This window comes from Acinetobacter sp. MYb191 (assembly GCF_037572605.1).
Lineage (GTDB): Bacteria > Pseudomonadota > Gammaproteobacteria > Pseudomonadales > Moraxellaceae > Acinetobacter > Acinetobacter johnsonii.
The window spans coordinates 403,701-461,371 of record NZ_JBBGZP010000013.1 but is presented as its reverse complement, the minus strand read 5'-3'; the positions used below and the strand labels follow the sequence as shown (position 1 = coordinate 461,371).

Sequence of the window (57,671 nt, the reverse complement as noted above, 5' to 3'; positions counted from 1 at the left end):
CTTTTTTGAGCGTTTACGCGCACAACGCCCAAATCCCAAAACTGAATTGAATTATTCGAGTCCTTTTGAGCTGTTGGTGGCTGTGACCTTGTCTGCTCAGGCGACGGATGTGAGTGTCAACAAAGCTACAGATAAACTCTTTCCAATCGCCAATACACCTGAAACTATTTATGCCTTAGGAGTCGATGGTTTAAAAACCTATATTAAAACCATAGGCTTATATAATGCGAAGGCTGAAAATGTCATTAAAGCCTGTAAAATACTGATTGAAAAACATAACAGCATCGTGCCAAACAACCGCGCTGATTTAGAAGCTTTGCCCGGCGTAGGACGAAAAACAGCCAATGTGGTATTAAATACTGCTTTTGGACAACCGACGATGGCGGTCGATACGCATATTTTTCGTTTAGGCAATCGTACGGGATTAGCTGTCGGCAAAAATGTGCTTGAAGTCGAACACCGTTTAGTGAAAGTCATTCCGAAAGAATTTATTGTCGACTCGCATCATTGGCTGATTTTACATGGTCGATACTGCTGTATCGCACGCAAACCGAAATGCCATGAGTGTATCGTTTCAGATGTGTGTAACTGGCCAGATCGTTTTGAATTTGGTGCAGCACGTATTGCCACAACGACGATAGAAGCTGAACATTAAAGTTCAGTTTTTTATTGTTGATTTGATTTATCTTTTAAGTCTTGCTGCAACTTCGGATGCAACTGACGTTCTGGCTGCTTCTTCGACATTTTTTCTTGTTTACTGACATCGCGTAGCATTTTTACGCTGATATAAAACAAACCCACCAAGACCGCCGCAGCAACAATAATTAAAACAATGATTCCAACTTGTGCCACACGCGACTCCATTTTAACAGGATCAAGGAAAAGAGCCCTAATATGACTTAGAGCTCTTTCAATGTCAAAACATTGCCATGTTTAAAACATGCAATTATTTGTCTTGATCAAGAATCGCAAACAAATCTGCTTGTACTTCGTCAATTGGACGTAAGCCATTCAGCTTGTCATAGGTTGGTGCATTTTCACCAGACGCTGCGCGACCTTGGTAGAAACCAACCAACTGTTCAGTTTCAGTGTGGTATGAACCTAAACGTTTACGAATCGTTGCTTCTTGGTCATCTGGACGTTGTACCAGCTCTTCACCAGTTTCGTCGTCCTTACCTTCCACTTTAGGTGGGTTGTAAACGATGTGATAAACACGGCCCGATGCAGGGTGCTGACGGCGACCAGAAAGACGTTGTACGATTTCTTCGTCAGGTACATCAATTTCAATCACGTGATCAATGTTGATACCTTCATTTTCAAGCGCTTCGGCTTGAGGAATGGTACGTGGGAAACCATCAAAGATACAGCCATTTACACAGTCAGGTTGCGCAATACGTTCTTTCACTAAACCAATGATCAGTTCATCAGATACAAGACCACCATTGTCCATCACGCTTTTAGCTTGTAGACCGAGTTCAGTTCCTTCACGAATTGCAGCACGGAGCATATCACCGGTTGAAATTTGTGGGACATTGTAGCGCTTACAGATCAACTGAGCTTGTGTACCTTTACCTGCTCCAGGTGGTCCGAGTAAGATAATGCGCATAAAAAAACATCCTCATTTAAACAATGTATTTGACACTTTGTACATGTCGAAAAATTCGACATATTTTTAGCATCTAATTATAAGAAAGCTACAAACAAATGTATTGTACCCGCAATGAAGCCCGTTACCCCACCCAATAAAATCAAAATCCATTCGTCTTCCTGAAATGCAGGACGTAATAAGTTTTGAAATTCTTTCGGTGTTAGCTCTCGAATACGGTCTCTAAACATTTGATAGATTTTCTGTGCACGGCTCGCATTGAACGCTGGGTCGCATACAGGCACCATCGTAATTTCAATTGAACGATCAATCAAGTCCGTCTTCAGTTTTGCGTATTCACGTGGCCCCAAAGACAGCTGCAAAGATGTTCTCACCAATGGTGTTTCCATGATTTCATTAATATGACGCTTGACAATACGACGGGTCTTGTCTTTTTTATTGCCATACATCATTTCAGTCATGATAGATTTTAACGTAATCAGGTCTTCTGTGACTACACTCGCAAACACATCAGACACTTCTTCTTGGCGCTTCATGAAAGCGCCTTGTACATTATAAGTCCCAATGTGCGGAATCACAGGCTTAATCCATGGAAACTTACGATCTTTTGTTAATTCAGTCAGTTGCAAGTATCGAACATAGTGTGGCTCAATTGGATTAAACACCATCCAAATCGCAATCCAGTTGGTTAAGAAGCCCCATACCGCAGCCCAAAATGGAACCGTCCAATGCCATGGCACCACAAACCAAACAATCATTTGGAAGATACCAAAGAACATCCCAATGAGGGCACTAATATGCCAAATAAAGTTGATTTCTTTCTGACCCACTTTCAAGAACATACGCACCATTAGTCTGCGGTCACCTTCCATTTGGCTGACCACCATATCGCGCATATCCACAAGTGACTCGACGTTCATGGTCAGTTCGGTCACTAATTCTCTGAGCACAGCCGGAAGCTGTTTGTGTGCCTGCGCATAAATTCGACGCTTAATCGAATAAGGTAAGTTTTCCCAAAGTACAGCATTACGGTCAATCATGACTTCATCAATCAGGTGCTCAAGTTCAAAACCAACTTGCTCACCAATGATTCGGGCCATATCCTCAGGATCCATTGCATCTAAAAACTCACGCAAAGAACCAAGTTTAGATAAGGTGTTATCCGTAATGATGCCTGAAATACGCCCAGCTTTTCTGGGCACAATGCCCTGCCAACCCACAGGCAAAGGCCCAATATGAAAACCCCAAAATGTAATCGGGTAAAAGACCATTTTCAGGGCCATCCAAACGTGCGCCCAAGTCACAAAAGCAGTCACAGGAATAATGCTGAGTACAGCCCAAAAATCGGGTCGATTCAAAAAGGTTTGCCACAACTGATTGACGTACTCAAGCATGTATAACTTCCATATTTAATTTTATTAACTGAATTATATAGCGTTTTAAAAAAGATATTGTGTCTATAAACCGAAACTTAGAGTATAGGAAAATTGTAGTCTCGGTTCAGTTTCTGCAACCACATAGCCCGATTTGGCTTCGAGTTTTTCCCCTGCACCAATCCCTACACTGAAAGTGCTGATTCGTTCAGGACTAAGTAACACATAAGCAAGATCTACACCACCACCAAGGCGAGATTCGTACTCGCCATCTACTTTCTTGCTGTCAATATGCCCTGCGTAAACACCGAGATAATAGCCATTTTTATCTTTACCAGTAAAATGAACTGGAAATCTAAAACCCAACTGACCACCTACAGGGTAATCATCATTGATAAATACCCCAGCTTTTGCATATGCAATGCCATAAGGATTCACCCACTCCAGATTGGTGTGCAGTAATTTCTGCGTTACACCAGCCCCTACATTCCACGTTTGAGCACTGCCAGCAGGAATTTTCGCATCTGGCAAAAAGGAATTATCTTGAGCGTAGGCTACGTTTGCACAGGCAACAAGTGCCAACACTGGATAAATTCTTGTCATTATTGTCACCATTATCCGTAATGTTATTTTAGTAATTGGTCCCTTTTTACAGGATTTTGACTGTAGCAGAATTTATAAAACACTTATATACAGCAATTTATATTTTTGATGTCTATAAAGTCAAAATTTAGGCAAAAATGAAAAGCAGAAGCCGCGATTACAAATATCAAAACAGTGTGACATGCGTTAGAATAGCGCGCAGGTATTTTCCTCTTTATCCATGTGTTTAAGTCGATTTGGTATGAAACAGCACTTTCCTTTAAAAAATGTACAACAAGAAAAGCGCATTTTTCGAAATCGTACCTTTATCTCCATGGGTATTGTGGTCTTCTTCTTGCTGATTTTAGTCACTCGCTATGCCTATTTGCAGCTGGTGCAATTTGATGAGTTTTCAACGGCATCCGATCAAAACCGTATCCGCCTACAACCTTTAGCCCCTGCGCGTGGTTATATTTATGACCGCAATGGTGTGCTGTTGGCGGACAACTATCCTGTCTTTACCGCGACGATGAGTCGAGCGGATGTGACGGATATTAATGCCACGATTGAACGTTTAACGCCAATCTTAGAACTCACCCCTGATGATATTGAGCGCTTTAACAGTCGTATTAAAGCCTCACGTAAAACTGAACGCGTTTCCATTAAACTTAATCTCAATGAAAATGATATCGCTCGCTTTAGCGAAGTTAAGTATCAATTCCCTGGGGTGAATATTGAAACCCAGATGACGCGCTACTATCCACATGGTGAACTGTTTGCCCATGTGATTGGTTATGTGGGTCGAATTAACGATAAAGAATTAAAAAGCATCAATAAAGATTTGTATGCGGGCACTAACCTGATTGGTAAAATTGGGGTAGAAAACTCCTATGAAGATTTGCTGCATGGTGTACCAGGAAATGAGTCGGTCGAAGCCGATGCGCACGGTAATGTGCTACGTCATTTAGGTCGTAAAGAGCCCGTTCGTGGTAATGACTTATATCTTTCACTCGATTATGGTTTGCAGACGGTTGCCTCAGAGCAGCTTGCAGGTCGTCGTGGTGCCATCGTGGCGATGGATCCACGTACAGGTGAAATCCTTGCCTTGGTCTCAAGTCCAAGTTTTAACCCTAACCTGTTTGTCACGGGGATTAGCCATACCGACTATAGCGGTTTACGCGATAACCTCGATCAACCGCTATATAACCGTGCTGTACAAGGCGCTTACCCACCCGGCTCAACCATTAAACCGATGTTTGGTTTAGGTGGTATTCATTATGGCTTAATTGATTGGGGCACGGCCATTTCCGATCATGGCTATTTCACACTTCCGGGCGATTCGAATAAATTCCGCGACTGGAAAAAGTCAGGACACGGCGTAGTCAATTTGCATAAATCGCAAGTGGTCTCTTGTGATACCTTCTTCTACATTCTGTCGTTCCGTATGGGCATTGAAAAAATGAACACATGGATGCGTCAGTTTGGCTTTGGTGAAAAAACTGGCGTGGATTTACCAAGTGAAAGTACAGGTCTTTACCCCAACCCTGAATGGAAAATGCGTACCCGAGATGCCAAATGGCTCAAAGGTGAAACCATTTCAGTGAGTATTGGACAAGGTGCTTTTACAGCAACACCGCTGCAATTGGCCATGGCAACAGCCATTACCGCCAACCATGGTTCACATGTGATTCCGCATGTTTTACAAACCAGTAAAGGTGCAAAACCACATAAAGACTTAAATGCGCCTGATGGCAGAATCCAGTTCAATGGCACGGACCAAGATTGGATACAAATGCGTGATGCCATGGTCGATGTCATTGAAACAGGGACTGGACGTGGCATTCGCACGCCAATGTATAAAATTGCAGGTAAAACTGGTACTGCCCAGGTCAAAAGTATTGCTCAAGGTAAACGCTACAATGAAGCCCTATTGACTGAACGGCAGTTAGACCACGGTTTATTCGTGGGCTTTGCACCTGCGGAAAACCCTGAAATTGCGATTGCAGTAGTTTGGGAAAATGGTCGTCATGGTGGTTCTGCCGCACAGCTGGCTCGTCCGATCCTAGACTACTGGCTGCTCACACGTCATAAAAATCCAATTCGTCCACAAAACCATCAAATTAGTGGTGGTTTGATGACGGCAGGGATTAAACCGGGTGAATTACCAAGTGGTAGCACTCCACCAACGACCACAACAGGGACAAGTACAGCTACACCACCCAGTACTTCCAATACAGCACCCGCTTCAACAACGGCAAATACAAACCGTTCAGCTACACCACCTTCTGCACCTGTGGAGTCAGACTAATTATGAAAAACCAACTCCGCATCATTGGAGGGGACTGGAAACGTCGTCAACTGCCTTTTGCCAGTATTGAAGGTTTACGCCCTACGCCTGATCGCGTACGTGAGACTTTGTTTAATTGGCTCATGTGGGATGTACAAAATACCAATGTTTTGGATATTTGTGCAGGTTCAGGTGCATTGGCATTTGAAGCCTTATCACGTGGTGCATCAAAAGTAGTGATGATTGAACCTGACCGCAGTCAAGCACAGTTTTTAACGGAAAACTTGGAACTCCTTAAAGTACCTAAGTCCCGTGCCCAGTTAAAAGTAGCGACTGCACAGCAAACATTACCCACCTTAAAAGAACAGTTTGATTTGGTCTTTTTAGACCCGCCGTATAGCCTAGAGCTATGGGAAGAATTGGCCCTCTTGGCTGATCCTCTGATTCAAAATAATGGCTATATTTATGTAGAAGCCGATCGGGATTTGAATCAGTTAAAACTTCCAGCATCGTGGATTCAAATGAAGAACACCAAAGCTGGGTCTGTACGTGCAGGTTTATATCAAAAGAAAATAGTGGTTTCCCCATAATCTAGACACTTTTATGTCCTTTTGATTTACGCCATCACGAAAGAAAGTGGTCTTAGCGCATATTAGTATGGTTCTGAGCTACGCTATGTATGAAGATCAATATACATATTCAAAATCAAGCTAAGGTTTCAGTCATTTTTCATGTCTAAAACTATGTAGACCGATCAAAAAACCGTACACTCGCTAAAATTTTAAATATATCGCATATGACTTGGTTGATCTTTATCTTAGGTGCAATGGTGGCGGGTTTTGTACAGGGGCTCACGGGCTTTGCATTTGCCTTAATCGCCATGTCATTTTGGGTCTGGATCTTGGCACCTCAGCTCGCAGCGCCCTTGGTGGTGTTCGCCTCAATCTGGAGTCACCTGATTTCCTTAAAGTCAGAATCAGCCTTTCAACTTGATAAAAATCTCGTTGCACCTTATATCTTTGCAGGTCTGATTGGCGTTCCATTGGGAACCTATCTGCTAGACATCATTCAAGCACATACCTTTAAACTGGTTCTAGGAATTTTTTTGATTTTTTGGTGTCCATTGATGCTACTTAATCCCCAAATTCGCTTCATTCAAAACTCTGGAAAATACGCCGATAGCAGTATTGGTTTTCTTGGGGGTGTATTGGGTGGGTTAGGAGGCTTTTGTGGCTCATTGCCTTCGGCTTGGGTCATGTTAAAAAACCTTCCTAAAGAGCAACAGCGCTCAATTTTAAGGCATTTCAATTTCGCCATTCAGTTGTTTACCCTACTCACCTATCTGCTCCGCGGAAATTTAAACTTGCAACATTTACCCTATATGGGCATCTTACTTTTGAGTGTGAGTCTACCAGCCATGCTCGGCGCGCAATTGTTTTATAAGATTTCTGAGCGGCAGTTCAAACATACGGTACTGGGTTTATTGTTTAGTTCAGGCTGTTTTCTATGTATCAGCTATCGCTTTCTGTAGTGCTATAAAAACCTGACTCTGCACTTTGGCATTGGCTTGGGTCAGCAATTGTGTGTTTTGTGTCAAAATAGGCTCATCTTTAAACAACTTAGCTCTACTGGGCTTTCTCCAACTTCACAAATCTTTATACAATTGGCACACCTTCAAACCCACCGCTCACCATATATGAAACTGCCTCTTGCACTACTGAGTATTTGCTTTATCAGTGCTTGCTCCATAAGCTCATCCAAAGAAATAAAACAAGCCGAAAAACTTCTCCAATCTTTTGACTGTCAAAATATAGAGCGCGATCAGGCCGACCACAGCAGCATGACCAGTTATCATGAACAAGTGCTTGCCAGCAGTAAACAAAAAGCTCAATCCTATGTAGAAAGCTATCAACATGGCGATCAAATTTTTGACCTGCCGCTACCTGAAGTGATTGAAACACAGCTACAAAGTTATACGGCCGCATGCCAGTCGCTAGGTGGGGTTTTACCCAATCCTCAGCAGAGCCCTTAAAATACGGTTAAAAATAAAAAAAGACAGCTCGAAAGCTGTCTTTTTTTATTTCATATGATTCAAATTTAAGACGCAGTTGAGTCGTTGTGATAGCGAGTATCGACACTGAAATCTTGAGGAAATTTAGCCGAAATTTGCGCATAAAATGCCATAATTTCAGCCATATCTTTTTCATAATCACCCGTAGGATAAATAATTTTACCCACCCCAGTTTTTTTCTTCGCATAATCCATATAGGCCAGCGCAATCGGAACACCTGCACTGACTGCAACATGGTAAAAACCAGTTTTCCACTGTTCCTGCTTGGCACGTGTCCCTTCAGGGGTGACCAACATGACCAACTTAGGGTGTTGTTTAAAAAGATCACTCATGAGTTGTACCATACTTGGACGTGGTTCACCTTCATGCTTCGGACGACGGTCAATACCTATCCCGCCCATTGCACGAACAAATGGCCCAAATGGCAGTTTCATATAGCTGTCTTTAATAGTAATACGGACATGCACACCTAAGGCTTTTAATGCCAAACGAGCGTACAGCGCATCCCAGTTGCTGGTATGTGGTGCTGCAATCATCACACATTGATCGATATCCAAATCCCAATGGTTATCAATCTGCCACCCCATTAAGGCTAAACTTTGTTCTGCAAGCTTTTCGAACACAAAAAAAACCACATTACTGAAAATCCGCGCCGATTCTAGCAATGCTGCTGATCAAATACACGGCGAGACGGTCAATAAAACAACAATTAATCTATAAACGTATATTTTATTTAATTCCAAATATTTCAGGAAAAAACAGGGTCTTCGAAATTAAAGGTGAAAATACGTGAATAGTATTCTTTATTGAAGATACAGAAGCACTCACAGATCTTCACAGATTCATTTCCAGCACTCCTGTAAGGTAAAACTAAACACTGAATAATATCGGGTGCTGTATATGCAAAAGACTTTTTTAGCACTATGCCTATCTTTCACCATGTTAACGGCATGCTCAAAACCGAATGAAAACAATCCTCCACCAGATCACAATGTCACGGCATCTATGGACGACAGTGCCAGCGCAACCGTGTTAGATACACCAGACACAGCAAATTCCTTAGATTGGGTAGGCACATACCAAGGGGTTCTACCCTGTCACGATTGTTCTGGGATCGACACAGAACTTGAACTGACCTTAGATCATCATTTTGTGCTAAAACAAAAATTTTTAGGCAAATCGAATAATAATTATGTCAATGAGGTGAAAGGCTCATTTCAATTTTTGAATGGCTCTGATCAACTGATACAGCTCGACTCATCAGGTGATAGCCGTATTTATTATATTGGTGCGCAATTTATTGAAATGCGTGGCGATAAAGGTCAAGTGCTGGATCAACCTAAGTTCAACTTTAAACTCACCAAATCCTTAGAATAAGATACTCTCAACATCATGCATGATTTAAATTGCTTATTTGTATGCCCCAGCATGAACTCCCCAAGCATCAAAAAAGGGAGCCAAATTACTTCGGCTCCCTTTTTTTCATAATTTACGGCTTTTGGTTCTGTAAATTCTTAATTAACTCACTAAAATCAAGTGTTGCAGCCTTTTGTACAGGTGGATAGTCCATCAACGATTTGATATGTGAACCCAGTAATGCCTGTAAGGGTTCAGAAATCCATTGCTTGGTTTGAATAATGTCTGAACGATCTCTGATACTATCAAAAGTCTCAAATGGGTCTTGGCGAAGGTTGTACATCACTGGAAATTTTTGCTTTTGATACTGGTCGTAATAATTTTCACTGGTTTCAAAGTGAACTTTCCATTGGTTAATACGAACTGCACGTACGGTTGACTCATGATAGTACAAGAAATTATTACGCTTACTTTCTGTAGTCTTACCCGTCCAATAATCAAGATTATTCACACCATCAATAATTTGCTTACGATTGGTTTTCATCTCCTCTACAACATTTTTATTCCCTGCGACATTCGCCAAAGTTGTAAACAGATCCATATGCGACTGAATGCCGTGTTTCACTTGTCCTGCAGGAATATGTCCCGGCCATCGCACCATCATTGGAACACGAACTCCCCCTTCATAGGTCGTCATTTTTTCACCACGGAACGGTGTGGTGCCACCATGATTTTTTGCACTGTGCTCAGGGCCATTATCGGTGGTATAAACAATGATGGTATTATCCAACACCCCCATCTTCTTCATATCATCCAACAATGCACCGACTTGCATATCGTGTTCAATCATACCACTGCCATATAAATCATCTTCTGAGGTGGCTTTGGCAGCCAAGTAACGATGCTCAGGACGTAAATGGGTAAACATGTGCATACGACTTGGATTCAGCCACACAAAAAATGGCTTATCCGCTTTCTTGCTGCGCTTCATGAAGTCTACACTGGCAGCAATTAACTCATCATCCACCGTTTCCATACGCTTACGGGTTAAAGGGCCTGAATCTTTACACTTTTGTTTACCCATCACACCAAAGCGAGGATCGATAGTTTCATCGGTATCATTAGACGAATAGCAGTGCAATACACCACGCGTTCCATACTGATTCACAAATTCAGGATCTTTTGGATAATCATACTGTTCAGGAAATTCTTCCGTATTTAAATGATATAAATTACCAAAGAATTCATCAAAACCATGTACCGTTGGTAAGCTATCGTTGCGATCACCCAAATGGTTTTTACCAAACTGACCACTCATATAACCCAGCGGTTTCAATACTTCTGCCAAAGTCGGTGTTGCAGCTTTAATCCCTAAAGGAGAACCTGGACGACCGACTGTTGTCATACCTGAACGAATTGGATACTGTCCCGTAATAAATGCTGCACGTCCAGCGGTCGAGCTTGGCTGCGCATAGTGATCGGTAAACATCACGCCTTCTTTGGCAATACGATCAATATTCGGCGTGTCATAGCCCATCACACCCTGACCATAAGCACTGACGTTCTGCCAACCCACATCATCAGACATAATCACCAAAATATTGGGTGGTTTCGCCATCAGAGCAGAAGACAGCAATGCTCCACTTATCAGTGCTAAAGAGCGAGAAATTAAGTTTTTTTGCATGGTATTTTCCTTAAACACATTCGTATGAAACGAATTTTCATCCTTGTTTCAAACCCAATTGACACTAAACGCAGAACGATATCAGTGCCTTACAAATTTAATTTTTAGAAAAATGCTTTTCTAAAAACTAGTGACAATAGTTCCCTAATGCAGTCGTATCCGTTTAGCAATTTCATTTTTAGATAAAAGTGCCGTATGAAAAAAACGTTTTAAACCTGAGCACAGATAATGTAGACCCGCCTCTCCATCCGGGGCCTTGAGGAAACGGTCTTTTGGACAATCTCCCCAGCAATATTGAAGATATGGACATTTTTGGCAGTATTCTGGCAGTGACTTGGATTTGGCATATGCAAATTTCTTTTGTTGCTCAGAAAAAACCAAATCACCTTGGTGAATTTCGTGAATATTGCCCAATTTGTATTCGGGATAAACAAAGTGGTCACAAGAAAATAAGTCGCCATTGTGTTCAACCGCCAAGGATTTGCCACAAATTTGACCCGACACACATTTCTGCGCCCCATAGCCAAACATCATGGAAACCATGTTTTCAAACTGATCAACAAAGACCTGCCCAAAGTCTTTCTGTAACCATTCTTTCCACACAATTGAAAGGAATATGCCCCAATCATCGGCAGCAATTGACCAGTCTGTCACCACAGAATCTGAACTTCCCGGTTGTGCTGCTGAACTGCCCAATTTAGGCAAATCTTGAAGATTCCAATGACCTGGTGCAGTTTGTTGGAACTGGGCGCTTTCCATTCCCGGAATCAGTTGAATCATGCGCGGTTGAACTTGGTCTCGGATAAAACGATAAACCTCTAACGGTCGTTTCGCATTATCACGGTTCACCACACATAAGGCATTAAAGGGGATTTGATACTGGCGCAATAACGCAGCAGCCTGCATGACTTTGGCATGCGTCGGTTTTCCACCTTTGTTATAGCGATGGATATCATGCAACTCGGCAGGCCCATCTACAGATAAACCCACCAAAAAATCATGCTGTTTTAAAAATGCGCACCAATCCTCATCCAGTAACGTGCCATTGGTTTGTAAATCATTTTCAATACGCTGATGAGGTTTCGCATATTTTTTTTGCAGCTCAACCACCCGCTGAAAAAACTCCAACCCCATAAGCGTCGGCTCACCACCCTGCCAACTGAAAACCACTTCATTGCCCGTTTGCGCTTCGATATATTGCTTAATATGTAACTCAAGCATCGACTCAGACATACGCGGAACTTTGGGTTGCTGTAACATGTCTTGTTTATGCAAATAGAAGCAATAACTACAATCTAAGTTGCACTGTGCCCCAGTGGGTTTGATCATCACGTGATAGCGATAGGTTTGTCCCTGCACTTGCAGGCTTCTTAAAGGCGGATATTCAGCTTGTAAAGGTATCATTCGCATTTTTAAAGTCCTCATTTTTTTCAGCGTTCGGGCACAAATTCACAACTGTACAAAACTATGTACACAAGTTATTTTGCGAAAAGAGATCTGGTGATTTCATTCCATTCACTGCATGAAGTCGGTTAAAGACCCAAGCCATTTTTTGTTTTGAATGGATTAACCAGAGTGACTATTGCCGCTAAACATGCAACATGAAAGCTGCCATAAGATGACCTTGCGGATATTTTGATAATTTCAATGATTTATAATTCATTCTCTTCTTGTCCCTAAGCTTAATTTTCATCAGCAAAGCCACTGTGTAAGAGTAAAAATCAACAGCCAATTCCAATTTAGGCATGCTGAAAAATACTGACCCATCTCACACAGTCGCATCGCTTGGTAGAGCACGTTATCAAACTTTGAAAATAGAAAAACCACTCAAAAGAATGGTAATTGCATTTTTTATGGTCGTTATATACTTGAACTACGTCATCCTTCAAACCTAAACATCATTCTGTTGAACCCAAACTAGACATATTTTATAAAATGTGAAGCTTCGCTTTTAGAACTTCGACATAGACTATTTTAAGAATTGAGAAGCTGGATAATGAATTTTTAAATGATCCATTTATACCTAATGCGCTGACTCATCTCCGTCTTATCTTTTGTTTTTATTCACACAGTCAGAAACATCAAAAAGTTCAATAAAAAAGGCCGCTCATGGAGCGACCTTTTTCTTTTCAAATATATGTGAGTAACTATGAATAAATTACAAACACTTATTTAATTAGGGTTGGAATTACATCATTCCGCCCATACCACCCATGCCGCCCATATCAGGCATTGCAGGCTTGTCTTCTGGAACGTCAGTAATCATACATTCAGTTGTCAACATTAAACCTGCTACAGATGCAGCATGCTCAAGTGCAGAACGCGTTACTTTCGCTGGGTCAAGAATACCCATTTCCAGCATGTCGCCATACTCAGAAGTTGCAGCATTATAACCGAAGTTACCTTCGCCATTTTTCACAGCGTTGATCACAACTGAAGGTTCATCACCCGCATTCGCAACGATTTGACGAAGTGGCGCTTCAATCGCACGACGTAAAATGTTGATACCAACATTTTGATCATCATTCGCACCGTTTACGCCATCAAGCGCAGCTGCAGCGCGTACCAGTGCAACACCACCACCAGCAACCACACCTTCTTCAACCGCAGCACGTGTTGCATGAAGCGCATCGTCCACGCGGTCTTTCTTCTCTTTCATTTCAACTTCAGTCGCTGCACCAATTTTAATTACAGCTACACCGCCTGCCAATTTAGCAACACGTTCTTGAAGTTTTTCTTTATCGTATTCAGAAGACGATTCTTCAATTTGCGCACGAATTTGAGTGACACGTTCAGCAATTTGAGCTGCGTCACCAGCACCGTCAACAATCACAGTATTTTCTTTAGATACAGTGATTTTGTGCGCAGTACCTAAGTCCTGAAGAGAAGCTTGTTCTAAAGTCATGCCGACTTCTTCAGAAATCACAGTCGCGCCCGTCAAGATTGCGATATCTTGAAGCATTGCTTTACGACGGTCACCAAAACCAGGGGCTTTAACCGCACATACTTTGATAATTCCGCGCATGTTGTTAACAACAAGTGTAGCTAAAGCCTCACCCTCAACATCTTCAGCGATAATTAAAAGTGGTTTACCTGTTTTAGCAACAGCTTCAAGTACAGTAATTAATTCACGGATGTTGCTGATTTTTTTGTCAACAAGCAAGATGAACGGATTTTCAAGTTCAGCCGTTAATGTATCTTGTTTGTTTGCAAAGTATGGGCTGATATAACCACGGTCAAACTGCATACCTTCAACAACGTCCAAAGCATCTTCAAAGCCTGAACCTTCTTCAACGGTAATCACGCCTTCTTTACCTACGCGTTCCATTGCTTGTGCAATGAGTTTACCTACAGTTTCGTCAGAGTTTGCAGAGATTGAACCCACTTGTTCAATCGCCTTAGTATCAGAAGCAGGTTTTGCTGTTGCTTTAATTTCAGCAACCAATGCTTTAACAGCAAGGTCAATACCGCGTTTCAAGTCCATTGGGTTCATGCCCGCAGTTACAGACTTGATGCCTTCATTTAAAATTGCTTGAGCTAGTACAGTTGCGGTTGTTGTACCGTCACCCGCGATGTCATTGGTTTTAGAAGATACTTCACGAACCAATTGAGCGCCCATGTTCTCAAATTTGTCTTTTAGAGAAATTTCTTTCGCAACCGTTACGCCATCTTTAGTGATGTGCGGAGCGCCGAAAGAACGGTCGATCACAACGTTACGGCCTTTAGGACCTAAAGTTACTTTTACAGCATCTGCAAGCACGTTTACGCCTGCAATCATTTTAGAACGAGCTGAATCACCAAATTTTACGTCTTTAGCTGACATACTAAACTCCAAATATTCTTAAATTTTAATCAATTGTATTGCTTAAACAGCAAATGAACGTTCTGAATTAACCTTCAAGAACCGCTAAAATATCAGACTCTTTCATCACAAGAAGTTCTTCGCCTTCAACTTTAACTTTAGTGCCTGCATATGCACCAAACAGTACATTGTCGCCCACTTTTACGTCTAAAGCACGAACGCCATTGTCTGTAATTTTGCCATTGCCTACTGCAATAATTTCACCTTGAGCTGGCTGTTCAGCAGCAGAAGTACTCAAAATTAAACCACCTGCAGTTTTAGTTTCCTTTTCTACGCGGCGAATCACAACGTTGTCATGTAAAGGACGAATTTTGCTCATTTCTTGCTCCATAGACATTTTCAAAATGCCATTGTTTACGATGTGAAGATGACTTCTTATTCCTAGGTCATCAACAAAATTTTGATATGACACTTTTGTGGGGATGGAATAAAACGCTTCAAGGGCAAACACAAAATATTTTTATATTTTTGCGCTCTTTTTAAGCAAACCTCATCAAAGCTTAGACACTCAATTCAATCTGACGTATTTTGCTGCATCAACTCGAAGTGATTTGTTTCAGCGTTAAAGCTCAAATGCTGTACATCAGCATTCGGCAAAATAATATTCAGGCTATTGGGCAAACCCGCATGTAAACGATAAGACGTTGCCGTTCCAGCATGAATATCCAACACTGGATGCGATACCCCAAGTTGATAAATCAGATTTAAATCATAAACGGCAGCGTGGTGTAAATGCCCATGTAACAGTCCATTTAAACCATGTTGGCTCCATTGTTCCAACGCAATACGACCAAGCATTGGACAGTCTTTCACACCATGACTATGGTCTGGCGGAGTATAAAAAGGCTGATGCGCGGCGATCAGTTTAATTTTGTGCGCTGGTGCTTGCTGCAGCTTCAGGTCAATCTCTTGAATTTGGCTCAGTGAAATATGCCCTCGCGTATGGTAACGCCGACGAATACTATTCACTCCAATGACATAAAAATGTTCAGTTTCTAAGGTGTTTTCCATCCCCCCAAAAAACAGTTGATAACGTGCAAAAGGGCTAAAAAAACGATTCCATACATGGTACAGCGGAATATCATGATTCCCCGGCACCACCAAATACGGCAGCTTCAAACTGTCTAAAAACTGCCGACAAGCATAAAACTGAATAAACCGTGCGCGCTGGGTCAAGTCCCCACTGACCACTACAGCTTCAAAAGGATGTTCCTCACATAACTGACGAATGGCCTGCAAACAGGCTTCGCGTTCAGTCCCAAAATGTAAATCTGACAAATGTAAAATCATGCGGGAACCATAATATTTAATGCATGCTTACGTACTGTAATTTTCAGCGGTGGTGTCATCGTGACGATTTCCCCATCTACCGCAACCGTGAGCTTGTTATGCTTTGAATGAACAATCACTTCATCTGCTGCAAAGCTATAGACATCGGAAGCCTGATCCAAATTGCCTTTAATCAGCTGCCATAAGGTCTTAAACAAAGTTCGCTTATCGCTTTTTGCTACTACCACGCCCGCCACTTTGCCTGCTTCCGCCGCCTCGGCAATACGTAGTTTCATTTCAGCCAGTTGAAGTTGATTATTGCCAAAGAAAATCAATGGCGTTTTCACTGGATAGCGCTGTCCATCGACTTCCACTTCAAGTTTTAACTCTTTACGGTCGCGGATGAGAACATCCAATGCCGAGGTATACGCATGCAATGGAAAACGTCCAAAATGCTTATTAAACTGTTCTCTTTTTTGAATAAATAAAGGATAAAGCCCTAAACTGGCATTGTTCAGGTAGATATGTTGATTGAGCTGTGCCACATGTACAGAACGTGGCTGCCCTTCACTAATGGCTTTGGCTGCATCTAATAGGTCCAACGGAATATTCAGCACTCGCGCAACATAGTTAAAGGTACCTAGAGGCAAGATCCCCATGGGAATATCCGTTCCCATCAATTTAGACGCAACTGCATTTAAAGTACCATCCCCACCTGCAGCAACCACGACCCCTACATTTTCCGCTTGACGATGGCGTAGTAAAATCTCTTGCATCATCTGATCAAAGTTCATGCACTCACTTAACTCAAATGACTGTATTTCAAAACCCGCGGTACTCAGATCTGCTACCAACTGTTCATACACTTCATCTTTATTTGCGGCATGAAAACCTGATTTTTTATTATAAATAAGTGATAAAGGTTTGAGTTGCTCTGACATTTTGCACCTAAACTTGAAGTAATTGCTCTATTTTTGTCCAAATATTCAACACTTAACAGTTTTGTTATGTAAAATTCAAATGACTACCATTTATTTAATCAATAATAAATCTCAATCACAAAATAAACACAAATATATGATTTTAATACTAATATCTTAAATGAATAATCCTCATAAATATAATAAATACACAAAATAAAAGCCAAAAATCAAACCAAACCATTGTTTTTTAATAGTTAAAATGAAGCACCCCCATCGAACTGTTCATAATTTAGATACGCCTTTGGTCTTATTTTTTTTATCAAATTATGCTTTAATACAGCCACTTTTTTTTCATCTTTTCATCTCTGCAGTAAATTTTATTGCTGAGATTGTACTTTGTACAAACGTGTACATATTTGAGATAGGCCTCACCATGACCCAAGTGAACGCACCAGAATTCGTTCGTCACCCTAAGCTTATTGCGTGGGTGGAAGAAATTGCAAAATTAACAAAACCAGCGAAAATTGAATGGTGTGACGGCAGCGAAGAAGAATATCAACGTTATATCAACTTGATGATCGCTAACGGCACAATGCAAGCGCTTAACCAAGAAACGCATCCTGGTTCTTATCTTGCTAATTCTGATCCTTCTGACGTTGCTCGTGTTGAAGGTCGTACTTACATCTGCTCTGAAAAACAAGAAGATGCTGGCGCAACAAACAATTGGGAAGAGCCTGCTGAAATGCGTGCGCGCCTAAATGGTTTGTTTGACGGTTCAATGGCAGGTCGTACTTTATATGTAGTCCCGTTCTCTATGGGCCCATTAGGTTCTCATATTGCGCATATTGGTATCGAATTAACTGACTCTCCTTATGTTGCAGTTAGCATGTCTAAAATGGCTCGCATGGGTAAAGCTGTTTATGACGTTCTTGGTATAGACGGTGAATTTATTCCTTGCGTACATACTGTTGGTGCGCCGCTTGCTGATGGCGAAAAAGATGTTGCATGGCCTTGCAACCCTGAAAAATACATCGTGCACTACCCAGAAACACGTGAAATCTGGTCTTACGGTTCTGGTTACGGCGGTAATGCATTGTTAGGTAAAAAATGCTTAGCTTTACGTATTGCATCGTCTATGGGTCGTCAACAAGGTTGGTTAGCAGAACATATGCTGATCCTTGGTGTGACTAATCCTCAAGGTGAAAAACACTACATCGCAGCAGCATTCCCTTCTGCTTGTGGTAAAACAAACTTCGCAATGTTGATTCCACCAGCAGGCTACGAAGGTTGGAAAATTGAAACTGTAGGTGACGATATTGCTTGGATCAAACCAGGTGAAGACGGTCGCTTATACGCAATCAACCCAGAAGCAGGCTTCTTCGGTGTAGCGCCTGGTACAAATACCAAGACCAACCCGAACTGTATGGCTACACTTCACAAAGACGTGATTTATACTAACGTTGCGGTAACTGACAATGGTGAAGTATGGTGGGAAGGTCTTTCTAAAGAAGCACCTGCTAACTTGACTAACTGGAAAGGTCAGCCTCACACTGGCGCAGAAAAAGCGGCTCATCCAAATGCGCGCTTCACTGTTTCAGCAGGTCAATGTCCTTCTATTGATGCTGACTGGGAAAATCCAGCGGGTGTTCCAATCTCAGCGTTTATCTTTGGTGGTCGCCGTGCGGACACAGTGCCTCTAATTTCAGAAGCATTTGACTGGGTAGATGGTGTTTACAAAGCTGCAACTATGGGCTCTGAAACAACTGCTGCTGCTGTTGGTCAACAAGGTATTGTTCGTCGTGACCCATTCGCAATGCTTCCATTTGCGGGTTACAACATGGCGGATTACTTCTCTCACTGGTTAGAGCTTGGTGAAGAAGTTGCAGCGAAAGCCAAAGCTGCGGGCAACAAACTTCCGGGCATCTACAACGTGAACTGGTTCCGTCGTGATGCTGAAGGCAACTTCGTATGGCCTGGTTTCGGTCAAAACATGCGTGTTCTTGAGTGGATCATTGACCGTTGTGAAGGTCGTGCTGATGCAGTTGAAACACCAATTGGTTTAGTTCCAACTTATGAACAGTTGAACTGGACAGGTTCTGACTTCACTAAAGCCCAGTTTGACCTTGTGACTTCTCAAGACAAAGATCAATGGATCAAAGAGCTTGAAAGCCACACTGAACTATTCGACAAACTTGGTGACCGCCTACCAGCTGCACTTAAAGCTCGCCAAAACGAACTTTTAGATGCTGTTAAGCAATCTGCTTAATCTTTAAATTAAGCCAAAAAAAGACCGCGCAAGCGGTCTTTTTTTTAATCTCTTTATAATTTTAAAACTTTATAACTCAACAAAAATTTATCACGCTAGACATGGTTTACACAGAAGTAACCACAACTTCATATTTGCGTAATCAAAGGCACACCGGATTGAACTCAATTTTGAAATCAAAAGCGCAGCAAAGTCGCTAAGGGCACTTATGGCAGTGTGGTTGAACTCTATCCGCATTTTGCTGAACGTGCACATCAAGTCGGTGGCAACGTCGTCATTAACTATAATGCCAGCCAATGATTTGGCTTTTGGCCTTGGCGTATTGTCCGCCCAGTCGTTTGGGGAACGGCTGTAAAATGAAAGAAACCTGTAGACTGTAAATAGCTCGGCGGTATCGAAATTTAAATCTAAAAAAGCCGCGATAGCGGCTTTTTTAATAGAACAAAATCAACTGTAGCCATTACACATACTTAACACTATGCAGCATCCCCCTGCATACGACGCAGGTGTAAATCCTGCAAGTAGAGGTCTAAAGCTTGAGTTTCTAGTGCATCAAATTTTAAATACAGTTTAGTCCGTCGTTTTAAAATATCTTCACTGCTGATGGCCCACTCACGTTTCACCACATAATCCACTTCTTGCTGATACAAACCATGGCCAAAAGACTGCCCTAAAGTTTGCACATCTTTGTTCTCACCGAGCATATGCCACACTCGACTACCATAACTGTTTGCCCAACGATGCGCTGTTTGAGACTCTAGCCCTTTGATTTCATGCATCAACTCTGCACATAAAACCTCGACTGAACTAAAACCTTCCGCACCTGGGAGTTTTGCCTCAGCCGTCCATTCCGCTTTCATGTGTGGAAAATAACGTTTCAGCTGTAGCAAAGCCGCTTCCGCCAACTTGCGATAAGTCGTTAGCTTTCCACCATAAACAGATAACAATGGCGCTTCATCCGCAACAGGCTTAGACATCGCCAGTACATAATCACGTGTCACTTTAGAGGCTTGGGTACTTGCATCATCATACAGCGCCCTTACGCCTGCAAAGCTTGAAATTACATCTTCTAGCTGTAATTGAAGCTTGAAATGGTCATTAATCACATCAATCAAATAAGCCGTTTCCTGCTCGGTAATATGGACATGATTTGCATCACCCTCAAACTCTACGTCCGTGGTACCAATCAGGCTGTATTCATCTAAATAAGGAATTACAAACACAATACGTTGATCGTCATTTTGTAAAATAAATGCATGCTGTTCAGGGTATAAACGCTTCACAATGATATGACTACCCTGAACCAATCGAATGCCTGCCTTCGGCGTTTGGGACAGTTGCTGTTGAATAAAATCTGTGACCCATGCACCCGTTGCATTAACTAAAGTTCGAGCTTTAATTTGGTAGTGTTGTTTTTGATGCTCTAACGTTAGGCACCACACACCCTCTTGCTGAACCGCAGAAACACATCGCGTCTGGGTTCGAATTTGAGCCCCTAGCTCATGTGCTTGAATTGCATTGACTACCACCAAACGCGAATCATCCACAGTACAGTCCGAATATTCGAAACCACGTTTAATGGTGTCTTTTAAGGGACTGTCGACATTAAAATGAACAAGCTCCGAGCCCTCTAATGTTTCTCGTTTTGCCAAATAGTCATAAATAAACAAACCTGAACGAATCAACCATGCAGGGCGCAAATAAGGCAAATGCGGCATAATAAAACGCATAGGATGGATCAAGTGTGGGGCTTTTTTTAACAAGACTTCACGCTCTAATAGCGCTTCACGTACTAAACGAAATTCTTTTTGTTCGAGATAACGCAATCCACCATGAATGAGCTTACTACTGGCTGAAGACGTATGACTGGCTAAGTCATCTTTTTCACAGACGAAAACACTTAAACCACGCCCTACAGCATCATTTGCAATGCCCACCCCATTGATGCCCGCGCCCACAACGGCAATATCATAAATGGCATCTGTGTCTTGCATATTCACCTCTCTCATTGAGTTATTGTGTTATTTTTGTTCTTCAAGCTAAACTTAACACCAAAATCCAACCTTGTCATATTCCAAAGCCGGTCAAATCAGAGAAAATTCGTTACTCTAAATAAATTAATAACCTCATCTATTTTTACAATTTAATTTTAATTTTTACTATTCAGTGAAAAGTCGACTAATTTTCAAGCTAAAAAACACTTTCCTTTCTAAAAAACAACATTCACCATAAAATAAAAAAACACCATAACCCCTTGTATTTTAATTGACTATTCACACTTTAAAAAATCACAAGAGTTTGTTTTAAATAAGTAAAATTATAATTTCCCATTAAAATAAAGATATTCATTAGAAAAACTTAACAGCATATAAATCATACCAACATTTAGACTAAAGTCGAATGAAGTCCAAGGATAAGGGGAGTATAACGAAACAGAATTTTTTGTTTAATCTTAAAATATATTGTTTTAACTTTTTCTACTTAAAAAGTTAAAAGATGTATTTTCCGAACTTCTCTTTGGGAAATTTTTGTGACTGATCTATCTCCCCAAACTGCTCCAGTAAACATCGATAAAAAGACCCGTTTAAAATCGATTCTCGGTGGTTCAGCTGGCAACTTAGTTGAATGGTATGACTGGTATGTCTATGCCGCATTTACCTTATATTTCGCGCCACAGTTTTTCCCTGAAGGGGATGACACGGTAAAACTCTTACAAGCTGCAGCCGTCTTTGCACTGGGCTTCCTGATGCGTCCTATTGGCGCGTGGATCATGGGTATTTATGCAGACCGTAAAGGACGTAAATCAGGTCTTACCCTGTCTGTATCTTTAATGTGTGTAGGATCTTTGATTATTGCCTGTGCACCTACCTATGCCAGTGTGGGTATGCTCGCACCTGCCTTATTACTCTTTGCTCGTTTATTGCAAGGTTTAAGTGTTGGTGGAGAGTACGGTTCAAGCGCAACCTATTTAACGGAAATGGCTGGAAAAAACCATCGTGGTTTCTTCTCTAGTTTTCAGTATGTGACTCTCATTTCAGGTCAGCTCTTGGCGCTGTGTGTGTTGATCATTTTACAACGCACCATGAGCGAAGCACAGTTATCTGAATGGGGCTGGCGTATTCCCTTCTTCATTGGTGCTGTACTTGCCATTGTGGTGTTCTGGATTCGTCGTGGTTTAGTTGAAACCCAATCTTCAAAAGATGCACAAGAACAGGCTAAAAATGGTGGCCCAAAATCTAGCGCACTTGCTTTATTTACCAAATATCCAAAGCAAGCATTCACTGTGATTATGCTGACTGCGGGTGGAACGCTGGCATTCAATACCTTTACCACGTATTTACAAAAATACTTAGTCAACACCTCAGGTTTTGAGAAAACCACAGCAACAGAGATCACCACAGCAGCAATCTTTGTCTTCATGCTATTACAACCTGTGGTGGGCGCACTGTCTGATAAAATTGGTCGTAAACCAATTATGATCACTTTTGGTGTATTGGGCGTGCTGTTCACAATTCCAATTTTCAACGGTTTAGGTTCAACCAGCAGTCCAACAACTGCATTTATGCTATGTATGAGCGGTATGGTGATTGTAACGGGTTATACTGCAATTAATGCCGTAGTCAAAGCAGAGCTCTTCCCAGCGCATATTCGTGCACTAGGGGTTGCCCTACCTTATGCGATTGCCAATACCATCTTTGGTGGCACAGCAGAACTTGTGGCATTGAGCTTTAAAAACGCAGGACATGAAAACTACTTCTTTTACTACATCACTTTCATGATTGGTTTATCTCTACTGACTTACATCTTTATGAAAGACACCAAAAAGCACAGCATGATTACCGATCATTGATGCTTAAAGTAAGCATGTAAGTTAATAAGCTAAACATAAATAATGCCTTCTCGAATGAAGGCATTTTTTATGTTTGATCAATTTTTTGCCGAAACTTGATCGATTGAAATATCGTGAATTACACCCGCGTATGGCATACTAAGAACAAGAATAATGTTAGGAACTTTTTATATGAAAAATACGTATAAACTTTTAGGCTTAAGCTGTATCGTTTTAGCAGTATCTGCATGTCAAAGCATGCCTCGCCAATACAATGGCAATGTTGGCTATCAAATTGAACATCAATCAGCGTCGAGCGCTACCCTTGCTTATACGCTTGCTGCTCGTAAGAACCAGCAACTCGATGAAAACAAATTACAACGTGCTTGCCAAAAGGTTTTAGGCTCACAAAAGAATTATAAATTGGCGATTTTAAGTATTAATGAAATTCCTAACACTGCAGCAGATGTTCCCGAATATGGCCGCCAAATTGGTCAAAGCCGTGCCACTTTTGGATTAAGCAATACACCCGACTTACACCAAGGTGAAAACTTTGCAACACGCGAGTCACTTGAAGCACGACCAAGCACACTACATGTTGTGCGCTATACCTGCTCTTAAGACCTTCTGATATATAAAAAAGGGCTTAGTGCCCTTTTTGAACATTCAACGTTCGATAAAAACTTACATTGCGAAACTCTGGTGACTCATCTAGATCTGGCCAAGTTGTGGCACTACGCTCATCAAGCTTTATGTATTGCGGATGGCTAAAATTTTTAACACGACTATCTGCCACCCAAACCTCAGGTGCAAACTTTAAAAACTCATCTAAAAAGAAACGATTACATTGGTCATATAAAACATCGGCAGCCAATAGAACATCGACCTGTTCAGATTGATATAAATCATCCAAATACTCTAGCTCTACGCTATTGAGTTCCGCATTGGCACGGCAAGCATCTAAACTAACTGCATCAATATCACAACAAATCACACGTTTTGCACCTGCTATTTTAGCAGCAATCGCCACCACACCTGAACCTGCGCCAAAATCCAACACTACCTTATCTTTGACGTGATGAGGCTCTGCCAGTAACCACTGCGCCATGGCTAGGCCTGAAGCCCAACAAAAGATCCAATATGGCGTTTCATTCCAAATACGGCGAATGATTTCATCATCCAGTTTATCGGTTGGAAATACGGGAGGAATGAGCCACAAAGAAATGGATGTTTCAGGAAGCTGTTGCGCAAGCAATTCACAGTTTGGAATCACTTCATGCAAGGCTTGAAGTAAATGATCTGGGGCTTTAGGGAATTGGAAAGTACAGCTCATAAGTTATTGAGTATTTTTATGCTTTTACTGCGGGTTCTTGCAGCTAAGATTTAGATTGAGGAATTAGCCTTCGGCTAGACCTACTTTTGTTTTGGCAAAAGTAGGCAAAACCATGGTCATTTGCTGAACTCGACTGAAATCATCATTTATTTACTGCTTCACAGAAAGATTTTTATCGAATTTAGTCCGGCCTCGAACAGCAGCAAATAACGATGTCACGACTCCAAAACCAACATAAAACTGATTTTAGAGTCTTATAAAAATTAACCTAAAGCTTTCTCAGCCGCTTCAACCGTTTGACGAATTAGTGTCGTAATCGTCATTGGGCCAACACCACCTGGAACAGGTGTGTACGCAGAAGCCACTTCTTCAATACCGACCAATTGAATGTCGCCTACACCACCACCATCACGTGGATGGAAACCAGCATCAACAACCACTGCACCTTGTTTGATCCAATCTTTTTGAATCAATTCTGCCTTACCAACCGCACCCACGATAATATCGGCTTGCTTCACAAAGTCAGCTAAGTTTTGAGTACGTGAGTGACAGATCGTTACGGTTGCATTGGCTTGAAGTAACATCGCAGCCATTGGCTTACCTAAAATTGCAGAACGACCTACAACAACGGCATGCTTTCCAGCAATTTCAATATTGTTTTCTTGCAAAATAGTCATAATGCCGGCAGGCGTCGCAGAACCATATGCTGCTTCACCCATGGCCATACGACCAAAACCAAGACAAGTTACGCCATCCACATCTTTTGCAAGAGAGATTGCATCAAAACATGCACGCTCATCAATTTGTTCAGGCACTGGATGTTGAAGCAAAATACCGTGAACATCCGGATTTGCATTCAGTTTTTCAATTTCTGCCAACAATTGTTCAGTGGTGGTCTCTTTTGGAAGTTCAACTTTAAGTGAGTCCATACCAACACGACGACAGGCATTTCCTTTCATACGCACATAAGTTGCAGATGCACCATCGTCACCCACCAAAATTGTCGCAAGAATTGGGGTACGACCTGATTTTGCTTTGAGCGCTTCAACGCGAGTTAACAAGTCAGCTTCAATTTGTTTTGCCAATGCACGACCATCTAAAACTAATGCCACGGCACATCTCCAAGTGTTGATATGAATCAATTTTGCACATAATACATGATAATTTTAAATATTTTTCGCTATATGCTGTTTTTATGCGCATACGAATGAAAGCACTATTGTTTTTTTTTCAGAGCTTGCTAATATACGCATCAACAAGACGCGGCGGGGTGGCAGAGTGGTCATGCAGCGGACTGCAACTCCGTGGACGCCGGTTCGATTCCGACCTCCGCCTCCATCTTGTTAAAGCCCGAGTGGTGAAATCGGTAGACACAGGGGATTTAAAATCCCCCGCCCACAAAGCGTGCCAGTTCGAGTCTGGCCTCGGGCACCATTCTTATACTTCTAAGCATGGTGCATATAAAGAACCCAGCATTAAGCTGGTTTTTTTATGCCTATAGAAAAATCACAATACAATGCAAAAAAAAAGAGAGCATATTGACTCTCTTAAAAATAATATCTCATTCGTGTATCACGATAAGGGTGGTAATAAATAATGTTGCAGATCTTGTTCTAATTTTTCTTGAAAATGAGCTGGCTCAATAATTTTAATGTATGGAATCCAATAACGCACCAAAGGTAAAAGTTGCATTTCATGGCAAATTTGACAATCAATTAACAACCCCCCCGATGCATCTTCTAGTACGATTTGTTGCTCGGGCAATAACAGACGTTGCTTAAAATATAAGGCAACTTCAGGTCGCACCGATATTTTCACCGTTTGCTTATACTTTGCAAACCAAATCCCTTCACTGAGTTCTAATTGGGTCAAAACTTCTAAATGATGCTCGAAAAGCTCCGACTCATGTACAACCACTTGATCTATTTTACTTAAACGATAAGCACGTAATTCATCAGCTACAGCTGCAGCCAAATACCAACTTCCCTGATGATGAATTAAACGATACGGGTCAACATGGCGTAAACGATCATTATAAATAAAACTGATTTTTTGACGCTTATGAATCGCGCCCGCAAAAACCTGAAAATGTTCAGCAAATTGCTGTGCATTTTCATAATAATAACCTTTGGCAGAGAACACTTGATTCGCTCGCTCATCAAGCAGGCCACGTAGAAAAGACATATCTAGAGATGGATAGAGCTCACTGATCCCAGAAAGCTGCGCAAAGTTCTGAATGTCTTGTAGCTTAAAGCGCCCAAGATAAACAGGATCTAAAAAGTACTTCTTGGTATATTCATCTTGAAGTAAAGGCAAATACGTATTGAGACGATCAAAATCTCGCTCTATTGTCCGAGTACTCACCTGAAATTCATGTGCTAGTTCTGCAACCCCCAATTGATACCCAGTATTTAATTTAGTCAAAATATTTGCTAAACGCTCCGCAAGGCGTTCATGTGTTGAAGCTTTACGCTTCATATTGCCCTCGCTGCACAATCAATGTTGTGTCTTTATTTATAGTTAAATGCCTAAGCATTATATTCAATATAAATCACTGAATAATATTAAGTAAAAGACAAACGGTCAGCTTTCAAGCTATGTCATTTTTTATCAAAAAAAAGCGTTCAATGTTTGTTAGATTTCTTCTTTACAGCGGTTTGCTGATGCGCTAATCGCTCTATATAGCGCTCAAAATGAATTAAGGCTTTATACAACTTGTGTAACTCATCAGGTAAAACACTATTATAGATAACCGCCTTATGCAAGCGCTTGAGCGCACGGAAACCATGCGCATGTGTATATGATGTCGATAAAATTTTCATGACAACCCTCTTTTCTGTTTTATTTTTCATTTAAAACCACGTAAATTTGTCAGGTTTAAATTTAGTTGCAAATTTACACCACGGTTTTGACAGGTTGTGTCGAACAGTTATCCTTTTTTAATCTTTGTGAAATTAATTTCTGTTTTCAGTACATTATTTTTATTTTTTGGAAAATTTTAGACAAAAGAAAAGCTGACACTAGGTCAGCTCTACTTTTTATACTGTAGAAATATTACAGAATTTTTACCACAACTTTACCCACATGCTCACCCGTGTCCATGCACGCATGCGCTGCTTGAATCTGATCGAACTCAAAAGTTTGATAAATCATTGGCAAGCACTGGCCTTTGGCCCATAGTGGTGCTACATGATCTTGTAAACCTTGTGCAATCTCAGCCTTCTCAGCCGTATTTCGTGCACGCATGGTCGAACCCGTGATGGTTAAGCGCTTCATCATAATTTGCCCCAACTTAACATCTTTGGCTTTTGCCCCTCCTAAAAAGGCAATATAAACCAAACGTCCATCGCGGCGGAGCAAGTTCAAATTCTTTTCTAAATACGGTGCACCCACCATATCTAAAATCACATCAACACCAGCATTATCCGTTTTCTCATTGATCACGTGTTCAAAGTCTTGGGTTTTATAATTGATGGCATCTGTCAAATTCGCAATGGCTTGTACTTTTTCATCGCTGCCGACGGTTGCAAAGGTTTTAATATCCAATGCTTTACATAGCATGAGTGCCGTGGTCCCAATACCACTGGTTCCACCATGTACCAACACCACTTCCCCTGCTTTAGCTTTACCCATTTGGAACACATTGGCCCAGACCGTGAAAAAAGTTTCAGGAATAGCCGCCGCTTCCACAAAGCTTACATTTTCTGGAATATGTAAAGTTTGGCTTTGTGGAACCACGCAATACTCGGCATAACCACCACCATTGGTCAAACCACAAACTTTATCGCCTAATTTAAACTGGGTAACTTCAGCTCCAACTGCAACGACCTCACCTGCAACCTCAAGCCCCGGCACTTGCGTTACCCCAGGCGGCATTGGATATAAACCCTGACGCTGTAATATATCTGGACGGTTAATACCAAACGCATGGACTTTAACCAAAACCTCGTCTGCTTTTGCTTCAGGGATCGTCACTGTTTCATATGCCAGCTTATCCACACCCCCTGGCTCTGTAATAATGACCTGTTGCATCGTTGTTTGTGACATGATTTATTCCTAACTCTTGCAATATTTTTCAAGTTTCATAGACCTATTTGATCATAGAAATAAATTGAAATGAATAACACCGTACTTATGTATAGTCTGAAGACTATTTTGCTGCGTGATAGCACTGATCATTGATAAAAAAGCAAGCTGCGACCGCTCTCGACATCCCTCTCAAACATTACTTAGAACGATTAGGGCCAGATGAAAAGCACAGCTATTCAGTTATGTGGCTGATCAGGCAAAGACACAAACTGCATTAGAAATTTACGGACCAGAGGCAAAAACACCATAATCAGAGGAAATGCAATCAACCAAGATAAGCTCCAGCTTTTGAGCCAAAAATGGAAGAAATTATGCACTAAGCCTTTATTTAGCAGTAAGTTAAAACCAGAAATAGAACCACTCATCAGGCCTGAAAGCAATAAAGGCATTAACCAATTTAAATGTTTGATATGAATTTTGGGGAGCGTGTTGAACATAATCGACCTGAGTAAATAAAAATTAGCTTTGGCTTTGCGTTTTAACGGTTTGTTTTAAAGCTTTCATAAACTGCCCAAAATGTGGCATAAAATCTTTAAAGAGTGGAAGGTTTTTATGCTCTAGCATCACCTCACTAAAGAGCTTTAAACCAACAGTAAATGATTTCGCTGCTTCATCATCCAGCATTTGACTGTTTTGAATCACATGTAACACTTTAAAAATATCGTCGTGGTTATAAGTGTTAAAACTCAAAATATCGGTATAGGTCGATGGGTTGCCTTGGGCATCGGTAATGTGTTTAAGTGTGACTTCATAAGTATGTTGTTTCATTCTGTTTTCCTAGAGACGTGCAATATTCACCGCTGCTTGATCGATTTTTTCTGCAATAACACGAATTTGTTCAGCGCTCAGCTCACTGTGTTGTATCTTGAGCTTTAAGGAAGCTTTGAGGTTTTCCATCGCACGTTTAATGTCAAGATATTGTTCATTATTTTGAATTTTTTTACGCGTATCGAAACGAGATAAAATCTTTTCCACATTTGCTTGCTCAACCTCAAGATGCTTCAAACCCAAGGCCGTTATACGGTATTGCTTACGTTCAGCATCATCTAACGCGACCTGAACAAACTGCTGCTCTTCCAAATAATTCAAGGTTGGATAGATCGTTCCTGCACTTGGGCAATAGCCCCCTCCCACAATTTCACTCATTTCTTTAATAAGGTCATAGCCATATTTAGGTGCGAATGAAATGAGATGTAAGGCTAAAAGTTTCATCTGACCCGCTTCAAATAGGCGCTGTTTACGTAACACTGGTGCTGTCTCTAAATCAGCAAAGGGTTTAACTTTTTGTGCTTTAGACATAAACAAGATACATCTTTAAATTATTAAGATATATCTTAGTTAATTTTTTAAGGATTGCAACCTCAAATCCTGAAATAGAACATCAAAATTTAAGATCAAATGGGTAAACGTGAAGGATTACTTGATATTTTTAGATAAGATTGCTGAACAGTTGCAATACCGCTAAAATTTAACCTCTGTTTTCACGTTCCCCCCCTCAAGTGAACTCTGACAAAACTCCTAAAATTCAGAATTAAATTAAAATGACAGATCAACTTAGAAAAAAATTTGAAAACCTACAACTCAATGCTGGGCAAGGCAAGATCAGTGCATTTCTTTCTGTTTCCTTAGGCTTTTTGGGTATTTTTGCTGCTTTATGTTTTTTATTTCCCACTGTGCTCACCACACCAGAGCTACGCCCGCTATATAGCAAACACTATGATGTTTTCTACTATACCTTACTGTTTGGCATTGTAATCAGTGCTGGCTTTGGTACCTATAGTGCGATCATTAAACAGAATAAATATGGTTTTTATGGTTTGTGTATCACCATTTTAGCGGCTATTTTAGGCTGTGGACTGATCAAAGCACCGACATTGCCTGCTCTACCCTTTTATGCAGGTTTTGATTATTTCGTTATTACCTTAATCATCCTTGCTTTGGTTTTCATACCACTTGAAGGATTCTTTGCAAAGAACACTGAACAGAAAATTCTGCGCGTTGGCTGGGTCACAGACATGAAATATTTCATGTTTAGCCATATTGGCATTCAGCTTTTTTCGTTTTTAACGGTCATGCCTATTCAGTATTGGATCACGCACATTCCCAATAACCCGATTGTGCCTTATGTGCAGGCGCAGCCAATTTGGTTGCAGTTTATTGAGTTATTGATTGTGGTGGACTTCACCACCTATTGGTTACACCGTGCGATGCATGAAGTGAACTTTTTATGGCGCTTTCATGCCATTCACCATTCAACGGAACAAATGGACTGGCTAGCCTCTTCACGCTTACACATCGTTGAAGTGTTAATGACCCGTTTTATCGCAACTTTACCAATTTTCTTGTTAGGTTTTCATACCTCTGCGGTCTTTGCATATTTGGTCTTTATTTCTTTCCATGCCATTTTTATTCACTCCAACGTGCGTTTCCGCTTTCCCTATCTGCGCTGGCTGATCGCAACACCTGAATTTCATCACTGGCATCATTCTTCCGAAAAGCCTGCGATTGATAAAAATTATGCAGCCTTTATTCCACTTTATGATGTGATTTTTAAATCGATTTATATGCCTAATCATTTGGCCAGTGTATATGGCACAGTCGGCTATAAAATTCCAAACAGTTTTGTGAAGCAGTTTACTTGGCCATTTAAACGTTATGTGAATAAACTGAAAAAGCGCTTAAACAAAGATAATGAGACTTCCTAACAAAACCAATCGATTAACAATCTCAATAATTGAAGCTTGTCTAATCCCTCACCAAAATAGAAAACCTGTATCTCCGCAGGTTTTCTTTCATTTTCCAAGCCTTGTAAATCGAACTTAAATTACGCTCGCCCTTTAAATTCTTTGACCATACGATCACTCACGTCTTCTGGATAACACAGTGGCGCAGCACCACCGACTCGATTGTAAGCACTACGTTTACCACACCGACTTCCATTTCTTGCAGTATTGTAAGGACAAGGACAATTTCCCGAATACGCTTGTATCGATTGTTGAATAATTTCCTTCTTAATCGCTTCATCACTTTGCGTAGCCTGTTTAGCATCAGCAGCAAAAGTTAAAGTTAAACCAATAAATAATAATATTTTTTTCATAATACCCCTCTACAAAAGAGGCATTCTATAGCACTGAATTTTTATTGAAATATCACATTATTTATTTGAATAATATTTATCCATCTAAAATAGAAATAAAAAACCCACCTTATGGTGGGTTCCTTCAAATCAGCCCAATCTCTTATAGACGAACCAATTCAACAATTTTATCAGCTAGCTCTTCAACCGCATCTTGAGTGAATGCGACATCTGTACCGTCGACAAGGTCAGTCACCACAACCACACCTGTTTCACGTACTAGTGCAACCTGATCAGCAGTTAGACCCGCTTTCGCAATCGCAACCACACCTTGTTGAATCAACAAGTTTTCAAGTGCTTGTGCATTTTCTAGGGCTTTCGCAGAGACAGTTACCGCAGCAGGTTTTTGACCTAAACGTGCAGCACGGTCTTCCGCTGTGACAGGGTTGCTATGCGCAGACCATTCCACAGACTCTTCCACCATACCCGCACCAATCGTCACGTTGTTTAAACGGTCAATGAAGATAAACGAACCTGTATAACGGCTGTCTTGGTAGCGATCAAATACCACAGGCGCATCAAACTCAACCGTGACATTAGCAATCGCGTTCAGCTCAAGACTATCGACTTGTACTTTTTCCAATGTGTTGACATTGGTACGGTAGTTAATTGCAGTCACTTTTGCAGGAACAGTTTGCGTGCCCACTTTTAAGTTATACAACTTACCAATCACCAGCGGTTGATCTGCCATCCAAACCACCGTGGCATTGACCGAACGTGAAATTTCTGGCGCAGCTTGATCTGCACGTACAAGTACGTTACCACGCGAAATATCAATTTCGTCATTCAGCGTCAACGTTACGGCTTGACCTGCAACAGCACGCTCTAAGTTCCCATCATAAGTAACGATTTCTTTAACCGTCGACGACTTACCTGATGGTAAAGCCACGATTTTGTCACCTACTGATACATCACCCAGCGCAACCGTACCGCAGAAACCACGGAAGTCGAGGTTTGGACGGTTCACATATTGCACAGGGAAACGGAAATCGTTGGTCACTGAACTGCGGTTAATTTCCACAGACTCAAGCGTACCCATCAACGTTTCGCCTGTATACCATGGCGTATTTGGTGATTTATTGACAACGTTATCACCATTCAATGCTGAAATAGGTGTAAAGATAATGTTGTTTGGCTTACGGTCACCCAATTGCGCCACAAAACCTGCATACTCCGCCTGAATTTCATTGAAGCGCGCTTCAGAAAATTCAACCAAGTCCATTTTGTTAATCGCAACAATAATGTTCTTAATGCCAAGTAAGCTTGCAATATAAGTATGACGACGCGTCTGAGTTTGCACACCATAACGCGCATCAATCAAGATAATCGCAAGGTCACAAGTCGACGCACCCGTTGCCATGTTACGCGTGTATTGCTCATGTCCTGGCGTGTCGGCAATGATGAACTTACGTTTTTCAGTTGAGAAATAACGATAAGCCACATCAATGGTAATACCCTGCTCACGTTCAGCTTGTAGACCATCTACAAGGAGTGCTAAGTCAGGTGCATCGCCTGTCGTACCAACTTTTTTAGAGTCACGAGTCACCGCTTGCAATTGATCTTCATAAATCAATTTTGAATCGTAAAGCAAACGACCAATTAAAGTTGACTTACCATCATCGACGTTCCCGCAAGTCAGAAAACGCAATAAGTCTTTATTTTCATGTTGTTTGAGATAGCCCAAGATATCTTGGCTAATCAGTTCTGATTGATGAGACATTGCTCAAAACTCCACATATTCTTTAGAAATCAGTTGCTAATCTTTAAATCCACCTAAATCCTCCTTTGATAAAGGAGGACTTTCCTCCATTTGTTTCGGGAGTTCCCCCCTCATTGTTAAAGAGGGGGTAGGGGGGAGATTTTAGAAATAACCTTCTTGCTTTTTCTTTTCCATCGAGCCCGCCTCATCATGGTCAATCATACGACCTTGACGTTCAGAGCTAGTTGCAAGCAACATTTCTTGGATAATTTCAGGTAAGGTATTTGCCGTTGACTCCACGGCACCCGTAAGTGGGTAACAACCAAGAGTACGGAAACGTACCGATTTCATTTGTGGAACTTCGCCTTCTTTTAAAGGCATACGTTCATCATCAACCATAATCAGAGTACCACTACGCTCAACCACAGGACGTTCTGCAGCTAAATAAAGTGGAACCAATGGAATGCTTTCCAAGTAGATGTATTGCCAAATATCAAGCTCAGTCCAGTTTGATAGTGGGAATACACGAATACTTTCACCTTTGTTCACTTTACCGTTGTAAAGATTCCAAAGTTCAGGACGTTGGTTTTTTGGGTCCCAACGGTGTTTCGAGTCACGGAATGAATAGACACGTTCTTTCGCACGTGATTTTTCTTCATCACGACGTGCACCACCAAATGCCGCATCAAAACCATATTTATCAAGTGCTTGTTTTAAGCCTTGAGTTTTCATAATGTCGGTATATTTTGAGCTACCATGATCAAATGGGTTTATGCCCGCATCTTTCCCTTCTTTGTTTTGATGTACGATCAAATCAAAGCCATGGGTTTTTGCCATGTTGTCGCGGAAAGCAATCATGTCTTTAAATTTCCAGCCCGTATCTACATGCAGAAGCGGAAATGGAAGCTTGGCAGGATAGAACGCTTTGAGCGCCAGATGCAGCATCACTGCTGAATCCTTACCAATAGAATAAAGCATTACTGGGTTTTCAAACTCAGCAGCTACTTCGCGGATAATATGAATACTCTCAGCTTCAAGCTGTTTAAGATGAGTAAGTCTTTCCTCATTTAATGACATTGACAGCACCAACTCACAAAAATCGTGTACTTATTACACTTTTAAAAATATATATTCATTATAAAGATTTAGTTATACACACTATTGCTTGTTTTATTATATTTATATGCAAAAACCTCATATAAAACAAAATTGATAAGCTCTATAAGTTTTATTCAACAATCATATATCCCTAAATAAACTCAAATATTACATCAACTTCATTCCAAGTATTCAGCCTATTTACCAATTCATCCTTCGATTTGCCTCTAATTTTCTGCTAGGTAATACATCTACAAATACCTAAAGTCGGTTTCATTTAGGTTCTATGTATATGACTTACCAAACTCGCAACCTACAAGACTAAAAATAACAGCCAATACAGAACAGCTTGTTGATTGTATATATCAACATGATAGCAAAGAAAGTTAAGCTAATTGCACGAGCCATAAAAAACCCGCAATCAATGCGGGTTCTATCACTCTCAAATATTAATAATGAAAAACGCGTTTATCCAAAGGTATTTCTATACCAATCGATGCACCAGCATCATTACCATGTAAATCAGAATCACTGAACCAACCATTAATTTTGATTGGTACAAATGGTCTTAAGTAATGTGACCAAGTTAAATCGATAGCTTTAATATCATCTGTTTCAGGAAAGGCTGCATTGGTAATACGGCCAGATTGATTAACCTTTGCAAATAATAATCGACCATTTAAACGATTCATTGGATCGAATCGAATATCTCCACCTACAGAAATCATCTCACCATCACCACCCATAGCATGCCCCAATGGGAAACCATGTTGGTAATAACCATCGGTATAAGTTGAATGATTATATGAAACCCCTAACGCGTCACGGTTGGTACGAGTATCAGCCCATTCTGTATAAAGTTGATATGGCATGTTTTTAAAAGATGACGAATAATCTACGCCAGCAAGATACATTTTTTTAGAAGGTAAGCCACCAGCTTCATCTTCACCTACATATTGCCCATACAGACTCATAGGTACATTCAACAACTGCTGAAAATTCAATCTAGCATCAAAACCAGCAACTTGATTAGATGGATCTGGTTCTCCAGTCCCACCATTGTCTTTATTTCCGACAAAAGCATCCCATAATGAACTTAAACTTTCAGGACGACCTTCTCCGCCCCATTGAAAAGCACGGGAAGCTCCTAATTCTAAATAAGGTAAAGGTTGTGCTGTAAGACGTAAACCCACTAATTTAGCATCTGGTACAGCAGAATAATCATCTAATTGACCAGCAAATGCTTGATACTGCCAAGGGCCAATCCATGACAACCATTTTGTTTCAAAAGCTGATTGATCTGCACGTTGAGCCGTAAACCCATAGACTGGACGGCTTGCATCGCCACGAATTAAGCTACCATCATGTCCTGGGCCCCAATATGTTGGTATCTGGCCAGCAATTAACCATTGATTCCACAATTTTCCAGCTATGTACGATCCTTCAACATTAACGTCTTGATCGTTGTCAATTTGTGGGTCTTTTTCTCCATTCACTCTAAGGCGAACATCCCAATTTTCACCACCGGCATTAAATTCCAAACCTGCTTGGTACTGTGCCTTTTCTTGATCACCAAAAGCTTGCGGAATTTGTTTTTGATCACTCTCAGCAAATAAACGTGCTTTAAACATCGTGTTCTCACGATCGAGATGAACTCGCACTGACTCAATAACTTTTTGCTGAGCAGGAGTCGCAACTTTAGCCTGAGACAATACTCTTTGAATTTCATCACCGCTCATTGGCCATGTAGATGTGCTAATTTGAATCACACCCTGCTGATTTAACCAGTTTAGATCTGTTCTTAAATTTTGATCATTTAAAACGAGACCTTGAGCAAAGATACTCGTTGTTGCACCCATTAGCACAGCGATTGCAAGTGTTTTTTTTAGAAACATTCCGTTTTATTCTCAGGACTTAAAGCTAAGTGTTACCTTATTTTTTTTATCTCTTTTTTTCAAGCTTTTCTATTTAGTAATGTTGTAAAGATCAATAAAAAAACCCGCAATGAATGCGGGCTTTTTATGTTCAGATCAAACTTAGTTTTTATGACGCATGTGTGGGAACAGAATCACATCACGAATACTTGCTGCATTAGCGAATAACATAACTAAACGATCAATACCGATACCCTCACCCGCTGTCGGCGGTAAACCATACTCAAGTGCTTCAACAAAGTCTGCATCGTAGTGCATTGCTTCATCATCACCTGCGTCCTTTTCTGAAACCTGAGCTTGGAAACGTTCGGCTTGGTCAATCGGGTCATTCAACTCTGAGAAACCATTCGCAAGTTCACGGCCACCAATAAAGAACTCAAAACGGTCCGTAATGTGTGGGTTATGATCATTACGACGTGCCAATGGCGATGTTTCAGCTGGATATTCTGTAATGAAAGTCGGCTGACGTAGCTGAGTTTCAACAGTTTCTTCAAATACGATGGTTTGAAGTTTGCCCAGACCAAAACCTGGTTTTACCTGTTCTTTCAGCTCTTCTTGCACAAATTTTGCCAAGAATTCACGATCATTGACATTTTCAGACGTGAACTGTGGGTTGTGTGCAAGAATGGCATCAAACATTGAAATTTTCTTGAATGGGCCTTTGAAGCTATACACTTCTTCACCATAAGGCACATCAGTTGAACCCAAAATGTCCAGCGCTAAACGCTCAAGCATATTTTCTGTAAGCTCCATCAAGTCTTTATAGTCAGCATAAGCTTGATAGAATTCAATCATAGTGAATTCTGGGTTATGACGCGTCGAAACACCTTCGTTACGGAAGTTACGGTTAATTTCAAACACACGCTCAAAACCACCAACCACCAAACGCTTTAAGTAAAGCTCAGGCGCAATACGTAAGAAAAGTGGCATATCCAAAGCATTATGATGCGTTTCAAATGGACGCGCTGACGCCCCACCCGGAATCACATGCATCATCGGTGTTTCTACTTCCATGAAGCGCTGTTCAGTTAAGAACGCACGAATGCCTGAAACCACTTTGGCACGAATTTCAAAAGTCTTACGAGTTTCTTCGTTCACAATCAGGTCAAGATAACGCTTACGATATTTAACTTCAGTATCGTTTAGACCATGGAATTTATCTGGAAGTGGACGAAGCGACTTGGTTAAAAGCTCAAAATGTTCGATATGGACATAAAGGTCACCCTTACCTGAACGACCAATATAACCTTTCACCGCGATAATATCGCCAAGATCTAAGCTCTTAATGGTTTCTAAGGTTTCTGGTGCTAATTCTTTACGCGCAACATATAACTGGATACGACCCGTCATATCTTGGATCACGATGAATCAACCGCGGTTCAACATCACACGACCCGCTACAGACACATAAACATGCTCTGCTGCTTCAATTTCTTCTTTGCTTTTGTCTGCAAATTGATCTTGTAAGTCTTGCGCATAATGTTCACGTTTAAAGGTGTTTGGCCATGGGCTAGTGCCCGTTTGTTTGGCTTGATCTTCAATCTGCTTTAACTTGGCATGACGCTGTGCAATTAAATCGTTTTCGGAAATGGCTTGTTCAGAAGTCGATTGAGCGTTTTGTTGCGTCATCTCTGCCTCGTATATGTATTAAAAAACGGAAGTTGCATAGCATAGCAGAATTCCAGACGAATGAGCATCATCAAAAACCACGCGGTATATAAAAAAGCATACATCCTGTTTATTTCTGAGCTTAGACGCCCACCGTATAAAAGGTCTGTCTATTTCTTAGACCAAAAGCTAACTTCATTTCACGGTTAATCCCTCTACAATGGATATTATAAATCGTGGAAAAGTAAACTTTTCTCCACTCATAAAATAATTTATTTTTTTTATTGAATGATAAATCATGAGCAGATGCGAATCTAAAATTTTGTTTTTGCATGGATTAGACTCCTCACGTGAGTCCACTAAGTTCCATGCCATTGATGCAAAGCAGAAATTTTGTATCGATATCGATTATCGCTATCTCAATTTTTCTACCGTAGCCAGTTTCTACGACGATATTATTGAAAAAATAAAACCTGAAATTATTGTTGGGCATTGTATTGGTGCGTATTGGGCATTGAAAATGTCACTGCTACATCAAATTCCATGTGTTATTGCCAACCCACGCTTAGCCCCTGACTTTCGCGATGATTACCCAAGCATTAATGATACTGACTTAGACCACAATGTACCGCAAGTGGCCTATTTAGAGCTGGGAGATGAATTAATTGATATGTATGCAGCACAGGAAGTTTTAGAAAACTATATGTTGATTCAAGCAGTTGAAGGTGGACATCACCGACTACTTAAACCTGAAAATATTAATCAACTGATTGAACATCTAGAACAACAATATTTATATAAATAAAAAAAGCCTTGGATGTCCCAAGGCTTTTTAATGTGCTTATGCAGCAACAGATTCTGGTTTCGATTTGTCATCTAACACTGACCAAATCTTTAAACCTAAGTCAGCATGCAAATCAGGCAAATCAAGAAAAATACTAGCACCGAGCACTTCATGATTACATTTTGCCACCAACTGTTTAACGGCTTTTAATGTCCCACCTGTCGCTAAAACATCATACACAATAATCACTTTTTGCGACGGGGTATTGGCTGCCATTTCTAAGCGGTCTAAACCATATTCCAAACTATAACCCACACCCACCACCGGTGGTGGCAGCTTGCCTGCTTTACGTACCAACAATAAACCTTTACCTAAACGTTGTGCCAATAAGCTCGCAAGCACAAAACCACGCGCTTCTACAGCAACAAAACTGTCTACTTCCGCCAACTGCTCAGCAGGAATACTTGCAATTAACGCGTCGGTTAAAGGCTCAATATTGCTCATAAACAATGGTGTTAAATCGAAGAAGCAAATCCCTGGTTTTGGAAAATCTTGGACCGTACGAATGTGCGACCACAACGTTGTAGACAAGTTGTTCATAGGAGATCAATAAAATTTGAAAAAGAATAGATGAATTTTACAGCTTTATCTGTTAAAAAAACAGACAAGCTCTGGGCATGCAGCCAACTGAACAACCAAAATATTTATGTAAGTTATTGTTTTTAATTAAATCATTTATTTAATAAATATTAGGTATAGATGTACTCAATATTAAAATAGCAATTTAACTCTGCATTTACATCACGACCTTAGTCTATATTTTAATGATTTTAAAAGACTAGCCGATTGAAAAAACACATCTTTTTGACATGCAATCATCTATATCTTTCACAATTTTGAAAAATACGATCTGGTTTTAAATGATACGTTTTGTCCTGACCATCGCTTTTAGCAGATAGATTCAATCATTAAACTCCGATATTTACTTTACATTCGTATTAGAACTGCGTAAAAATTTAGATTAGCGAAGTATGCTAACCACTCAGATGAATAGCAGCTTGCGTAATGGATTATTTTGCTGAACCCTTTCTTGTTCAGCGTTTTGGAGAGTCAAATGAAGAAGTATCAATGCATCGTTTGTGGATGGATTTATGACGAAGCAGAAGGTTGGCCACAAGATGGCATCGTAGCGGGAACAAAATGGGACGATATCCCTGACGATTGGACTTGCCCAGATTGTGGCGTGTCAAAAATCGATTTTGAAATGGTTGAAATCTAATTCATAGTGTTAAAGACCATGCAGCATGGTCTTTTTTTACGTCTTTAAAATAATCTCTGGAGAACCTTATGCATCCCATCGTCATCATTGGCTCAGGTATGGCAGGCTATGCTGTAGCACGTGAATTTCGCAAGCTGAACCCTGAACAAGAGCTGCTTATGCTATGTGCAGATGATGCGACTAATTATGCCAAACCAACGTTGTCCAATGCCTTTGTTGCCAACAAAGCGCCTGAACAAATTGCTTTGGGTGATGCAGAGAAAATGGCAACACAACTGAAAATGCAGATTGCCACGCATACTTGGGTAAAAGAAATTCATGCTGAACAACAGCAGTTAACCCTTGTTAAAGATGGCACTGAATCTACACAGCCCTACTCTCAATTGGTTTTAGCAGTAGGTGCAAACCCAATTCGCTTAGCCATTGCAGGTGATGGAAGCAATGACATTCAAGTTGTAAACAATCTAGACGACTATAAAACCTTCCGCGCAGAACTTGAAAAGCGGGCAGACAAACGTGTAGTCATTTTAGGTGCAGGTCTTATCGGTTGCGAATTTGCCAATGATTTACAACATACAGGCCATCAAGCTACCGTCATCGACTTGGCAAACCAGCCTTTGGGTCGTTTATTGCCAGCGCATGTTTCAAGTGCCTTTAAAGAAAACCTTGAAGCAACGGGTATTCATTTTGTCCTTGGCACCACAGTTGAAAAAGTTTCTAAAATTGAAAATGGTGACTATGTTGTGACCTTGGCCAATGGTCAGTCTTTGGTCGCAGATGTAGTGTTATCTGCGATTGGCTTACAACCAAGCATTTCCCTTGCAAAAGAAGCAGATATTCAAACTAGTCGTGGGATTTTGACCAACGTACAACTTGAGACCAATCAACCACACATCTACGCCGTAGGAGATTGTGCTGAGGTAAATGGACTCTTGCTGCCTTATGTCATGCCAATCATGCAACAAGCACGCGCTTTAGCCAAAACCTTAAATGGTGACACCACTGCGGTGCATTACCCTGCTATGCCTGTAGCAGTTAAAACACCCGCTGCGCCGCTCACTGTTTTGCCTGCGCCAATCGATGCAGAGGTGAACTGGGAAACTGAGGAATTAGACGATGGCATGATTGCCAAAGCCCTAGACAGTCAAGGTACACTTCGCGGCTTCGTACTGCTCGGTGCAACCGCAGCGAAACAACGTTTAGCATTAACAAAACTGGTTCCAGACTTGATTCCAGCACAGGTTTAGAGTTTAAATAAAAGGACATTTATAACAATAGATGTCCTTTATGTGAGGATTACAATAATGAATAGCGCACTCCAATATAATCTTTCACCCTATACCTCTTTTATGCGCGAAACCAAAGTCGACTTAGGCAATGGTATTGAACTCCATGTCGAAATCGGTGGCGAAGACCATCATCCGACCATTGTTTTGATCATGGGCTTAGGAGCACAGCTCTTATTTTGGCCTGATTTCTTCTGTAAATCTCTGATTGATCAAGGTTTTCGTATCATTCGCTTTGATAACCGCGATATTGGTTTATCTTCAAAAATTAAACATCAAGGTCCACGCTTAAACACCCTCAAACTGATGGGGCGTTTTGCTTTAGGTTTAGATAACCGTGGTGCACCTTATGACTTATACGACATGGCTGACGATGTGGCACTGCTTTTAGACCGTTTAGGTTTAGATGAAAGTTATGTGATTGGTGCATCCATGGGTGGTATGATTGGGCAAATCCTAGCAGCGCGTCATCCACAGAAGGTCAAAAAGCTCGGCCTAATGTTCACCAGTAACAACCAACCTTTACTGCCGCCGCCTTTTCCAAAGCAACTCTTTAGTCTAATTGGTCGACCTGAAACGACCGATGAAGAAGGAATTGTGAGCCACTCTTTGAAAGTGTTTAAGATCATTGGCTCGCCTGATTATCACAATCCAATCGAGTCAATTCAGACTTCTCGCAAATTATATCGCCGAAGTTATTACCCTGCGGGTGTACTTCAACAGTTTTTAGCAATATTATGTACAGGTTCTTTATTGCAACTGGACAAACAGATTCAACAACCGACCCTTGTGGTACACGGTTCGCGAGACCGTTTACTCCCGCCTAGTCACGGAAAGGCCGTTGCAAAGGCAATTATGGGCGCTAAATTTGAATTAATTGATGGAATGGGGCATGATATCCCACCGCACTTCATTCCAAATCTTAGCGAATTATTTGCACAACACTTTAAATCATAATCATTAGGACACTATGGCTGCATTACCATCCTTAAGACAGCTGTCATATCTCGTTACACTGTCAGAAACGCTGCATTTTACTGAAGCTGCACGCCGTTCATTTGTAACCCAATCGACTTTGTCGGGCGGGATTATGGAGCTTGAACGCCTACTCGGTGGCGTACTTGTAGAGCGTGATCGCCAAAATGTGCGCTTAACTCCTCTAGGCGAGCAAGTCGTTGCTCGTGCTCGTGTTCTACTGGCAGATGCTCAAGACCTGATGCGTTTAAGCCGAGAAATGAGCGAGCCTTTAACTGGTGATTTACATCTAGGTGTTATTCCAACCATTGCGCCATTTATTCTGGCGCAATTGTTAGATGAAGTGCATAAGCAACTCCCTAAAATTCAACTACATTTACACGAAGCGCAAAGTGAGAAAATTGTAGAAAAACTCGAACATGGCAATTTAGACATGGTCGTTTTGGCTCTACCTTTTGATACACGTGGCTTAAAAGTTGCTGAAGTCGCAAAAGAAAGTTTGTTTTTGGTCTGCAATAAATCAGATATCGCAAGCCAAGCCAAATCGCTGGATGACTTAGACCTTTCGCGTTTAATGTTGCTTGAAGAAGGCCACTGCTTACGTGACCACACTTTAAGTGCCTGCCCTATTGGTGAGCGTAAAAACGATCATCGTTTAAAAGCGAGTTCTTTACCGACCCTTGTGGAAATGGTATCGGCTGATCTTGGTTTTACCTTATTACCTGAAATCGCAATTCATACCAATATGATTAAAGCGAATCCAGATTTGATGGTCAAACAAATTGAAGCTGCTCCAAGCCGTATCTTGGCTTTGGTGACACGTAAAAGCACCCCGCTACAAAGCGAATTTGATGTGCTATTACAAATCCTGCAAAAAATTACTCAAAATCTGCACTAAGCTTATTTTTGTGCATAAAAAAGGAGTCAAACATGACTCCTTTTTTTGTGCCTAAATCTTTAGTAGACTCAAGCACAACCCCTAAAGTTATTTAATCACATCTAGCAAATAACGCTGTGCATTATGCTCGGATTCGCCTTCAGCAGGTGTCGCACGAAGCCATGTTCCATCGCCCTGTAGTAACCAAGCTTGTTGATTATCCTGCAAATAGGTCAACAAACCTTGTTGATAAATACGTTTTTTCAAAGCAGGATCTTCAATTGGGAAACAGGCCTCAACACGATTAAATAGATTTCGATCCATCCAATCAGCACTCGAACCATAAATACGCGCATCGCCATTATTACTAAAATAGAAAACACGCGTATGTTCTAAGAAACGCCCCACGATCGAACGTACACGAATGTTTTCCGAAAGCCCTGGCAAGCCTGGGCGTAGACAACAAATTGAACGAATAATGAGATCAATTTGTACACCCGCCTGCGATGCCTCATATAGCTTGTTGATCAGTTGCACTTCAGTTAGTGCATTTACTTTCACAATAATCTGCGCTTTCTTGCCCGCTTTCGCATTGGCAATTTCATCATCAATAAAATTGATCAGTTGTGCATGGAGCGTAAACGGCGCATGAAGTAGCTTTTTCAGCTTCGCCATTTTCCCCATACCCGTCAGTTCTTGGAAAATACGATGTACATCTTCACACAACTCTTTATCGGTTGTAAGCAAGCCATAATCGGTATAAATTCGTGCATTACCCGCATGGTAGTTACCTGTTCCCAAGTGCACATAACGAACAAGTTTATTATTTTCGCGGCGTACCACAAGAATCATTTTGGCATGAGTTTTATAGCCCACAATGCCGTAAACAACTACTGCGCCCGCTTCTTGTAGCACATTTGCCACTTCGATATTTGACTCTTCATCAAAACGCGCACGCAGCTCAATCACCGCGGTAACTTCTTTCCCATTACGCGCCGCTTCTGCTAAGACTTGTACAATTTCAGAGTCTGCACCACTGCGGTAGAGGGTTTGTTTAATCGCCAACACCTGTGGGTCACGTGCCGCTTCACGCAACAAGTTAATCACAGGTGCGAAAGACTCAAACGGATGATGTAGTAAAATATCCTGTTTCTGCATTGCAGAGAACATGCTTTCCGACTTTTTCAACACTTTAGGAATAACAGGAATATGTGCGTCATACCGTAGATGTGGGCGTTTAAAATTGGACAATAAACGCGCCAAGTTCACAGGTCCTTCGACTTTATACAACTGCTCTTGATGCAGATCAAATTCATCTAGCAAGTAGTTATAAATATGTTCTGGACAGTTTTGTGTAACTTCCAAACGTACTGCTCGTCCAAAACGACGTGAACTTAACTCACCTTTCAGTGCTTTGGCTAAATCTTCAACATCTTCATTGAGCGCCAAATCAGCATTCCGTGTGACACGGAACTGATAACAACCAGTCGCAGTCATCCCTGGGAATAAGTCAGAAACATGCTCATGGATAATGGCTGAAAGCATCACATGATGCTCTTTTCCACCTGTGAGTTCATCTGGTAGACGAACCACACGTGGCAATGAACGTGGTGCAGGAACAACGGCCAAATCAATCTGACGACCAAATGCATCTTTCCCTTCCAAAGTCACAATAAAGTTGAGACTTTTATTCACTAAACGCGGAAATGGGTGCGCAGGGTCAAGGCTAATCGGTGTTAAGACAGGTGCAACCTGTTCTTGGAAATATTTCTTCACCCATGAAGACTGTGCAGGCGTCAGTTCCCCACGGCGTAAGAAGCAAATGTCTTCCTCACGTAGTTTCGGCAGAATTTCATCATTGAGAATACGATACTGACGTTCAATTGCAGCATGTGCAGTTTGCGAAATTTGGTCGAGTACTTGGCGTGGGGTTAAGCCATCGGGGCTACGACTTTCATTGCCCAGATCCAACTGTTCCATGACGCCTGCAACACGAATTTCAAAGAACTCATCTAAGTTACGTGAAAAAATCAGTAAGAAATTCATCCGTTCTAACAGCGGATGTAAAGGATCTACGGCTTGTTCCAATACACGTAAATGGAAATCTAATATCGATAACTCACGGTTAATATAGCGATCGTTATACGCGTATTCAGGTTGTAGTATCGGAGATGTGCTTGCTGCCGTATTCATAGCTAACCTTTGATTATTTGAATGCGTTTTATCATGATAAGTATGCTTCAATTTTGTGACAATTTCATAAAAAAAAGCCCATAAATTTGGGCTTTTTCAGATCAATCAAATTAAGGGATATCGCTATAGCGCATATACTTTCGAATCATGCGCTCGCGGTTTTGCAACTTACGGTCATTTTGATGGTCTTGGTAGTATTTCGGATTGGGTAAAATGGCCGCTAAAAAGACCGCCTGCTCTCGGCTTAAGCTACGTGAACTTTTACCAAAGTAGTGTTGGGTTGCAGCTTCCACGCCATAGATATTATCGCCAAACTCCACCGAGTTCAGATATACCTCTAAGATGCGTTCTTTGCTCCACATCCGTTCCATCATCCAAGTTGCAACAGCTTCCTGACCTTTACGAATGAATGAACGCTTGTTATATAAAAATAAGTTTTTGGCCAATTGCTGAGAAATTGTTGAACCGCCGGCAACCACTTTGCCCGTGTCATTATTACGTTCAAGCGCCGCTTGAATGCCATCCCAGTCAAAACCATGATGTTGCATAAATTTGCCATCTTCAGCCGCAACAATGGCTTTTTTCATGTACTCACTGATCTCATCATAATCACGCCATTCGTGTTGAATGGGTTTAGATGGCTCAGACCAATAATCAATCCGCATAAACATGGTGGTTTCCACTGGCTTGTAACGCCACCACGCTAGGCTTGCAAAAATCCACAACTGTACCAAAAGCACGAAGCTGACAACGACTAACAAACTACGAACAATAAAAGCTTTCATGCCAGTGGCTTACTCCAAAAATCATTTTTATTCATGCTAAGCTTGGGCAAATATAGCAAAATTTTAGCAAGAATAGCATGACCGAGCTTACACCTCCGCAAATCAAAACAAAATTTGACGTACATTTATGGTGGATTACCGCCGTCATTATTGCCGTGAATGTTGGGTTGTTTTTTTGGCAAATCCTGCATGGCATGGATGTCAGCAATCCAAGTACAGCTGATGCCATACGCTGGGGAGCAGACTATGCACCACTTACCTTCTTGGCTGAGCCGATGCGTTTATTGAGCAGTATGTTCTTTCATTTTGGCTTGGTTCACCTGATGTTGAACATGTGGGCGCTGTATATTTTTGGCAGTGTGCTGGAGCAAATGTTTGGACGTGTCTATTTTGTTGCGCTATATGTTCTTGCTGGTCTCATGGGTAGCTTGCTCAGTGGTTATATTGCCATTCAAGACAGTTATGAACTGATTCGTGTGGGTTTAGCAAACCCTGAACTCTTGCCGCGTGTCGGTGCAGGGGCTTCAGGTGCCGTCATGGGACTGGGGGCAGCACTGACGGTTCTATCGCTACTGCCGATGCTCCCACAGCAACGTTTTATTTTAGATAAAAAGACTTTGCTCATCGTGATGGGAATCAACTTAGCCATGGGCTTTATGATTTCAGGTATTAATAATGCCGCACATATTGGCGGCATGTTGATGGGTGCTGTTTTGGCGGCACTTTGGTATCTCTCCCAAAAGACGCAGCAGCGTTGGATTATGCCGCTGAGCCTTGTTTTGGCAGCCTGCGGTGCGTATTGGTTTTACTTACACTGCCAAAACCTTGTGGTCTATATTCAACCCTTATGGTCAGAAGTGTTAATGATGATGCGTCAACAGCTCAATTTCTAAGATTAAACACTTAACGTATTAAGAGATCAATCACGAGTGATTGATCTCTCTCAAACTTTGTAAAGGCGGAATATCACTGAGATAACTTAAGCGATAACGCCCAATCAGCGCGCAGAGTAAGGTCATGAACAATGGTAAAATGAGCCAGATTTCCCAGTGTGGTTGAATGGCTAAGCCCATGCGATAACATGCTACCGCACTTATTGCTTCAGCAAATAAACAAGAAACCACACCTGCCATAAAACCAATAAAGCCAATTTCTAGACTGAGCATGCTTCTGAGTTTTTGCTTGGAACCACCAAATGAACGTAATAGCGCCACTTCTCGTTTACGCTCATCCATAAGTAAGTTCAGGCACGCAATTAAAACCAGAATACCTGAAATACTCACTAAAACTGCAAGGATCGTGACAATCTGCACCAACACCGTAACAATGCGCTTAATTTCGTCTAAAATTAAACTGACATCAATAAAGACGGTGTTGGAAAATTGCTGAATAATGCTGACCAATTTCGCTTTGTCAGACTCTGGTACATAAAAACTGCCCAAATAACTGCCCGCATTTTCATCCATGGTCTGTGGCGCAAAAATAAAGAAGAAATTTGGGCTAAAACTTTCCCACTCTACGGTTCGTAAGTTTGCCACTTTGGCGTGAATGACACCCTCTGGTAAGCTAAAGGTCAGTTGATCCCCCACTTTTATCCCAAGCTCTGTTGCGGTATTGGCTTCTACCGAAACTTGTCCTTTTGCTGTGAGTTTTGATGCTCCAGAGACAATTACATTATCTTTAGGATAATTGTCAGCTTGAGTCAAATTTAATTCGCGGCGTAAGGAATTATTTTGCTTGACCAAATCCGCAGCAAAAGGCTGTCCATTTTTGGCAATCAGCCTGCCCCGAATATTGGGATAGAGCGGCGTACTGTTCCATTGGTTCTGCTCAATTTGTGCTTTTAACTTAGGCATGTCAAAAGGCGGTAAACCATATACAAACTGATTCGGGGTTCCCGCAGGAATTTGCTGCTGCCAACGCTCTAACAAATCGGTTCGTAATACGGCTAAGACCGTAATTAAACTAAGTCCCAAAGCCAAAGCGGTAATCTGAAATGCAGTCTGGTAAGGCGTACGGACATAAGCAGAAATCGCATTTTTTAAGCCACGGATAAACTTCAAACTCAGCCAGACTACAGCGTATAACACTGCACATAGAAGGATAATTGCACCAATCACCATGGCTGTCAGTACCATGTTTTCAGTCAAAACAATACTAAACAGCACCAGACTAGCTGTTCCTGCGAACAACATCCAAAACATAGACGAAACCGATTTTTCTTGACTGCGAATGACACGGATCGGTGGAGTATTTAACAGCTCCCAAAAACTCGGTAAGACAAAACCCAGAAGCACTACGGCACTGGTCAACATGGCAATCGGAATCGGTCCGAGCAGCATATCCCAAGCTGAAAACGCAATACTTAAGTGTGGCATCAGTTGTAACATCAACTGTAACAGGCCATAACCCAGCCCTACCCCCACGACACTCCCGACCAGCATGGCAAGCAAGAACACCACACCCAACAAGCTGAGATAAGCCCAGAGAATTTGTGACTTCACCGCCCCCATACAACGCAATAGCGCAATGTGATCTTGGTTTTGTTGTACAAAGCGCTGACTGGTCAAAGCAATCGCAATTCCACACAGCAAAATCGTTAAAATATTCGCCAACTGCAAAAAAGTGTCCAAATTTGCAATTGGTTTCATTAAACGGGTATTGCCCTCACTGGCATTGCGTAGGCGTAAGCTGTTTTGTGGTTCTTCCGCATTAGGACTTTGAGCTGTCGCACTGGCATCTTCAGACAATACATTCTGCTTCTTAAAATTTACTTCAAACTGCTGAGTATTTTGTGCCGTACCTGCCATCAGTAGGCGATAGTCAATACGACTACCAACTTGTATGGCATTGGTTTTGGTAATATCCTCTTCAGAAATAATCACCGTCGGCGAGAACCCCGAAAAGCCTAACTCTTGATTGGAATCATGCTCAATCAAGCCTGTGATCTTAAACACACCATCTGCAATATTGAGTTGATCGCCCAGTTTAACCCGTAGCAAATCCATAGCACGCTGACTCAACCAAGCTTCACCTGAAGCAATATGCTTAGCAGCAGGCTGAATGTGTAAATCTCCACGCAGAGGGAAGGCTTGATCGATGGCTTTGACATTGACCATAACAAACTGATCATCGGTATATGCCATTGAACTAAAGACAGTGACTTCGGATTGTTTTAAATCGAGAGCTGTCGCTTGCTCTTTCCATTTCGGGTCGATTTTTTTGGTGTCCGTTAAAACCAAGTCCCCTGCTAGCATCTCAGCGGCTTGCAGAGCTACAGCATTTTGAATTTGCTCATTACTAAACTTCAGCGCGGTTGTTGCACTGATCGCTAGAATCAACGCAATAATCAATAAATACACACCGCTACTTTTAAAGCTTTGCTTCAGTAAGGGCTGAAATAGAGAATTCATTTTATCCTCCCGTTCGAGGATGTTCGATCAACTGTCCATCGAGTAATTCAAAATGGCGCTGGCACTGTTCTGCAAGCGTATGGTCATGCGTCACTAAAATGAGGGTCGTATCCAACTCACGGTTCAATTGAAACAATAATTGCTCAATTTCTCGCGCAGTTTGACTGTCTAAGTTTCCTGTTGGTTCATCGGCAAAGATAATTTTTGGCTCAGCAATCAGCGCACGGGCAATTGCGACGCGCTGCTGCTCCCCACCCGAAAGTACCTTCGGTGTTTGGGTGGCCTGTCGCTCCAATCCAACTTTTTGCAACAAACTCAAAGCGCGTTGCTCCGATTCAGCGAAGTTAAATGACGCATGAAGCCGTAACGGCAGCATCACATTTTCAACAGCAGTCAGGTGTGGCAGCAGTTGAAAGGACTGAAACACAAAGCCAATATGCTTCAAACGCACATTCGCACGCTGTTCTTCGTTGAGCTTGGAAATACTTTCACCACAAACGATTAGCTCACCACCGCTAGCCTGATCTAAGGTTGCCAAAATACCCAGTAATGTAGACTTTCCTGAACCTGAACGTCCTGTAATTGCGACTTGTTCACCTGCTAATATGCTGAGACTCAAATCTGAGAAAATGGTCAGTTCTTTTTGCGGAAGTTTAATCTTTTGTGTCAGTTGCTGGGCAGAAATAATCACTTGTGGCATGATGCTTACATCACTATGAACTTGGGTCATAACATCCCTATATGCAAATATTCGTGCAAAATCGCAAATTTAAAAAACGTATCAGTTCATACTTGGTTTTGCTTGCACTATGCATAAGCCCCACTTGGGTTTTTGCAAAAACCGTGATGGTTTTAGGAGATAGCATTAGTGCAGGTTATGGCATAGAACCACAGCAAGCATGGGTAAATTTACTGCAAAAACGGTTAGACCAACAGTATCCGAAACAGCATAAAGTGGTCAATGCCAGTGTGAGTGGTGAAACCACCAGTGGCGCTTTGGCTCGTTTACCCAAACTGTTGAAAACGCATAAGCCAAATGTTGTGGTGATTGAGCTTGGCGGGAATGATGGGCTACGGGGTCAGCCCCCTCAGATGATTCAAAAAAATTTAGCGCAACTGATTCAGCAGAGTCAAAAAGCCAATGCCACCGTGGTTGTCTTGGGAATGAAAATCCCACCAAACTATGGCACAGCCTATAGCAAGGCATTTGAAAATAATTACAAAGTGGTCAGTCAACAGTTCAAAGTGAAATTGCTGCCCTTTTTCTTAGAAAGTGTAGCGGGAAATAAAAGCCTGATGCAAAAAGATTTGGTCCATCCAAATGGCAAAGCACAGCCTATTTTATTAAATTTAGCTTATCCCTATATAAAAGGCGCTTTATAAAGCGCCTTTTATTCTGATCATATCCGCTGATCAGAAGTCAAAAAAAACCACTTCACCACTTTCAAGTGAGTACTCAGCGCCAACCACTTGTAACTTGCCTTTGGCAATCAAACTCTCAAGCACAGCTGAGCCATGACGTAACTGATTTACAGAGGCAAATACATTTGAACGTACCGCATGTTTAGACAGTTTGCATAAGTCATGTTTCAGTTCAGTTTGCATCAGAGTTTCAACCGAAGGACGGACACGGTTTACAATCGACATCAAGTTTGCAGACGGTGGGCTATCTGGGTTCATCAGGGTGTCAATGGTGGCTTGAATCGCACCACAGTGGCTATGACCAAGAACCACAACGACCGCGCAGTCATAACGCTCAGCCGCAAACTCAACACTGCCAACTTGCGAAGGTGCAACCACATTTCCAGCAACACGAATGACAAACAGATCACCCAAGCCTTGGTCAAATACCATTTCTGCAGGCACACGAGAATCTGAACATCCGAGTACAATCGCAAATGGGTTTTGGTCTTCCGCCATCTCTGCTCGTTCTTGGTGAGACAATTGCTTATGGTGGGTTGTCTCACCCGCTACAAAACGTTGGTTACCTTGTTTTAGACGGCTTAAAGCTTCTTGAGCTGTTAGCATTCCCTTTCCCACCCGATTGTTATTAAGTTGGACTAGTTTAATCCCAGCGAAATTGATTGTCACTTGCAAAAAACATAGCGGCTTCTTTTTTTGCTTAATTTTAAATTTGCATTTTATCTCAAACAAATCGTTACGCAGTTCACACTTTATCCAAATGCAGTATATCCTTTCAAATAAATAATTAATGACATTTGCATGAAAGCTATTAGAATCAAATAGACCTGTAAATAAACATAAAAACTATTCAAAATCAGAGCATTTTTATCTTATTCGGTCAGTTTTTTCATTCATCTCCGTTTAAGGATGAACCATGATGATGCGCTCAAAATCCGTCTTGAAACAAAGTCTAAAGGCCGGTCTATTCGCCTTAGCTTTGTCATTTTCTTTCGCCAGCCATGCGGTCGAAAATACCATCATCAAAGACAAACTCAGTTTACAAAGCTACCTTCTACAAGAACGCGTCACCGCCGGCTTAAAAACCAAAACGCTTAAAGTGGATGACATCGTTTGGAGCTATAACGAAGGCGGTGCAGTTGATAAGCCAACGATTTTGCTGATTCATGGTTTTGCTGGAAATCGAGACAATTGGAACCGTGTAGCACAATTTCTAACACCGTATTACCACGTGGTTATCCCTGACCTTCCGACTAATGGCGACACCAAAGTCCCTGATGATTTTGATCTCTCTATGCCAAATGTCACAGAGCGACTCCGTCGTTTTGTTGAAGCCATTCATATACAAGATAAGCTGAATGTTGCAGGACATTCTATCGGTGGTTCTATTGCAACCCTATATGCCGCGCAATACCCTTTTGACACGCAAAGTTTGTTTTTATTAAACAGTGCTGGGATTTATAAGAACGCCAACACCAACTATGCCAAAGACCCGCAATATTTAAAGCACTTGATCGTGAGCAAGCCAGGCGATTTAGATGATGTGATGCAACGTGTCATGCAAACCCCAATCAAAATGCCCTATTATTTAAAACGCGCCCAAGAAAAACAGTTAATTACTCAGGCTGAAAAAAACAGTAAAGTGATTGATCAATTGGTGACCTTGAACCGAATTTATACCACTGACTCCTTTGCTCGAGTGACCCGAAATATTGAAGCACCCACCCTCATTTTGTGGGGTAAGCAGGACAAAATTATTAATGTCGAAGTGGCGAATGAGCTCAAATCTTTATTGAAACGTGCTGAAGCTCCTGTCATCCTTAACAATGTTGGTCATATGCCACTTTTGGAGGCAGAACAAGCAGTTGCACAGCACTACCTGCCTTTTCTTGCAAAAACACAAAAGTTAAAAAATCCATTGGCTGATAAACTAATTCCACTAAATTAATTTTGTTGAGTACGTATGCAGAAACACCCGATGATTGAGCAGCTCATTGAAGCTCATCTTAGTTTTTTAGATCATGAGTTTTCGCAAGCAAGTACAGTACAAAATGAATTCACCCTATTTTATCACTGGTTTAGAAAACAAACTTTGCAGCAACTGTGGAGCTTTGAAGACATCAATGCACTGTTGCAAAAACAAATCCTAGCCACACCTGCGACCGAGCATCTAATTTCACAAATTGCTGAGCACATCAAGTTTGCTTTAATTCATCCCATCAATGAATCAACCAAAATTGCCGATGTGATTCCTGTACTCACCATCGATAAAATTGCGCAATATGTCGCGAGTAAAAGTGGGCATCGTCAGCGTCTAATTAAAACTGTAGTAAATAACCCAGCTTTTTCAGCCATGATTACCCAGCTGATTCAGCACTCGATTCAAGACTATTTGAACAACTCGGTGATGACTAAACGTGTGCCAGGTGTTTCTAGTTTTATGAAAATGGGCAAGTCGGTACTGGAAACCGTCACGGACTCAAACCTAAATGACACTATTGGGCATTATTTGCAAAAGAACATCTTAAAACTCAGTCAAATGAGCGAACAGGTGTTAAATCAAAACTTTAATAATGAAAAGCTATATCATTTTCAAGCCAACCTCTGGCACAAAATCAAAGATATGCCTTTATCAGTTTTGAAAAATTATATTGAAGTACAGGACTTACCTCAAACCGTCGCAATGGGTCACGAAATTTGGGAGCATATGCGTCAAACCAACTATCTCCAGCAACAGGTGCATGACGGTGTTTACGCTTGGTACATTCGCAACCAAGAACGTCCTTTTGATCTACTCCTACGTGACTTAAATATCGACGAAGCTTTAATTCAAAATGAACTTCAAAATTTGTTGAATCCTATTATTCAAGAGCTCATTCGTTCTGATTACTTACGTGATCGAGCACGCTATTATTTAGAACAGTTTTATTATTCTGACCAGGCACAAGCGATTTTAAAGCAATAAAAAAAGCCGCTTTATGCGGCTTTTTTCTTTCATGATTTAGAAGGCATACTTCAAGCTCGCATAATAAGCTCGACCTGGTTCGTTGTAGGTTTGGTTCAAGTCATTATTACGAACAAGTTGCTCATCAAATAAATTACTCACACCTACACGACCGCTAAATTGATCTGTAAATTTGTATCCCACATTAATCCCTGCGATACCATAGCTTGGCACACTTTTCGTGTTCATCGTTGTATTACGCGTTTCAGCAAATTGACGTGGTTTTTGGCGACCATATTGGGTATAAACGAAATTCACATCAAATTGATCTGTAATATCATAGTTGAAAATCGAATTAATCGTGTAATTAGGTACAACTGACAAAGGATTTCCAGTGGTTTTATTCACTGAATCCATCATATAAGTAAAGTTGTTTGTCCAATTAATATTACCAAAATCTAAGCTAACACTTCCTTCTAGACCTTGAATTAAAGCCTTTGGAATATTAGTCCACTCTAATAAATGATATGTTGTTGAACCTACGGTTGTCGTTCCAACGACTTCTTCACCTGATGTGATTTTGTTTTTATAATCATTACGGAACCACGTTAAGCTTGCATTCACAATATTTTTTTCAAACTGGATACCCACCTCTTTGTTAATAGAAGTCTCTGGTTTTAAGTCTGCATTTCCAACTAAATAGCAACTTCCCGAAGCCGTTGCTGTAGTGTCAGGGCAACCGTTACCACGTGTAAAGAGTAAGTAGCCTTCTGCATTTTGATACATATTCGGCGCTTTATACGCTCTTGCTATACCACCTTTTAAAGTGAAGTAATCTCCAAGTTTTTGGGTAATGTTTAAACTTGGACTCCAGTTTGACCCAGACTTACTATGATCATCAAAACGAACTCCCAAGACCAAATCTGTTGCATCAGTTACTTTAAAGTTATCTTCAATGTATGCAGAAGCAATTCGTGATTTCATGTGAGTACGATCAGATGGCAACAGTACCAAACCCGAAGCATCTGCTTGTGCTGTACTGGTTGCATCGCTAAACTTATCTTCAACCCACTCTGCGCCCAAGGTGAGTGCTTGAGGAAAAAATATATCCAATGGAATATTGGTTTCAGCATTAAATCGTGTGGTATCTAGCACCGATGTTTTTTTATCAAATGAATTTGGGCTCCCTTCTGGCCCACCAGCCAATGACTCAGGAATACGCTTATTTTTAGTTTTATCAAATTGAGCCAATAATTTTGTATCACCCCATGCCCATTTTCCTTCGTGTGTTAAAGCATAACTATCCCGGTACATTGTATTGGTTTCTTTACCTAGCAATCCATTGACGTATGCAATGTTGCTAAAGTTAGAATCGGGATTGGTTGCATCTGCATTACTGTTTTGAATATCACCTGTATATTCGTTCCCTTGACGACCAAATGAAGTGTCAAAAGTCAAGCTCTGTTGATCATTAATCTGCCAAGCTAAACGCCCTGAGATATCTTTATTCTCAACACCTTCTCGACCTGCTGCACGACTGCCACTTTCTGTCAGTGGGTTGATATCTGCCGCATCTGCATCCGTCTTGTTATAATTTCCATATAAACGATATGACAATACGTCCTTAATAATTGGACCACTCAAGTTAAAACTTTCTCGATGGCTCGAACCTTCTTTTGAATTTTCAGGTTGGTTGGTAAATACTTCAACCGAACCATGAACTTCGTTTGTCACTTTTTTAGTTTTAATATTAACAACACCGCCCATGGCACCTGAGCCATAACGAGCAGCCGCTGGACCACGCAATACTTCAATAGATTCAATCGCATCTGCAGGCACCCAGTTTGAGTCACCGCGGGTATCACGTTCCCCTCTCCAGCCATAACGCACAGAGTTTCTCGAATTGACGGGCTTACCATCAACCAAAATCAAGGTATTTTCTGGCCCCATACCGCGAATATCAATTTGGCGGTTATTACCACGTTGTCCCGTTGCACTATTGCCTGTTAAATTTACGCCAGGCATCCGACGTACATATTCAGAAATATCATTTACAACTGGTAATTTTTCTAAATCTTTATCCGTAATAATAGATGCGCCTAGGGACTGTTTAACCTGTTCCTCAGCTGTTAATACAATCGTCTGTAATTGTGTTGTATCTTTTTCTGCCCCAGTTGTCACAGTTTCATTCGCCATCGCAAACGAACTCATTGCCCCTACAACAGCCAAAGCCAAAGTTGATCTCGTCAGATTTTTACCCATAACGCATACACCCAAATACAAAAGAAGGAGAGATTGTGTAAATTTCGTAGGGCATTTTAACAAACGATAAACATATTGCAATAAATATTGATAATTATTCTCAATTACATTTTAGCTTTAGATAAAATATAACCTCCTAATTTAAGGAGGTTATTTGGTAAAGTTGATTGAAATTTATTTGAAGTACGCGCCTTCTGCCTGCGTATGATCCGTCTGGTCAATCACACGACGTAACTCAGGAATGTGTTGTTGCAGAGTCGTTTCAACACCCTGTTTCAACGTGACATCAATTGCTGAACAACCTTGGCAACCACCACCGAATTTCAGTACAGCCGTTAAACCATGTTCTTCATCTTCAACAACTTCAACCAATGCACAGTTACCACCATGCCCTGCTAGACCTGGGTTAATTTCAGACTGAAGAATATACGTAATACGCTCTTCAATCGATGCATCAGGACCGACGCGTGGTACTTTCGAGTTTGGTGCACGGAAAGTTAACTGCCCACCAAAACGGTCTTTGTTGTAATCAATCACTGCATCTAATAAGTATGGAATAGACGGTGTATCGATATACGCAGGAAAATCTGGATAATCTTGACGGTAATCGGTTGGGATCACTTCTTCAGGCGCGCTATATGCCATACAACATTCAGCACGTGGTGTACCCGGATTTTCAACAAATACACGTACAGCAATGCCCGGTGTATTTTGTTTTTCTAATAAATCACGTAAATACTCTTGTGCAGTCGGAGTAATCAATAAGTTTGGAATTTCCTCTGCAACTGCAGTGCTGCTGTTCTCAGTCGACATAACAATCATTTCCTCAAGCTGAAGTTGCTATTTTAACTGAAGATGCGGGGTAATTAAAAAAAATCAACCAAAATTGTCGGATTTATTGTGAAAGTTCATCTTTCCGCTCAATTTAATGGCATTATGACCACAAGATAGTTATATGTAGAACATCTCAGAAATGTTGGATTTACCTTTTAATCATACAGTTACGATCATTATTATTACGGTCATTATTTCTATGGTGGCATTTTCAAATCAGAACGTGATGAACCGTCTGATTTTCTGGCCTCCTGCGATGCAACGTGGACAATACGATCGTTTTATTACACATGGCTTTATTCATGCCGATGGTATGCATCTCCTGTTCAATATGTTCACCTTGTTTTTCTTTGGTAGCATTATTGAAAGTTTTTACCGTCAATACTTCTATGAGTTAGGTTTTATTTTGTTTTATCTGGGTGGCTTAATTTTTGCCATTTTACCAAGTTATTTAAAACATAAGAATGATGTGCGCTGGGCAAGCCTTGGTGCTTCTGGTGCGGTCTCCGCGGTATTGTTTGCGTATGTGTTGTTTGAACCTTGGAAGCTGATTTTTGTATTTTTTATTCCCGTACCTGCGATTATTTTTGCAGTGTTGTACGTGGCATATAG

General features: G+C 41.2%; 52 protein-coding genes, 2 tRNA genes and 2 pseudogenes (2 of these 56 cut by a window edge). 23 read left to right on the top strand and 33 right to left on the bottom strand.

Going from position 1 to position 57,671, the window contains the following annotated elements:
* Positions 1-655 carry the 3' portion of an endonuclease III gene (gene nth / locus WH214_RS09105; RefSeq protein ID WP_339421317.1) on the top strand. 56 nt of this gene lie to the left of the window's left edge, so the window shows 655 of its 711 coding nt (coding positions 57-711); its start codon lies off the left edge, out of view; it ends in the stop codon at positions 653-655.
* 11 nt (positions 656-666) lie between these two features.
* Here the strand turns inward: nth and WH214_RS09100 are convergent, their stop codons facing one another.
* From WH214_RS09100 to WH214_RS09085, 4 genes are all read right to left on the bottom strand, one after another.
* On the bottom strand, positions 667-864 hold the full coding sequence (locus WH214_RS09100) for a hypothetical protein (protein WP_279670427.1): 198 nt from the start codon (positions 862-864) through the stop codon (positions 667-669).
* A gap of 82 nt (positions 865-946) precedes the next feature.
* A complete protein-coding gene (gene adk / locus WH214_RS09095) occupies positions 947-1,606 on the bottom strand; it encodes an adenylate kinase (RefSeq protein WP_004980915.1) in 660 nt (219 codons plus the stop codon).
* 77 nt (positions 1,607-1,683) lie between these two features.
* Entirely contained in the window at positions 1,684-3,000 is a 1,317-nt protein-coding gene (locus tag WH214_RS09090; RefSeq protein WP_339421326.1) for a hypothetical protein, read from the bottom strand.
* A 63-nt stretch (positions 3,001-3,063) separates the two neighbouring features.
* Entirely contained in the window at positions 3,064-3,582 is a 519-nt protein-coding gene (locus tag WH214_RS09085; RefSeq protein ID WP_004980918.1) for a hypothetical protein, read from the bottom strand.
* Between the two features lie 241 nt (positions 3,583-3,823).
* Here WH214_RS09085 and mrdA point away from each other — a divergent pair, with 241 nt between their 5' ends.
* The 4 genes from mrdA to WH214_RS09065 all read left to right on the top strand — a co-directional run bounded on the left by mrdA (position 3,824) and on the right by WH214_RS09065 (position 7,880).
* Positions 3,824-5,869: a penicillin-binding protein 2 gene (mrdA, locus tag WH214_RS09080; protein ID WP_339993217.1), complete on the top strand. Its 2,046-nt coding sequence runs from the start codon at positions 3,824-3,826 to the stop codon at positions 5,867-5,869.
* 2 nt (positions 5,870-5,871) lie between these two features.
* On the top strand, positions 5,872-6,438 hold the full coding sequence (gene rsmD, locus WH214_RS09075) for a 16S rRNA (guanine(966)-N(2))-methyltransferase RsmD (RefSeq protein WP_339421330.1): 567 nt from the start codon (positions 5,872-5,874) through the stop codon (positions 6,436-6,438).
* 206 nt (positions 6,439-6,644) lie between these two features.
* Entirely contained in the window at positions 6,645-7,379 is a 735-nt protein-coding gene (locus tag WH214_RS09070) for a sulfite exporter TauE/SafE family protein (RefSeq protein WP_339421332.1), read from the top strand.
* A 165-nt stretch (positions 7,380-7,544) separates the two neighbouring features.
* The gene (locus tag WH214_RS09065) at positions 7,545-7,880 is read left to right on the top strand and encodes a hypothetical protein (RefSeq protein WP_010326292.1); all 336 of its coding nucleotides are present in this window, start codon (positions 7,545-7,547) and stop codon (positions 7,878-7,880) included.
* A gap of 65 nt (positions 7,881-7,945) precedes the next feature.
* Here the strand turns inward: WH214_RS09065 and WH214_RS09060 are convergent, their stop codons facing one another.
* Complete coding sequence (locus WH214_RS09060; RefSeq protein WP_279740711.1) at positions 7,946-8,542, bottom strand: 1-acyl-sn-glycerol-3-phosphate acyltransferase; 597 nt, start codon at positions 8,540-8,542, stop codon at positions 7,946-7,948.
* 277 nt (positions 8,543-8,819) lie between these two features.
* Here WH214_RS09060 and WH214_RS09055 point away from each other — a divergent pair, with 277 nt between their 5' ends.
* Positions 8,820-9,296 (top strand): copper resistance protein NlpE, encoded by a 477-nt coding sequence (locus WH214_RS09055; protein WP_339421337.1) that lies wholly within the window; start codon positions 8,820-8,822, stop codon positions 9,294-9,296.
* Positions 9,297-9,408: 112 nt separating this feature from the next.
* On the opposite strand, the gene WH214_RS09050 is transcribed toward WH214_RS09055, so the two are convergent.
* From WH214_RS09050 to WH214_RS09025, 6 genes are all read right to left on the bottom strand, one after another.
* A complete protein-coding gene (locus tag WH214_RS09050; RefSeq protein ID WP_339421338.1) occupies positions 9,409-10,959 on the bottom strand; it encodes an arylsulfatase in 1,551 nt (516 codons plus the stop codon).
* Positions 10,960-11,103: 144 nt separating this feature from the next.
* Positions 11,104-12,369: an anaerobic sulfatase maturase gene (locus WH214_RS09045; protein WP_339421339.1), complete on the bottom strand. Its 1,266-nt coding sequence runs from the start codon at positions 12,367-12,369 to the stop codon at positions 11,104-11,106.
* A gap of 778 nt (positions 12,370-13,147) precedes the next feature.
* The gene (groL, locus tag WH214_RS09040; RefSeq protein ID WP_004694331.1) at positions 13,148-14,782 is read right to left on the bottom strand and encodes a chaperonin GroEL; all 1,635 of its coding nucleotides are present in this window, start codon (positions 14,780-14,782) and stop codon (positions 13,148-13,150) included.
* 67 nt (positions 14,783-14,849) lie between these two features.
* Positions 14,850-15,140 (bottom strand): co-chaperone GroES, encoded by a 291-nt coding sequence (locus WH214_RS09035; RefSeq protein WP_010326285.1) that lies wholly within the window; start codon positions 15,138-15,140, stop codon positions 14,850-14,852.
* Between the two features lie 194 nt (positions 15,141-15,334).
* Entirely contained in the window at positions 15,335-16,111 is a 777-nt protein-coding gene (locus WH214_RS09030) for a metallophosphoesterase family protein (RefSeq protein WP_339421340.1), read from the bottom strand.
* On the bottom strand, positions 16,108-17,031 hold the full coding sequence (locus WH214_RS09025) for a diacylglycerol/lipid kinase family protein (protein ID WP_339421341.1): 924 nt from the start codon (positions 17,029-17,031) through the stop codon (positions 16,108-16,110). The genes WH214_RS09030 and WH214_RS09025 overlap by 4 nt, the downstream gene beginning before the upstream one ends.
* Positions 17,032-17,446: 415 nt before the next feature.
* On the opposite strand from WH214_RS09025, the gene WH214_RS09020 reads away from it, so the two are divergent.
* Together WH214_RS09020 and WH214_RS16960 are read left to right on the top strand one after the other, a co-directional pair.
* Positions 17,447-19,279, top strand: coding sequence for a phosphoenolpyruvate carboxykinase (GTP) (locus WH214_RS09020; protein WP_339421342.1), 1,833 nt, complete (start codon positions 17,447-17,449; stop codon positions 19,277-19,279).
* A 180-nt stretch (positions 19,280-19,459) separates the two neighbouring features.
* Positions 19,460-19,639: pseudogene (locus tag WH214_RS16960) on the top strand (hypothetical protein); the annotation flags it as partial.
* 116 nt (positions 19,640-19,755) lie between these two features.
* On the opposite strand, the gene glpD reads toward WH214_RS16960, so the two are convergent.
* Positions 19,756-21,273 carry a glycerol-3-phosphate dehydrogenase gene (glpD, locus tag WH214_RS09015; protein WP_259233431.1) on the bottom strand — a complete coding sequence of 506 codons (1,518 nt, stop codon included), beginning with the start codon at positions 21,271-21,273 and terminating at the stop codon, positions 19,756-19,758.
* 536 nt (positions 21,274-21,809) lie between these two features.
* Between glpD and WH214_RS09010 the strand changes: the two genes are divergently transcribed.
* Together WH214_RS09010 and WH214_RS09005 are read left to right on the top strand one after the other, a co-directional pair.
* A complete protein-coding gene (locus tag WH214_RS09010; protein WP_078390146.1) occupies positions 21,810-23,129 on the top strand; it encodes an MFS transporter in 1,320 nt (439 codons plus the stop codon).
* Positions 23,130-23,300: 171 nt separating this feature from the next.
* The gene (locus WH214_RS09005; protein ID WP_339421343.1) at positions 23,301-23,729 is read left to right on the top strand and encodes a hypothetical protein; all 429 of its coding nucleotides are present in this window, start codon (positions 23,301-23,303) and stop codon (positions 23,727-23,729) included.
* Positions 23,730-23,754: 25 nt separating this feature from the next.
* Here WH214_RS09005 and WH214_RS09000 read toward each other — a convergent pair whose 3' ends face one another.
* Both WH214_RS09000 and folD read right to left on the bottom strand, forming a co-directional pair.
* Positions 23,755-24,441 carry a class I SAM-dependent methyltransferase gene (locus tag WH214_RS09000; protein ID WP_339399902.1) on the bottom strand — a complete coding sequence of 229 codons (687 nt, stop codon included), beginning with the start codon at positions 24,439-24,441 and terminating at the stop codon, positions 23,755-23,757.
* A gap of 263 nt (positions 24,442-24,704) precedes the next feature.
* Entirely contained in the window at positions 24,705-25,553 is an 849-nt protein-coding gene (folD, locus tag WH214_RS08995) for a bifunctional methylenetetrahydrofolate dehydrogenase/methenyltetrahydrofolate cyclohydrolase FolD (protein WP_010326278.1), read from the bottom strand.
* Between the two features lie 152 nt (positions 25,554-25,705).
* Between folD and WH214_RS08990 the strand changes: the two genes are divergently transcribed.
* Positions 25,706-25,779, top strand: a tRNA-Cys gene (locus WH214_RS08990).
* A 10-nt stretch (positions 25,780-25,789) separates the two neighbouring features.
* Positions 25,790-25,875, top strand: a tRNA-Leu gene (locus WH214_RS08985).
* Between the two features lie 138 nt (positions 25,876-26,013).
* Here the strand turns inward: WH214_RS08985 and WH214_RS08980 are convergent.
* The 6 genes from WH214_RS08980 to WH214_RS08955 all read right to left on the bottom strand — a co-directional run bounded on the left by WH214_RS08980 (position 26,014) and on the right by WH214_RS08955 (position 29,829).
* Entirely contained in the window at positions 26,014-26,919 is a 906-nt protein-coding gene (locus tag WH214_RS08980; protein WP_339421344.1) for a helix-turn-helix transcriptional regulator, read from the bottom strand.
* 146 nt (positions 26,920-27,065) lie between these two features.
* On the bottom strand, positions 27,066-27,263 hold the full coding sequence (locus WH214_RS08975) for a hypothetical protein (protein WP_114837897.1): 198 nt from the start codon (positions 27,261-27,263) through the stop codon (positions 27,066-27,068).
* A 232-nt stretch (positions 27,264-27,495) separates the two neighbouring features.
* Positions 27,496-28,488: an NAD(P)H-quinone oxidoreductase gene (locus WH214_RS08970; protein WP_159128217.1), complete on the bottom strand. Its 993-nt coding sequence runs from the start codon at positions 28,486-28,488 to the stop codon at positions 27,496-27,498.
* A gap of 218 nt (positions 28,489-28,706) precedes the next feature.
* Positions 28,707-28,967 carry a DUF2798 domain-containing protein gene (locus WH214_RS08965; protein WP_339421346.1) on the bottom strand — a complete coding sequence of 87 codons (261 nt, stop codon included), beginning with the start codon at positions 28,965-28,967 and terminating at the stop codon, positions 28,707-28,709.
* 22 nt (positions 28,968-28,989) lie between these two features.
* On the bottom strand, positions 28,990-29,298 hold the full coding sequence (locus WH214_RS08960; RefSeq protein ID WP_339421348.1) for a DUF3861 domain-containing protein: 309 nt from the start codon (positions 29,296-29,298) through the stop codon (positions 28,990-28,992).
* A 9-nt stretch (positions 29,299-29,307) separates the two neighbouring features.
* On the bottom strand, positions 29,308-29,829 hold the full coding sequence (locus WH214_RS08955) for a PadR family transcriptional regulator (RefSeq protein ID WP_339421350.1): 522 nt from the start codon (positions 29,827-29,829) through the stop codon (positions 29,308-29,310).
* 242 nt (positions 29,830-30,071) lie between these two features.
* Between WH214_RS08955 and WH214_RS08950 the strand changes: the two genes are divergently transcribed.
* Positions 30,072-31,235: a sterol desaturase family protein gene (locus WH214_RS08950; protein ID WP_159128214.1), complete on the top strand. Its 1,164-nt coding sequence runs from the start codon at positions 30,072-30,074 to the stop codon at positions 31,233-31,235.
* 119 nt (positions 31,236-31,354) lie between these two features.
* On the opposite strand, the gene WH214_RS08945 is transcribed toward WH214_RS08950, so the two are convergent.
* The 5 genes and pseudogenes from WH214_RS08945 to lysS form a co-directional block, all read right to left on the bottom strand.
* Positions 31,355-31,627, bottom strand: a complete 273-nt coding sequence (locus WH214_RS08945; RefSeq protein WP_234965540.1) for a hypothetical protein — start codon at positions 31,625-31,627, stop codon at positions 31,355-31,357.
* 142 nt (positions 31,628-31,769) lie between these two features.
* The gene (gene cysN, locus WH214_RS08940; protein ID WP_259233423.1) at positions 31,770-33,386 is read right to left on the bottom strand and encodes a sulfate adenylyltransferase subunit CysN; all 1,617 of its coding nucleotides are present in this window, start codon (positions 33,384-33,386) and stop codon (positions 31,770-31,772) included.
* 141 nt (positions 33,387-33,527) lie between these two features.
* Complete coding sequence (cysD, locus tag WH214_RS08935) at positions 33,528-34,442, bottom strand: sulfate adenylyltransferase subunit CysD (RefSeq protein ID WP_004694369.1); 915 nt, start codon at positions 34,440-34,442, stop codon at positions 33,528-33,530.
* 470 nt (positions 34,443-34,912) lie between these two features.
* Entirely contained in the window at positions 34,913-36,358 is a 1,446-nt protein-coding gene (locus WH214_RS08930; RefSeq protein ID WP_339421358.1) for a capsule assembly Wzi family protein, read from the bottom strand.
* Positions 36,359-36,499: 141 nt separating this feature from the next.
* Positions 36,500-38,026: pseudogene (gene lysS, locus WH214_RS08925) on the bottom strand (lysine--tRNA ligase).
* Positions 38,027-38,303: 277 nt separating this feature from the next.
* On the opposite strand from lysS, the gene WH214_RS08920 reads away from it, so the two are divergent.
* Positions 38,304-38,810, top strand: coding sequence for a YqiA/YcfP family alpha/beta fold hydrolase (locus tag WH214_RS08920; protein WP_178905142.1), 507 nt, complete (start codon positions 38,304-38,306; stop codon positions 38,808-38,810).
* A gap of 36 nt (positions 38,811-38,846) precedes the next feature.
* Here the strand turns inward: WH214_RS08920 and WH214_RS08915 are convergent, their stop codons facing one another.
* Complete coding sequence (locus tag WH214_RS08915; RefSeq protein ID WP_339993209.1) at positions 38,847-39,389, bottom strand: adenine phosphoribosyltransferase; 543 nt, start codon at positions 39,387-39,389, stop codon at positions 38,847-38,849.
* 514 nt (positions 39,390-39,903) lie between these two features.
* Here WH214_RS08915 and rubA point away from each other — a divergent pair.
* From rubA to oxyR, 4 genes are all read left to right on the top strand, one after another.
* Entirely contained in the window at positions 39,904-40,068 is a 165-nt protein-coding gene (gene rubA, locus WH214_RS08910) for a rubredoxin RubA (protein WP_004694381.1), read from the top strand.
* Between the two features lie 68 nt (positions 40,069-40,136).
* On the top strand, positions 40,137-41,315 hold the full coding sequence (locus tag WH214_RS08905; RefSeq protein ID WP_259233419.1) for an NAD(P)/FAD-dependent oxidoreductase: 1,179 nt from the start codon (positions 40,137-40,139) through the stop codon (positions 41,313-41,315).
* 57 nt (positions 41,316-41,372) lie between these two features.
* Positions 41,373-42,311 carry an alpha/beta fold hydrolase gene (locus WH214_RS08900; protein ID WP_339421366.1) on the top strand — a complete coding sequence of 313 codons (939 nt, stop codon included), beginning with the start codon at positions 41,373-41,375 and terminating at the stop codon, positions 42,309-42,311.
* 13 nt (positions 42,312-42,324) lie between these two features.
* Positions 42,325-43,227, top strand: coding sequence for a LysR family transcriptional regulator OxyR (gene oxyR / locus WH214_RS08895; RefSeq protein ID WP_058869206.1), 903 nt, complete (start codon positions 42,325-42,327; stop codon positions 43,225-43,227).
* A gap of 87 nt (positions 43,228-43,314) precedes the next feature.
* On the opposite strand, the gene ppk1 is transcribed toward oxyR, so the two are convergent.
* Positions 43,315-45,399, bottom strand: coding sequence for a polyphosphate kinase 1 (gene ppk1 / locus WH214_RS08890; protein ID WP_062034111.1), 2,085 nt, complete (start codon positions 45,397-45,399; stop codon positions 43,315-43,317).
* Between the two features lie 110 nt (positions 45,400-45,509).
* Complete coding sequence (gene mtgA / locus WH214_RS08885) at positions 45,510-46,184, bottom strand: monofunctional biosynthetic peptidoglycan transglycosylase (RefSeq protein WP_004694386.1); 675 nt, start codon at positions 46,182-46,184, stop codon at positions 45,510-45,512.
* A gap of 77 nt (positions 46,185-46,261) precedes the next feature.
* Here mtgA and WH214_RS08880 point away from each other — a divergent pair, with 77 nt between their 5' ends.
* Positions 46,262-47,077: a rhomboid family intramembrane serine protease gene (locus WH214_RS08880; protein ID WP_339421369.1), complete on the top strand. Its 816-nt coding sequence runs from the start codon at positions 46,262-46,264 to the stop codon at positions 47,075-47,077.
* Between the two features lie 30 nt (positions 47,078-47,107).
* Here WH214_RS08880 and WH214_RS08875 read toward each other — a convergent pair whose 3' ends face one another.
* Both WH214_RS08875 and WH214_RS08870 read right to left on the bottom strand, forming a co-directional pair.
* Positions 47,108-49,597, bottom strand: coding sequence for an ABC transporter permease (locus tag WH214_RS08875; RefSeq protein ID WP_339993205.1), 2,490 nt, complete (start codon positions 49,595-49,597; stop codon positions 47,108-47,110).
* Position 49,598: 1 nt separating this feature from the next.
* A complete protein-coding gene (locus tag WH214_RS08870; protein ID WP_339421373.1) occupies positions 49,599-50,327 on the bottom strand; it encodes an ABC transporter ATP-binding protein in 729 nt (242 codons plus the stop codon).
* Positions 50,328-50,338: 11 nt separating this feature from the next.
* Here WH214_RS08870 and WH214_RS08865 point away from each other — a divergent pair, with 11 nt between their 5' ends.
* Positions 50,339-50,980, top strand: coding sequence for an arylesterase (locus WH214_RS08865; RefSeq protein ID WP_339421375.1), 642 nt, complete (start codon positions 50,339-50,341; stop codon positions 50,978-50,980).
* A 30-nt stretch (positions 50,981-51,010) separates the two neighbouring features.
* Here the strand turns inward: WH214_RS08865 and WH214_RS08860 are convergent, their stop codons facing one another.
* Complete coding sequence (locus tag WH214_RS08860) at positions 51,011-51,625, bottom strand: carbonic anhydrase (protein ID WP_004694391.1); 615 nt, start codon at positions 51,623-51,625, stop codon at positions 51,011-51,013.
* A gap of 310 nt (positions 51,626-51,935) precedes the next feature.
* Between WH214_RS08860 and WH214_RS08855 the strand changes: the two genes are divergently transcribed.
* Both WH214_RS08855 and WH214_RS08850 read left to right on the top strand, forming a co-directional pair.
* Positions 51,936-52,967 carry an alpha/beta fold hydrolase gene (locus WH214_RS08855; protein WP_148826457.1) on the top strand — a complete coding sequence of 344 codons (1,032 nt, stop codon included), beginning with the start codon at positions 51,936-51,938 and terminating at the stop codon, positions 52,965-52,967.
* Positions 52,968-52,982: 15 nt separating this feature from the next.
* Positions 52,983-53,984, top strand: a complete 1,002-nt coding sequence (locus tag WH214_RS08850) for a hypothetical protein (protein WP_339421378.1) — start codon at positions 52,983-52,985, stop codon at positions 53,982-53,984.
* Between the two features lie 36 nt (positions 53,985-54,020).
* Here WH214_RS08850 and WH214_RS08845 read toward each other — a convergent pair whose 3' ends face one another.
* Together WH214_RS08845 and nfuA are read right to left on the bottom strand one after the other, a co-directional pair.
* Positions 54,021-56,225 (bottom strand): TonB-dependent siderophore receptor, encoded by a 2,205-nt coding sequence (locus WH214_RS08845; RefSeq protein WP_339993202.1) that lies wholly within the window; start codon positions 56,223-56,225, stop codon positions 54,021-54,023.
* Positions 56,226-56,399: 174 nt separating this feature from the next.
* Positions 56,400-57,038 (bottom strand): Fe-S biogenesis protein NfuA, encoded by a 639-nt coding sequence (gene nfuA, locus WH214_RS08840; protein ID WP_004981041.1) that lies wholly within the window; start codon positions 57,036-57,038, stop codon positions 56,400-56,402.
* Between the two features lie 160 nt (positions 57,039-57,198).
* Between nfuA and WH214_RS08835 the strand changes: the two genes are divergently transcribed.
* Positions 57,199-57,671: the 5' portion of a rhomboid family intramembrane serine protease gene (locus tag WH214_RS08835; RefSeq protein WP_004981045.1), read on the top strand. It continues 145 nt past the right edge of the window; 473 of the gene's 618 nt are visible here — the first part of the coding sequence; its start codon is at positions 57,199-57,201; the stop codon falls past the right edge of the window.

Coding starts and splice junctions, on each gene's coding strand:
- WH214_RS09100 (WP_279670427.1), bottom strand. CDS start 864: ATGGAGTCGCGTGTGGCACAAGTTGGAATCATTGTTTTAATTATTGTT.
- adk (WP_004980915.1), bottom strand. CDS start 1,606: ATGCGCATTATCTTACTCGGACCACCTGGAGCAGGTAAAGGTACACAA.
- WH214_RS09090 (WP_339421326.1), bottom strand. CDS start 3,000: ATGCTTGAGTACGTCAATCAGTTGTGGCAAACCTTTTTGAATCGACCC.
- WH214_RS09085 (WP_004980918.1), bottom strand. CDS start 3,582: ATGACAAGAATTTATCCAGTGTTGGCACTTGTTGCCTGTGCAAACGTA.
- mrdA (WP_339993217.1), top strand. CDS start 3,824: ATGAAACAGCACTTTCCTTTAAAAAATGTACAACAAGAAAAGCGCATT.
- rsmD (WP_339421330.1), top strand. CDS start 5,872: ATGAAAAACCAACTCCGCATCATTGGAGGGGACTGGAAACGTCGTCAA.
- WH214_RS09070 (WP_339421332.1), top strand. CDS start 6,645: ATGACTTGGTTGATCTTTATCTTAGGTGCAATGGTGGCGGGTTTTGTA.
- WH214_RS09065 (WP_010326292.1), top strand. CDS start 7,545: ATGAAACTGCCTCTTGCACTACTGAGTATTTGCTTTATCAGTGCTTGC.
- WH214_RS09055 (WP_339421337.1), top strand. CDS start 8,820: ATGCAAAAGACTTTTTTAGCACTATGCCTATCTTTCACCATGTTAACG.
- WH214_RS09050 (WP_339421338.1), bottom strand. CDS start 10,959: ATGCAAAAAAACTTAATTTCTCGCTCTTTAGCACTGATAAGTGGAGCA.
- WH214_RS09045 (WP_339421339.1), bottom strand. CDS start 12,369: ATGCGAATGATACCTTTACAAGCTGAATATCCGCCTTTAAGAAGCCTG.
- groL (WP_004694331.1), bottom strand. CDS start 14,782: ATGTCAGCTAAAGACGTAAAATTTGGTGATTCAGCTCGTTCTAAAATG.
- WH214_RS09035 (WP_010326285.1), bottom strand. CDS start 15,140: ATGAGCAAAATTCGTCCTTTACATGACAACGTTGTGATTCGCCGCGTA.
- WH214_RS09030 (WP_339421340.1), bottom strand. CDS start 16,111: ATGATTTTACATTTGTCAGATTTACATTTTGGGACTGAACGCGAAGCC.
- WH214_RS09025 (WP_339421341.1), bottom strand. CDS start 17,031: ATGTCAGAGCAACTCAAACCTTTATCACTTATTTATAATAAAAAATCA.
- WH214_RS09020 (WP_339421342.1), top strand. CDS start 17,447: ATGACCCAAGTGAACGCACCAGAATTCGTTCGTCACCCTAAGCTTATT.
- glpD (WP_259233431.1), bottom strand. CDS start 21,273: ATGCAAGACACAGATGCCATTTATGATATTGCCGTTGTGGGCGCGGGC.
- WH214_RS09005 (WP_339421343.1), top strand. CDS start 23,301: ATGAAAAATACGTATAAACTTTTAGGCTTAAGCTGTATCGTTTTAGCA.
- WH214_RS09000 (WP_339399902.1), bottom strand. CDS start 24,441: ATGAGCTGTACTTTCCAATTCCCTAAAGCCCCAGATCATTTACTTCAA.
- WH214_RS08980 (WP_339421344.1), bottom strand. CDS start 26,919: ATGAAGCGTAAAGCTTCAACACATGAACGCCTTGCGGAGCGTTTAGCA.
- WH214_RS08975 (WP_114837897.1), bottom strand. CDS start 27,263: ATGAAAATTTTATCGACATCATATACACATGCGCATGGTTTCCGTGCG.
- WH214_RS08970 (WP_159128217.1), bottom strand. CDS start 28,488: ATGTCACAAACAACGATGCAACAGGTCATTATTACAGAGCCAGGGGGT.
- WH214_RS08965 (WP_339421346.1), bottom strand. CDS start 28,967: ATGTTCAACACGCTCCCCAAAATTCATATCAAACATTTAAATTGGTTA.
- WH214_RS08960 (WP_339421348.1), bottom strand. CDS start 29,298: ATGAAACAACATACTTATGAAGTCACACTTAAACACATTACCGATGCC.
- WH214_RS08955 (WP_339421350.1), bottom strand. CDS start 29,829: ATGTCTAAAGCACAAAAAGTTAAACCCTTTGCTGATTTAGAGACAGCA.
- WH214_RS08950 (WP_159128214.1), top strand. CDS start 30,072: ATGACAGATCAACTTAGAAAAAAATTTGAAAACCTACAACTCAATGCT.
- WH214_RS08945 (WP_234965540.1), bottom strand. CDS start 31,627: ATGAAAAAAATATTATTATTTATTGGTTTAACTTTAACTTTTGCTGCT.
- cysN (WP_259233423.1), bottom strand. CDS start 33,386: ATGTCTCATCAATCAGAACTGATTAGCCAAGATATCTTGGGCTATCTC.
- cysD (WP_004694369.1), bottom strand. CDS start 34,442: ATGTCATTAAATGAGGAAAGACTTACTCATCTTAAACAGCTTGAAGCT.
- WH214_RS08930 (WP_339421358.1), bottom strand. CDS start 36,358: ATGTTTCTAAAAAAAACACTTGCAATCGCTGTGCTAATGGGTGCAACA.
- WH214_RS08920 (WP_178905142.1), top strand. CDS start 38,304: ATGAGCAGATGCGAATCTAAAATTTTGTTTTTGCATGGATTAGACTCC.
- WH214_RS08915 (WP_339993209.1), bottom strand. CDS start 39,389: ATGAACAACTTGTCTACAACGTTGTGGTCGCACATTCGTACGGTCCAA.
- rubA (WP_004694381.1), top strand. CDS start 39,904: ATGAAGAAGTATCAATGCATCGTTTGTGGATGGATTTATGACGAAGCA.
- WH214_RS08905 (WP_259233419.1), top strand. CDS start 40,137: ATGCATCCCATCGTCATCATTGGCTCAGGTATGGCAGGCTATGCTGTA.
- WH214_RS08900 (WP_339421366.1), top strand. CDS start 41,373: ATGAATAGCGCACTCCAATATAATCTTTCACCCTATACCTCTTTTATG.
- oxyR (WP_058869206.1), top strand. CDS start 42,325: ATGGCTGCATTACCATCCTTAAGACAGCTGTCATATCTCGTTACACTG.
- ppk1 (WP_062034111.1), bottom strand. CDS start 45,399: ATGAATACGGCAGCAAGCACATCTCCGATACTACAACCTGAATACGCG.
- mtgA (WP_004694386.1), bottom strand. CDS start 46,184: ATGAAAGCTTTTATTGTTCGTAGTTTGTTAGTCGTTGTCAGCTTCGTG.
- WH214_RS08880 (WP_339421369.1), top strand. CDS start 46,262: ATGACCGAGCTTACACCTCCGCAAATCAAAACAAAATTTGACGTACAT.
- WH214_RS08875 (WP_339993205.1), bottom strand. CDS start 49,597: ATGAATTCTCTATTTCAGCCCTTACTGAAGCAAAGCTTTAAAAGTAGC.
- WH214_RS08870 (WP_339421373.1), bottom strand. CDS start 50,327: ATGACCCAAGTTCATAGTGATGTAAGCATCATGCCACAAGTGATTATT.
- WH214_RS08865 (WP_339421375.1), top strand. CDS start 50,339: ATGCAAATATTCGTGCAAAATCGCAAATTTAAAAAACGTATCAGTTCA.
- WH214_RS08860 (WP_004694391.1), bottom strand. CDS start 51,625: ATGCTAACAGCTCAAGAAGCTTTAAGCCGTCTAAAACAAGGTAACCAA.
- WH214_RS08855 (WP_148826457.1), top strand. CDS start 51,936: ATGATGATGCGCTCAAAATCCGTCTTGAAACAAAGTCTAAAGGCCGGT.
- WH214_RS08850 (WP_339421378.1), top strand. CDS start 52,983: ATGCAGAAACACCCGATGATTGAGCAGCTCATTGAAGCTCATCTTAGT.
- WH214_RS08845 (WP_339993202.1), bottom strand. CDS start 56,225: ATGGGTAAAAATCTGACGAGATCAACTTTGGCTTTGGCTGTTGTAGGG.
- nfuA (WP_004981041.1), bottom strand. CDS start 57,038: ATGTCGACTGAGAACAGCAGCACTGCAGTTGCAGAGGAAATTCCAAAC.